At 67.3% G+C, this 57671-nt stretch carries 43 protein-coding genes, 1 pseudogene and 1 riboswitch (2 of these 45 only partly in view); of the genes and pseudogenes, 25 read left to right on the forward strand and 19 right to left on the reverse strand.

Annotated features, from left to right (window positions below; translation table 11 throughout):
• The 3 genes from ACYKG1_RS17625 to thiC all read right to left on the reverse strand — a co-directional run.
• A protein-coding gene (locus ACYKG1_RS17625) for a winged helix-turn-helix domain-containing protein (protein WP_478471021.1) crosses the window boundary here: on the reverse strand, positions 1-1654 show its 5' portion. 668 nt of this gene lie to the left of the window's left edge; 1654 of the gene's 2322 nt are visible here — the first part of the coding sequence; it begins with the start codon at positions 1652-1654; the stop codon falls past the left edge of the window.
• Between the two features lie 259 nt (positions 1655-1913).
• Positions 1914-2585, reverse strand: coding sequence for an ion channel (locus ACYKG1_RS17630; RefSeq protein ID WP_100473843.1), 672 nt, complete (start codon positions 2583-2585; stop codon positions 1914-1916).
• Between the two features lie 92 nt (positions 2586-2677).
• On the reverse strand, positions 2678-4522 hold the full coding sequence (thiC, locus tag ACYKG1_RS17635) for a phosphomethylpyrimidine synthase ThiC (protein WP_262083719.1): 1845 nt from the start codon (positions 4520-4522) through the stop codon (positions 2678-2680).
• 82 nt (positions 4523-4604) lie between these two features.
• Positions 4605-4706, reverse strand: a riboswitch (TPP riboswitch).
• Between the two features lie 266 nt (positions 4707-4972).
• On the opposite strand from thiC, the gene ACYKG1_RS17640 reads away from it, so the two are divergent.
• Entirely contained in the window at positions 4973-6550 is a 1578-nt protein-coding gene (locus ACYKG1_RS17640) for a BCCT family transporter (protein ID WP_478471022.1), read from the forward strand.
• A gap of 558 nt (positions 6551-7108) precedes the next feature.
• Here the strand turns inward: ACYKG1_RS17640 and ggt are convergent.
• The gene (ggt, locus tag ACYKG1_RS17645) at positions 7109-8902 is read right to left on the reverse strand and encodes a gamma-glutamyltransferase (protein ID WP_478471023.1); all 1794 of its coding nucleotides are present in this window, start codon (positions 8900-8902) and stop codon (positions 7109-7111) included.
• A gap of 614 nt (positions 8903-9516) precedes the next feature.
• On the opposite strand from ggt, the gene ilvC reads away from it, so the two are divergent.
• The 9 genes from ilvC (at position 9517) to leuB (ending at position 19174) form a co-directional block, all read left to right on the forward strand.
• The gene (gene ilvC / locus ACYKG1_RS17650) at positions 9517-10491 is read left to right on the forward strand and encodes a ketol-acid reductoisomerase (protein ID WP_014038401.1); all 975 of its coding nucleotides are present in this window, start codon (positions 9517-9519) and stop codon (positions 10489-10491) included.
• Between the two features lie 39 nt (positions 10492-10530).
• Positions 10531-12267 carry an acetolactate synthase 2 catalytic subunit gene (ilvG, locus tag ACYKG1_RS17655; protein ID WP_478471024.1) on the forward strand — a complete coding sequence of 579 codons (1737 nt, stop codon included), beginning with the start codon at positions 10531-10533 and terminating at the stop codon, positions 12265-12267.
• Positions 12251-12502, forward strand: coding sequence for an ACT domain-containing protein (locus tag ACYKG1_RS17660; protein WP_100473848.1), 252 nt, complete (start codon positions 12251-12253; stop codon positions 12500-12502). The genes ilvG and ACYKG1_RS17660 overlap by 17 nt, the downstream gene beginning before the upstream one ends.
• A gap of 96 nt (positions 12503-12598) precedes the next feature.
• Positions 12599-13690, forward strand: coding sequence for a threonine dehydratase (locus ACYKG1_RS17665; protein WP_262227676.1), 1092 nt, complete (start codon positions 12599-12601; stop codon positions 13688-13690).
• Entirely contained in the window at positions 13687-15273 is a 1587-nt protein-coding gene (locus tag ACYKG1_RS17670) for a 2-isopropylmalate synthase (protein WP_262083714.1), read from the forward strand. Before ACYKG1_RS17665 ends, ACYKG1_RS17670 begins: the two co-directional genes overlap by 4 nt.
• Before the next feature lie 10 nt (positions 15274-15283).
• Positions 15284-16063, forward strand: coding sequence for a class I SAM-dependent methyltransferase (locus ACYKG1_RS17675; protein ID WP_262083713.1), 780 nt, complete (start codon positions 15284-15286; stop codon positions 16061-16063).
• 60 nt (positions 16064-16123) lie between these two features.
• Complete coding sequence (gene leuC / locus ACYKG1_RS17680; RefSeq protein WP_100473852.1) at positions 16124-17542, forward strand: 3-isopropylmalate dehydratase large subunit; 1419 nt, start codon at positions 16124-16126, stop codon at positions 17540-17542.
• Complete coding sequence (gene leuD / locus ACYKG1_RS17685; protein WP_262227679.1) at positions 17542-18120, forward strand: 3-isopropylmalate dehydratase small subunit; 579 nt, start codon at positions 17542-17544, stop codon at positions 18118-18120. Before leuC ends, leuD begins: the two co-directional genes overlap by 1 nt.
• Positions 18110-19174 carry a 3-isopropylmalate dehydrogenase gene (gene leuB / locus ACYKG1_RS17690; protein WP_478471025.1) on the forward strand — a complete coding sequence of 355 codons (1065 nt, stop codon included), beginning with the start codon at positions 18110-18112 and terminating at the stop codon, positions 19172-19174. Before leuD ends, leuB begins: the two co-directional genes overlap by 11 nt.
• Before the next feature lie 114 nt (positions 19175-19288).
• Here leuB and ACYKG1_RS17695 read toward each other — a convergent pair whose 3' ends face one another.
• On the reverse strand, positions 19289-20062 hold the full coding sequence (locus tag ACYKG1_RS17695; RefSeq protein WP_100473855.1) for an SDR family oxidoreductase: 774 nt from the start codon (positions 20060-20062) through the stop codon (positions 19289-19291).
• Between the two features lie 117 nt (positions 20063-20179).
• Here ACYKG1_RS17695 and ACYKG1_RS17700 point away from each other — a divergent pair, with 117 nt between their 5' ends.
• Positions 20180-21085 (forward strand): LysR family transcriptional regulator, encoded by a 906-nt coding sequence (locus tag ACYKG1_RS17700; protein WP_100473856.1) that lies wholly within the window; start codon positions 20180-20182, stop codon positions 21083-21085.
• Positions 21086-21179: 94 nt separating this feature from the next.
• On the opposite strand, the gene ACYKG1_RS17705 is transcribed toward ACYKG1_RS17700, so the two are convergent.
• Together ACYKG1_RS17705 and ACYKG1_RS17710 are read right to left on the reverse strand one after the other, a co-directional pair.
• Positions 21180-24341, reverse strand: a complete 3162-nt coding sequence (locus ACYKG1_RS17705) for an efflux RND transporter permease subunit (RefSeq protein WP_478471026.1) — start codon at positions 24339-24341, stop codon at positions 21180-21182.
• 4 nt (positions 24342-24345) lie between these two features.
• The gene (locus tag ACYKG1_RS17710) at positions 24346-25476 is read right to left on the reverse strand and encodes an efflux RND transporter periplasmic adaptor subunit (RefSeq protein WP_478471027.1); all 1131 of its coding nucleotides are present in this window, start codon (positions 25474-25476) and stop codon (positions 24346-24348) included.
• Positions 25477-25594: 118 nt separating this feature from the next.
• On the opposite strand from ACYKG1_RS17710, the gene ACYKG1_RS17715 reads away from it, so the two are divergent.
• The 3 genes from ACYKG1_RS17715 to ACYKG1_RS17725 all read left to right on the forward strand — a co-directional run bounded on the left by ACYKG1_RS17715 (position 25595) and on the right by ACYKG1_RS17725 (position 28435).
• On the forward strand, positions 25595-26272 hold the full coding sequence (locus ACYKG1_RS17715) for a TetR/AcrR family transcriptional regulator (protein WP_262083709.1): 678 nt from the start codon (positions 25595-25597) through the stop codon (positions 26270-26272).
• 140 nt (positions 26273-26412) lie between these two features.
• Positions 26413-27060, forward strand: a complete 648-nt coding sequence (locus ACYKG1_RS17720; protein WP_188485904.1) for a protein-L-isoaspartate O-methyltransferase family protein — start codon at positions 26413-26415, stop codon at positions 27058-27060.
• 16 nt (positions 27061-27076) lie between these two features.
• Positions 27077-28435, forward strand: a complete 1359-nt coding sequence (locus ACYKG1_RS17725) for a TolC family outer membrane protein (RefSeq protein WP_100473860.1) — start codon at positions 27077-27079, stop codon at positions 28433-28435.
• A 100-nt stretch (positions 28436-28535) separates the two neighbouring features.
• On the opposite strand, the gene ACYKG1_RS17730 is transcribed toward ACYKG1_RS17725, so the two are convergent.
• Entirely contained in the window at positions 28536-29783 is a 1248-nt protein-coding gene (locus ACYKG1_RS17730; RefSeq protein ID WP_478471028.1) for an amino acid transporter, read from the reverse strand.
• A 223-nt stretch (positions 29784-30006) separates the two neighbouring features.
• Complete coding sequence (gene waaA / locus ACYKG1_RS17735) at positions 30007-31305, reverse strand: lipid IV(A) 3-deoxy-D-manno-octulosonic acid transferase (RefSeq protein WP_478471029.1); 1299 nt, start codon at positions 31303-31305, stop codon at positions 30007-30009.
• 60 nt (positions 31306-31365) lie between these two features.
• Here waaA and ACYKG1_RS17740 point away from each other — a divergent pair, with 60 nt between their 5' ends.
• Entirely contained in the window at positions 31366-32283 is a 918-nt protein-coding gene (locus ACYKG1_RS17740; protein ID WP_478471030.1) for an LpxL/LpxP family Kdo(2)-lipid IV(A) lauroyl/palmitoleoyl acyltransferase, read from the forward strand.
• A gap of 42 nt (positions 32284-32325) precedes the next feature.
• Here ACYKG1_RS17740 and ACYKG1_RS17745 read toward each other — a convergent pair.
• From ACYKG1_RS17745 to ACYKG1_RS17760, 4 genes and pseudogenes are all read right to left on the reverse strand, one after another.
• Positions 32326-32682, reverse strand: a pseudogene (locus ACYKG1_RS17745) (REP-associated tyrosine transposase).
• Between the two features lie 138 nt (positions 32683-32820).
• Positions 32821-34152, reverse strand: coding sequence for an O-antigen ligase family protein (locus ACYKG1_RS17750; RefSeq protein ID WP_478471031.1), 1332 nt, complete (start codon positions 34150-34152; stop codon positions 32821-32823).
• Positions 34133-35248 carry a glycosyltransferase gene (locus tag ACYKG1_RS17755; protein WP_100473865.1) on the reverse strand — a complete coding sequence of 372 codons (1116 nt, stop codon included), beginning with the start codon at positions 35246-35248 and terminating at the stop codon, positions 34133-34135. The genes ACYKG1_RS17750 and ACYKG1_RS17755 overlap by 20 nt, the downstream gene beginning before the upstream one ends.
• A 15-nt stretch (positions 35249-35263) precedes the next feature.
• Positions 35264-35461 (reverse strand): zinc-finger domain-containing protein, encoded by a 198-nt coding sequence (locus ACYKG1_RS17760; protein ID WP_005410967.1) that lies wholly within the window; start codon positions 35459-35461, stop codon positions 35264-35266.
• A 420-nt stretch (positions 35462-35881) separates the two neighbouring features.
• Between ACYKG1_RS17760 and ACYKG1_RS17765 the strand changes: the two genes are divergently transcribed.
• Positions 35882-39226 carry a GH92 family glycosyl hydrolase gene (locus tag ACYKG1_RS17765; protein ID WP_478471032.1) on the forward strand — a complete coding sequence of 1115 codons (3345 nt, stop codon included), beginning with the start codon at positions 35882-35884 and terminating at the stop codon, positions 39224-39226.
• Positions 39223-39966 (forward strand): basic secretory protein-like protein, encoded by a 744-nt coding sequence (locus tag ACYKG1_RS17770; RefSeq protein WP_478471033.1) that lies wholly within the window; start codon positions 39223-39225, stop codon positions 39964-39966. The genes ACYKG1_RS17765 and ACYKG1_RS17770 overlap by 4 nt, the downstream gene beginning before the upstream one ends.
• Before the next feature lie 439 nt (positions 39967-40405).
• Here ACYKG1_RS17770 and ACYKG1_RS17775 read toward each other — a convergent pair whose 3' ends face one another.
• Both ACYKG1_RS17775 and ACYKG1_RS17780 read right to left on the reverse strand, forming a co-directional pair.
• Positions 40406-42697: an NADP-dependent malic enzyme gene (locus ACYKG1_RS17775; protein ID WP_262083704.1), complete on the reverse strand. Its 2292-nt coding sequence runs from the start codon at positions 42695-42697 to the stop codon at positions 40406-40408.
• Between the two features lie 230 nt (positions 42698-42927).
• On the reverse strand, positions 42928-44271 hold the full coding sequence (locus tag ACYKG1_RS17780) for a dicarboxylate/amino acid:cation symporter (protein ID WP_100473868.1): 1344 nt from the start codon (positions 44269-44271) through the stop codon (positions 42928-42930).
• A gap of 332 nt (positions 44272-44603) precedes the next feature.
• On the opposite strand from ACYKG1_RS17780, the gene ACYKG1_RS17785 reads away from it, so the two are divergent.
• Entirely contained in the window at positions 44604-45773 is a 1170-nt protein-coding gene (locus ACYKG1_RS17785) for an OprO/OprP family phosphate-selective porin (RefSeq protein ID WP_100473869.1), read from the forward strand.
• Positions 45774-45839: 66 nt separating this feature from the next.
• On the forward strand, positions 45840-48482 hold the full coding sequence (locus tag ACYKG1_RS17790) for a hybrid sensor histidine kinase/response regulator (RefSeq protein WP_478471034.1): 2643 nt from the start codon (positions 45840-45842) through the stop codon (positions 48480-48482).
• Positions 48483-48995: 513 nt separating this feature from the next.
• Here ACYKG1_RS17790 and ACYKG1_RS17795 read toward each other — a convergent pair.
• The 4 genes from ACYKG1_RS17795 to ACYKG1_RS17810 are packed head-to-tail and all read right to left on the reverse strand — an operon-like array spanning position 48996 to position 52800.
• On the reverse strand, positions 48996-49646 hold the full coding sequence (locus tag ACYKG1_RS17795; protein ID WP_100473871.1) for a response regulator: 651 nt from the start codon (positions 49644-49646) through the stop codon (positions 48996-48998).
• Positions 49647-49674: 28 nt separating this feature from the next.
• Entirely contained in the window at positions 49675-50730 is a 1056-nt protein-coding gene (locus ACYKG1_RS17800; RefSeq protein ID WP_100473872.1) for an ABC transporter substrate-binding protein, read from the reverse strand.
• Entirely contained in the window at positions 50727-52118 is a 1392-nt protein-coding gene (locus ACYKG1_RS17805; protein ID WP_478472764.1) for a sensor histidine kinase N-terminal domain-containing protein, read from the reverse strand. Before ACYKG1_RS17805 ends, ACYKG1_RS17800 begins: the two co-directional genes overlap by 4 nt.
• Positions 52111-52800, reverse strand: coding sequence for a response regulator (locus tag ACYKG1_RS17810; RefSeq protein WP_478471035.1), 690 nt, complete (start codon positions 52798-52800; stop codon positions 52111-52113). The genes ACYKG1_RS17805 and ACYKG1_RS17810 overlap by 8 nt, the downstream gene beginning before the upstream one ends.
• A gap of 242 nt (positions 52801-53042) precedes the next feature.
• Between ACYKG1_RS17810 and ACYKG1_RS17815 the strand changes: the two genes are divergently transcribed.
• From ACYKG1_RS17815 to ACYKG1_RS17840, 6 genes are all read left to right on the forward strand, one after another.
• Positions 53043-54182 carry an OprO/OprP family phosphate-selective porin gene (locus ACYKG1_RS17815; protein ID WP_478472766.1) on the forward strand — a complete coding sequence of 380 codons (1140 nt, stop codon included), beginning with the start codon at positions 53043-53045 and terminating at the stop codon, positions 54180-54182.
• Positions 54183-54257: 75 nt separating this feature from the next.
• Positions 54258-55586, forward strand: coding sequence for a CitMHS family transporter (locus tag ACYKG1_RS17820; protein ID WP_029550722.1), 1329 nt, complete (start codon positions 54258-54260; stop codon positions 55584-55586).
• 24 nt (positions 55587-55610) lie between these two features.
• Positions 55611-56351 carry an acetoacetyl-CoA reductase gene (gene phbB, locus ACYKG1_RS17825; protein WP_005419193.1) on the forward strand — a complete coding sequence of 247 codons (741 nt, stop codon included), beginning with the start codon at positions 55611-55613 and terminating at the stop codon, positions 56349-56351.
• A gap of 207 nt (positions 56352-56558) precedes the next feature.
• The gene (locus ACYKG1_RS17830) at positions 56559-56723 is read left to right on the forward strand and encodes a hypothetical protein (protein WP_262083701.1); all 165 of its coding nucleotides are present in this window, start codon (positions 56559-56561) and stop codon (positions 56721-56723) included.
• A 159-nt stretch (positions 56724-56882) separates the two neighbouring features.
• Positions 56883-57176, forward strand: a complete 294-nt coding sequence (locus ACYKG1_RS17835) for a hypothetical protein (protein ID WP_262083700.1) — start codon at positions 56883-56885, stop codon at positions 57174-57176.
• A protein-coding gene (locus tag ACYKG1_RS17840) for a hypothetical protein (RefSeq protein WP_100473874.1) crosses the window boundary here: on the forward strand, positions 57151-57671 show its 5' portion. It continues 22 nt past the right edge of the window; 521 of the gene's 543 nt are visible here — the first part of the coding sequence; its start codon is at positions 57151-57153; its stop codon lies off the right edge, out of view. The genes ACYKG1_RS17835 and ACYKG1_RS17840 overlap by 26 nt, the downstream gene beginning before the upstream one ends.

The following is a 57671-nucleotide window of genomic DNA, read 5'->3' on the forward strand; positions in this document are numbered from 1 at the left end:
GCAACTGGCGGCTGTCGGCCGACCAGTCTGGTGCCTGCCGCGCTTCCGGCCGCAGCCCTTCGATGGGGCGAAGCGAATCCGGTCGCTGCATGTCGGCCCACCATAGGGCGAAGCTGCCGGAGCGATCCGAGGTGAAGACCAGCTGGCGGCCATCGGGCGCTGCCATCGGCTGTCCATCGCGGCCACTGGATGCAAACAGGCGCTCAGGCGCGCCACTGCCCTGCATCGGCACCTTGAACACGCCGAACTGCGCGCGCCGGTGGACGAAGGCCAGCATGCCACCGCGTCGCGACACGGCCGGCCACTGCGCATCATCCAGGCCGGCATCGCGCAGCGTGTGCCGCTCGACGTCCAGGTAGTAGAGCCGCGCCTCACTGTCGACGCGGCGGCCGAACACAATGGTGCGGCCGTCGTCCAGCCAGGCCCAGCCGCGCAGTTCTGCCGCCTCGTTGGTCAACTGCTCGGGCGTACCGCCCGTGGCCGGCACCCGCCACAGATCGCCCAGCTGCGGGTTGCGCACGAACACCAGCCATTGCCCGTCCGGCGAATAACGCGGCGCGTAATCGAAGTCATCCTGGTCGACGCTGTAGGCCAGCGCGCGCCATTCGCCGCTGGCCAGGTCAAGCACGCGGATGCCACGGTGGGCATAGCGCCCGACCATGCTGCCGAACACCAGGCCACGACCATCGGGCGTCCAGTCAAAGCTGAGCAGCTCGGTGCCATCGCAGCGCGTGGCCTGGCGCAGTGCGCCACCGGTAGCGCTGGCGATCAGCACCTGGCAACCACCGTCGGCGGAAAACCGTGCGAAGGCGATCTCGCGACCGTCCGGCGACCAGTTCGGGAATCGATCGACGGCACCGGCCGGCGGCACCAGCAACTGGCGCGCCGGCGCATTGCCCGAGGTCTGCACCTTGATCGCACCGCCACCGTTGCCATCTTCGTTGGCGCCCTCATATGCCACCAGCGAACCGTCTGGCGACAGCGTGGGATAGGTTTCAAAGCCACTGGTCGCGGTGATCAACCGATAGGGGCGTTGCGGACTGCCGATCACCCGCGTGCCGTTCTCCACGGCAGCCTCCACCGGTGAACTGCTGGCCGGAGCGCGGCGCAGCAGCAGCGTTGTCATGACCAGCAGCGTGGCCAGCATCAACACGCCCAGCGCCAGCAGCACGCGGCGGCGGACATGGCGCCAGCGGCGGCGCGATTCCTGCGCACGCAGGGACGGCACAGCAGCAGCCGGTACCGGCTGCACATCCACGCCTTCGTCGTCAGACCCCGCCGAGGCCGATAGCTCCGCATCGTCCAGCACCTGTACCGGCACCAGAAGCCGATAGCCCGTCTTGGCGATGGTCTCGATATAGGCCTGGCCGTTGTCGTCGTCGTTGCTGAACGCCTTGCGCAGCTGGGTGACGGCCTGGGTCAGCACATCGTTGGTCGGCAGCGTGTCCGGCCACACCTCGGCGAACAACTCGTCGCGGGTGACAACGCGGCCCGGCTGCCGCAGCAGCACGCGCAGCACGCCCAGCGCCTTCGGCGTCAGCCGGCGCGGGCGGCGTGCACCAACGACCTCGACTTCGCGCGAGGACAAAGTGACGGTGCACTCTCCTATCCGTATCCGATCGGATACGGGGGGCTGGATTTCGCTGCTGTTCATTTTCTGCTACACAGTTGAGACAGGTCCCGGGCAGTGTTTGCCTTCGATACCGCCCCGTCCTGGGAACAGCGAAAAGCCAGACTCCGCACAAAGCATCGGCGCATACCGCAAAAACAATCGAGCGCGCGAATACTAGCCTATGCAGGTTACCTCGCCTATCGCGTGGTCGACATCAGGCTCTCTCTCGCCGACGCATTCACATAATTTGCGACACCATTCGCGCCCTCTTGGGCGCGAAATTTTTATCTGGCGTTCATTTTCACATGCGCCGCAGCATGGTCAATCCGACCAGTCGCGAAACCACCAAAGCCACGTACATCACGCCGGAAAACTGCTCCAGCATGACCAGTGCGCGTGCCTGTGGATGCAGTGGCACCACGTCACTCAAGCCGACTCCAGACAACAAGCTGAAGCTGAGATAAAGCAGTTCCATCCAACTGCGCTGCCCGCCCCCGCCGGTGCCCTGGAAACTGCCCGGATACCACTGCTGGCACACGGCGAATGCGAATGCGAATGCCCACGCCAGCAGGGTGAAGGTCGCGCCTGCGGCGAACAGTTCGTCCCGGGTGACCTTGTGGTCCTGGAGCATGTAGGCGATCAGGGCGCCAGCCGTATAGAAGTACAGCAGGCTCTCCAGCAACTGCGCGGTGGTCAGCAGTGCCGTGCGGTCGAGCAGAGCTCCGGCCAGCGAGAACACCACCGAGGGGATGGCCAGCAGCAGCGCCAGCCACGTACCCAGCGGACTGCGCTGGACCACCCACAGCGCCAGGCCGAGTACCGCCATGCCGAACATGCCCAGTGCCGCGCGGCCCGCGGCGGTGTCATCCAGCGCGGGATACAGCATCACCGCCAGCAACTGCGCGCCCAGCAACCAGGCCGAAGGATGGCGGCGGGCAATGGCCAGCCAACGCGTGGTCATGGCAACGGGCATGGCGTCCTTCCCTTGGGCGATGGACGGAGCATAGCGGGGTACAGCGTGATGAGCGGTAGTGCCGGCCAACGGCCGGCACCCCCGTTTCCGCATCAACCCTGGCGGTAGACCTCGGCGCCAGCAGCGCGGAACTCTTCCGACTTCTCCTTCATGCCGGCCTCGGCGTAGTCACGCACGTCCTGGGTGATCTTCATCGAACAGAAATGCGGGCCGCACATCGAGCAGAAGTGCGCCAGCTTGTGCGCATCCTTCGGCAGCGTCTCGTCATGGAACTCCTTGGCCTTCTCCGGATCCAGGCCAAGGTGGAACTGGTCTTCCCAGCGGAATTCGAAGCGCGCTTTGCTCAGTGCGTTGTCGCGCACCTGCGCGCCGGGATGGCCCTTGGCAAGGTCGGCCGCATGCGCGGCGATGCGATAGGCCATGATGCCGTCGCGCACGTCCTGGCGATTGGGCAGGCCCAGGTGCTCCTTCGGCGTCACGTAGCAGAGCATGGCCGTGCCGAACCAGCCGATCATCGCCGCACCGATCGCACTGGTGATGTGGTCGTAGCCCGGTGCGATATCGGTGGTCAGCGGGCCCAGCGTGTAGAACGGCGCTTCACCGCACTCGCGCAGCTGCTTGTCCATGTTCTCCTTGATCAGCTGCATCGGCACATGGCCAGGGCCTTCGATCATGGTCTGCACATCATGCTTCCAGGCGATCTTCGTCAGCTCACCCAGCGTTTCCAGCTCACCGAACTGCGCCGCGTCGTTGGCATCGGCGATGCAGCCCGGACGCAGGCCATCGCCCAGCGAGAAGGTCACGTCGTAGGCCTTCATGATTTCGCAGATCTCTTCGAAGTGTGTGTAGAGGAAGTTCTCCTCATGGTGCGCCAGGCACCACTTGGCCATGATCGAGCCGCCCCGGCTGACGATGCCGGTCACGCGCTTGGCAGTGAGCGGCACATAGCGCAGCAGCACGCCGGCATGGATGGTGAAGTAGTCCACGCCCTGCTCGGCCTGCTCGATCAGCGTGTCGCGGAAGATCTCCCAGGTGAGCGCTTCGGCACGGCCATCAACCTTCTCCAGCGCCTGGTAGATCGGCACGGTACCGATCGCCACCGGCGAGTTGCGGATGATCCACTCGCGGGTCTCATGGATGTGCTTGCCGGTGGACAGGTCCATCACCGTGTCGCCGCCCCAGCGGATCGCCCACACCAGTTTTTCCACTTCCTCGGCAATGCCCGAGGACACGGCGCTGTTGCCGATGTTGGCGTTGATCTTGGTCAGGAAGTTGCGGCCGATGATCATCGGCTCGCTTTCCGGATGGTTGATGTTGTTGGGCAGCACCGCGCGGCCGCGCGCGATTTCATCGCGCACGAATTCTGGCGTGATGATCTTCTGGATCGAAGCCCCGAACGCCTCGCCCGGGTGCTGCTGCAGCAGGCCGGCATCGCGGATCGCTTCCAGCCGCTGGTTCTCACGGATGGCGACGAATTCCATTTCCGGCGTGATGATGCCGCGGCGCGCGTAGTGCATCTGGGTGACGTTCGCACCTGCCCGTGCACGGCGCGGCAGGCTGCGCGCAGGGAACCGCACGGCATCGAGCTTGGGATCCTGCTCGCGGCCGCGGCCGAACGACGAACTCAGGCCGTCGAGCTGCTCGGTATCGCCGCGTTCCTCCACCCAACCGCGACGCAGCGCCGGCAGGCCCGCGGAAAGATCAATACGCACGTCCGGATCGGTGTAGGGGCCAGACGTGTCATAGACCGTGACCGGTGCATTCTCTTCGCCTCCGAACAGCGTCGGCGTGCGGGTCAGCGCGATCTCGCGCATCGGCACCTGCAGATCCGGACGCGAACCGGGCACGTGGATCTTGCGCGAGCCGGGAATGGGCCGGGTCACGGATTCGGAGAGTTGCTGGGCCTGTTGCTGCAGGGCGGAGAGCTGTGCGTTCATCGGGCATCGTCCAGAAAGGTCAGGGACGAAGCGGCGGCGCACTGCGCCCGCGCACGGACGGTCCTTGGGCGGAGTCCGGGCACGACTGCACTGCAAAGCTTCCCTACGCCGGTATGAGCCGGATCAGGTTCCAAGGGACTGTCTCAACCGTGGCCGCTTGGCCGCGGTACCCCCGCTTCTTGGTGTGCATTAGAGCATAGACCGCCCGCCTCCGGAGTTAGCCCCGAGGGTCAGATCCGCTTTCCTGCGGAAAGCGGATCTGACCCCAATCGCTATTCGTTAACAGAACCATGACGTCGCGTTCAGTAACGTGCACGCGCATCGTGTCGCTGCGACCGGTGTTTCCTTCGCCGTCTTCGCGGCCCCTGCCCGGCTCGTGCTGCATGCCGCCGGCCCTTCGCTGCAAGCTCTGCTCGCTCCCCTCAATCCCTTGATCGGAGAAGCTCCTTCATGGTGTTTCGCGTTTCCATCGCACTGGTCCTGCTGCTGGTGCTGCTTGCCGGTGTTGCACCGGCCTCCTTCAATGCCGTGGTGCAGAGCATCCTCGGTGAACTCATCCGCGGCATCGGCTGGCTTTACCTGCTGGTCGTGTTCCTGACGCTGGTGTTCCTGATGTACCTGGCGTTCGGCCGCTTCGGCAACCTGCGCATCGGTGGCGAAGACGCCGAGCCCGAATTCTCGCGGGCCAGCTGGATGTCGATGCTGTTCGCCGCCGGCATGGGTATCGGCCTGGTGTTCTGGGGCGCGGCCGAGCCCATTTCGCACTTCAGCAAGCCGCCCGAGGGCCTGGCGCCGGAAAGCATGGATGCTGCGCGCGCATCGATGCGCTATGCATTCTTCCACTGGGGCCTGCACCCGTGGGCCATCTATGCACTGATCGGCCTGGCAATGGCCTGGTTCCGGTTCAACCGCAACGGCCGCGGCCAGATCAGCGACATGCTGCAGCCCATCATCGGCCGCCACCATCGCGGCTGGATCGGGCACATCGTCAACATCTCCGCGGTCGTTGCCACTGCAGTGGGCGTGGCCACCGCACTGGGCTTTGGAACGGTGCAGATCGCGGCCGGCGTGGAGCGCGTGTTCGGCGTGCAGGCGGGCGTGCCCCTGCAGCTGACGATCATTGCGGTGGCCTTCGTTCTATACATGGCGTCCACGCTCAGCGGCGTCGGCCGCGGCATGAAATGGCTCTCCAACTTCAACCTGGCACTGGCAGCGTTGTTGCTGGCCCTGGTGCTGGTGCTGGGCCCTACCGGCGCGATCTTCAACACCTTCACCACCACGCTGGGCTCCTACCTCAACCAGCTGGTGACGATGAGCCTGCGCATGTCGCCGTTCTCATCCAGCACCTGGGTGGCCGACTGGACGATCTTCTACTGGGCCTGGTGGATTTCGTGGGCGCCCTTCGTCGGTTCCTTCATTGCTCGCATCTCGCGCGGGCGCAGCGTACGGGAGTTCGTTGTCTGCGTCGTCATGGCGCCGACGTTGCTTGGCTTCTTCTGGTTCTCGGTCTTCGGCGGCAGTGCCATCTGGATGCAGATTTTCGGTCAGGCAGACCTGCTACAGGCATTGGGCAATGGCTATGAAACGGTCCTGTTTACGATGTTCGACAGCATGCCGCTGCCTGTGCTGCTGTCGTGCACTGCGCTGTTGTTGCTCATGATCTTCTTCGTGACATCCGCGGATTCGGCGGTGCTGGTGCTGGCCACCATGTCCACCGACGACGCAGGCGAGCCTTCGCAGAGGCACAAGATTGCGTGGGGCGTGGGAATCGCCCTGATCGCCGGCTCTCTGCTGCTGGCCGGCGGCCTCGAGGCGCTACAGGGCATGATCACGATTGCGGCGCTGCCGTTCGCGCTGCTGATGGTGCTGGTGATGGTGTCGCTGCACCGCGTGCTGGACCAGGAGTACACACGCGAGCGGCGGCAGGCGCAGCGCCAGCGGCACATGATCGATGCCTGGATCGCGCGCGAGATGGCGGCGCAGGAGGAGACCCAGGCGGAGGCCGCGCGCGCGCACGATCAGGATTGAGAGGGTTTTGCAGCCTGCGGCTGCACTGCTTTTCTCAAGCAACAGCAACAGCAACTTCAATGGCGGCTCTGGGTTGCTGTTGGTTGGGCGGGTCGGTGTGGGCTGGCAGGACACGCCGTAAACCCGTCCCTGGGGGCTCGATGGCGCCATCCATGGCGCCAACGGTCCTGCCAGCCCACACCGACCCACCCCCGACAGTTTCCGTGTAACGGTGGGTTTTCCACGCCATGCGTGGATGAGGTGTATCGGAAAACAGGAAGGGGTCGGATCCGTTTTCCTTTGGAAAACGGATCCGACCCCAACCCAAAGCGCGCGGCTGTTGCTGTTGCTGTTGCTGTTGATCTTCTTCTTTCTCTTCCTGCGGTGATGGCCACGGAAACTGTCAGGGGCCGGGCGGGTGGGCTGGGCGGGGGTGTCCGCGGCATGGATGCCGCGGCCAAGCCTCCAGGGACGGATTCACGGCGCCCCCCGACCAGCCCACCCGCCCGGCCCAATCACATGATCCCGCTTCCACGAACCACCACCGCAGAGGGGGCTGCGCCCGGCGGCCGGGAAACCTCAATACCCCGCCGCCTGCCCATCCTTGCGGCTCTCCGAGGCACCGTAGTAAACCCCGGTGTCGGGATCACGCATGATCGCCTGGTACCCGCCATAGGGACCATCGGCAAACACGATGCGATGCCCCTTGCGCATCAGCGCACGCACTGTTTCATACGGGAACCCGGTTTCCAGATTCACCTCGCCGCCATCGGACATTGCCGTAGCCTGCCCGGTCGGTTCGGTCGAGCCTTCGTGCTGGATGCGCGGCGCATCACCGGCTTCCTGCAGATTCATCCCGAAGTCCACCAGGTTCATCACGATCTGCGCATGACCCTGCGGCTGCATCGCGCCGCCCATCACCCCGAAGCTGGCATACGGCTTGCCACCCTTGGTGATGAAGGCCGGGATGATGGTCTGGAACGGCCGCTTGCCCGGTGCGTAGCCGTTGGGATGGTTCTTCTGCAGCACGAACATCTCGCCACGATCCTGCAGGATGAAGCCCAGCCCCGGCGGCGCCATGCCACTGCCCATGCCGCGGTAGTTGGACTGGATCAGTGACACCATCATGCCGTCGGCGTCGGCCACGGTCATGTAGATCGTGTCGCCCTCTTCCAGCTGCTTCGGCGTTCCCGGCTGCACTTCCTTCAGCGCTTTGTCCATCGAGATCAGCGCGCGGCGCTGTGCGGCGTATTCCTTGGAGATCAGCTTCTGCACCGGCGCCGGCTGGAACGCCATGTCGGCATAGAAGCGCGCACGGTCGGCAAAGGCCAGCTTCTTCGCTTCAACGAACAGGTGCACGTGCTCCGGTGAACCGAACGGGATCTTGGAGAAGTCGTAGCCCTCCAGCACGTTGAGGATCTGCAGCGCAGCGATGCCCTGGCTGTTCGGTGGCAGTTCCCATACGTCGTAGCCACGGTAGTTGCTGCTGACCGGTTCGACCCACTCACCGTGGTGGTCGGCCATGTCCTGGTAGCTCAGGTAGCCACCGTTGGCCTTGAAGTAGTCGCCGATGGTGCGGGCGATATCGCCCTTGTAGAAGGCGTCGCGTCCTCCGTCCGCGATCTTCTGCAGCGTGCTGGCCAGGTTCGGGTTCTTCCACATCTCGCCCTTGCGCGGGGCGTGGCCGTTGATCGTGAACTGCTCCTTGAAGCCCGGGTACTGCGACAGTTTGGGCACCGAGCGGTCCCAGTAGTAGGCGATCACCTCGGCCACCGGGTGGCCCTCGCGGGCATAGCGGATGGCCGGCGCCAGGTTGTCCGCCATCGGCTTGCGGCCGAAGCGGTCGTGCAGCGCGAACCAGCCATCGACCGCGCCGGGCACGGACACCGGCAGCGGGCCGGTAGCCGGGATGTCCTTCAGGCCACGACGCTGGAACTCGGCCAGGGTCAGCGACTTCGGCGAGCGGCCCGAGCCGTTGTAGCCATAGAGCTTCTGCGTCTTCGGGTCCCAGACGATGGCGAACAGGTCACCACCGATGCCGTTGCCGGTGGGCTCCATCAGGCCGAGCGCGGCGTTGGCGGCAATCGCCGCGTCCACCGCCGAGCCACCGCCCTTCATCACGTCCAGCGCGATCTGGGTGGCCAGTGGCTGCGAGGTGGCGGCCATCGCATGCGGGGCGATCACCTCCGAACGGGTGGCGAAGGTGTGACCGGTGATGCGGTCGGCGGCAAAGGACAGCGCGGGCACGGCAGCCAGCACGGCGGCGGCGAGCAGGGAACGGGCAAGGCGTCGGGACACGGTCGGGTTCCGATGGAAGGGTGGTTCCCCGATCTTCGCCGCTGCAGCCTTCACGCGGTATCGGGCAGAGGTCATGGGCGTTGATCCTGGGGTGGGTGCGGAACACGGTCCGCCCCACCAAGGCCAAAATCCGCCGGATTCCGCGCAAAAGCGGCCCTGAAAGGAGTGAATTCGGGTTCACCGAATCACTTTCAGCGGCAACCATCCTTGTGCCACAAGCGATTGCGCTGGATGCAGCGGAAACCGATAAAAAATCCGTCGCGAGGGTTGACATCGCCGAAACGGCTGTGTTTCTCTCGATCACATGCTGCAACACAACACGCCACCGCGAACCCACATCGAAGCCGCCGACACCGGCGCCGCATCGCTGCGTTCGATTCTTGTGCTCGTACTTATTACCCAACCCACAGGTGCGGGACGAGCCAGCGTGTAAGCAACAAACACACCGGAACTCTTCAAAAACCCGCACCCGCCCCGGTGCGGGTTTTTTCATTCCAGAACCTGGTTTCAGACGCAACCACCATGCACAACGCCCAACGCAACACCCGGACCCACACCACCACGACGCCTCGTGGTGGCTGTGCCTGTGCGATGCATGGCGCCTCCTCCACCGCTTTCCCCTGACCGGCCGGCACGTCACTTCGACGACCGGCCGTTCTTTTTTCTTCCCACCGCAAGGAACCTCCCCCATGAGCACCAACGACCTGCCCCAGACCAAGATCGCCGTCATCGGCTACGGCAGCCAGGGCCGCGCCCACGCACTGAACCTGCGCGAATCCGGCTTCGACGTGGTGGTAGGCCTGCGTCCGGGCGGCCCGACCGAGGTCAAGGCACAGGCCGATGGCTTCACCGTGAAAGCACCGGCCGACGCAGTGAAGGATGCGGACCTGGTTGCCGTGCTGACGCCGGACATGGTGCAGAAGAAGCTCTACGACGACGTGCTGGCTGCGAACATGAAACAGGGTGCGGTGCTGTTGTTCGCGCACGGCCTGAACGTGCACTTCGACATGATCAAGCCGCGCGAGGACCTGGACGTGGTGCTGGTCGCGCCCAAGGGACCGGGTGCGCTGGTGCGCCGCGAGTATGAAATCGGCCGTGGCGTGCCGTGCATCTGGGCGGTCTACCAGGACAAGAGCGGCAAGGCGGCCGAGTACGCCCTGGCCTATGCGGCCGGCCTCGGCGGTGCACGCGCCAACCTGATCCAGACGACCTTCAAGGAAGAGACCGAGACCGATCTGTTCGGCGAGCAGGCGGTGCTGTGCGGCGGTGCCTCGGCACTGGTGCAGGCCGGTTTCGAAACCCTGGTTGAAGCCGGCTACCAGCCGGAAATCGCCTACTACGAAGTGCTGCACGAACTGAAGCTGATCGTCGACCTGTTCTACGAAGGCGGCATCTCGCGCATGCTGGAGTTCATCTCCGAAACCGCGCAGTACGGCGACTACGTCAGTGGCCCGCGGGTGATCGACGCCGGCACCAAGGCGCGCATGAAGGAGGTCCTGAAGGACATCCAGGACGGCACCTTCACCAAGAACTGGGTGGCCGAGTACGAAGCGGGCCTGCCGAACTACAACAGGTTCAAGCAGGCCGACCTGGAGCACCCGATCGAAAAGGTGGGCAAGGAACTGCGCGCCAAGATGGTCTGGTTGCAAGGACAGGCAGCGTAACCGCGCGGCCCTCCCCCACCCGCTTTGCAAGGTTCCCCCATGAACTCTTCCACACATCGCAGCGCGCCGCCCAACGGCGCGCGCTGGCTGACCCAGGCGCTGGAGGCCGAGGGCGTCCACACGCTGTTCGGCTATCCCGGCGGCACCATCATGCCGTTCTACGACGCGCTGGTGGATTCGTCGCTGAAGCACGTCCTGGTGCGCCATGAGCAGGGCGCTGCGCTGGCTGCCAATGGTTTTGCCCGCGCCAGCAACCAGGTGGGCGTCTGCGTGGCCACCTCCGGTCCGGGCGCCTCCAACCTGGTCACCGGCATCGCCGACGCGATGCTGGATTCGGTGCCGATGGTCTGCATCACCGGCCAGGTCGCCACGCCGCTGCTGGGCACCGACGCCTTCCAGGAGCTGGATGTGTTCGGCCTGACGTTGCCGATCGTCAAGCACAGCTGGCTGGTGCGCAGCGTCGACGACCTGCCGCGCGTGGTCGCCGATGCCTTCCGCATCGCCCGCGAAGGCCGGCCCGGCCCGGTGCTGATCGACCTGCCCAAGGACGTGCAGCTGGCCGATGCCAGCCATCTGCCGGCGCACGTGCCGAGCAGCGTCGAGCCGCCGCCGGCCCCGGCCGAAGCTGCCATCGCCGAGGCCATCGCCGCATTGGCGGCCGCCGAAAAGCCGGTGGTCTACGCCGGTGGTGGCATCGCGCTGGGCGATGCGGTGCAGGACCTGCGCGACTTCGTCGAGGCCAGCGCCATCCCCACCGTGATGACCCTGCGCGGGCTGGGCGCACTGCCGGCCAACCACCCGCAGTCGCTGGGCATGCTGGGCATGCATGGCACCCCCGCGGCCAACATGGCGGTGCAGGAAAGCGACCTGCTGCTGGTGCTGGGCGCGCGCTTCGATGACCGCGCCACCGGCAAGCTGGCCGAGTTCGCACCGTTCGCCCGTGTCGTCCACATCGATGCCGACGCCTACGAGATCTCCAAGCTGCGCAGCGCCGATGTCGCCGTGCCCGGCAATGTCGGCCATGCCATCCGCGCCCTGCGTGCGGCCTTCCCCTCCCCCAAGGCCCACCAGGACGCATGGCGCAAGCGCTGTGCACAGCATCGCGATCGTTTCGCTGCGCGTTATGACGCGCCCGGCCAGCACATCTACGCACCGGCCATGCTGAAGCGCCTGAGCGAGCTGGCGCCGGCCGATGCGGTGATCGCCTGCGATGTCGGCCAGCACCAGATGTGGGTGGCGCAGCACTGCCGCTTCAACCACCCGCGCAACCACCTGACCAGCGGCGCCCTGGGCACCATGGGCTTCGGCCTGCCGGCTGCGATGGGTGCGCAGTTCGCCTGCCCCGATCGCACCGTGGTGCTGGTGTCCGGCGACGGCAGCTTCATGATGAACGTGCAGGAGCTGGCCACCATCGCCCGCTGCCGCCTGCCGGTGAAGATCGTGCTGCTGGACAACAGTTCGCTGGGCATGGTGCGGCAGTGGCAGGAGCTGTTCTTCGCCGAGCGTTACAGCGAGATCGACCTGTCCGACAACCCGGACTTCGTGGCGTTGGCGCAGGTGTTCGGCATTGCCGCGACCCGCATCGACGCGCGTGATGACGTCGAGGGTGGGCTGGCCGCGCTGCTGGCCGAGCCCGGCCCCGCGCTGCTGCATGTGGCCATCGACGCACGCGCCAACGTGTGGCCGCTGGTGCCGCCGAACACCGCCAACAGCACGATGCTGGAAAGCAATCCCGCCCACGCCCGCCAGGAGACCCCCAATGCAATACCGGCTTGACCTGGTGCTGCACCCGGCCGAAGGCGCGCTGCTGCGCGTGATCGGCATGGCCGAACGCCGTGGCTTCGCGCCGCGTGCGATCACCGGTGCGCCGATGGCCGCCGACGATGGCCGCTGGCACCTGCAGCTGGTGGTGGATGGACAGCGTCCGCCGGAGACCCTGTGCCGGCAGATGGAGAAGATCTACGACTGCGTGTCCGTGCAGGTCACCGCCGTGGAAGGAGCATCCGTATGAACACCCGTACCGTAGCGAGCACGGTGCCGGTACGGAGGCGTCTTCTTCGCCGCCCGTGCCCGCATGCGGCGGTCGCCTGCACCGCGCTGGTGGCCCATGCCGGCCGCTGATGCCAGCCAGGAAAGCGATGTCGGCGACGTAAGCGTCGCCGACGTACTGGCGGCGCAGGCCCGGCTGCGCCGCTTCCTGCCGCACACCCCGCTGCACCATGCCGAGCGCTTCGGCACCTGGCTGAAACTGGAGAACCTGCAGCGCACCGGGTCCTACAAAGTGCGCGGCGCGTTGAACGCGCTGCTGGCCGGCCGCGAGCGCGGCGATACCCGGCCGGTGATCTGTGCCTCGGCCGGCAACCACGCCCAGGGCGTGGCGTGGGCCGCCTACCGCCTGGACGTGCCGGCCATCACCGTGATGCCGCATGGCGCACCGGCCACCAAGATCGCCGGCGTCGCCCATTGGGGCGCGACCGTGCGCCAGCACGGCAACAGCTATGACGAGGCCTACGCCTTCGCGGTCGATCTGGCACAACGCCACGGCTACCGCTTCCTGTCCGCGTTCGACGATGCCGACGTGATCGCCGGCCAGGGCACGGTCGGCATCGAGCTGGCCGCACACGCGCCGGACGTGGTGATCGTTCCGATCGGCGGCGGTGGGCTGGCGTCCGGCGTTGCACTGGCACTGAAATCGCAGGGCGTGCGCGTGGTCGGCGCGCAGGTGGAGGGCGTCGACTCGATGGCGCGTGCGATCCGTGGCGACGTGCGCGAGATCGCCCCCGTCGCGTCGCTGGCCGATGGCGTCCGGGTGAAGATTCCCGGCTTCCTGACCCGCCGCCTGTGCACCTCGCTGCTGGACGACGTGGTGATTGTGCGCGAGGCCGAACTGCGCGAAACCCTGGTCCGGCTGGCGCTGGAGGAACACATCATCGCCGAGGGCGCGGGCGCGTTGGCGCTGGCCGCTGGCCGCCGCGTCGCCGGCCGTCGCAAGTGCGCAGTGGTCTCCGGCGGCAACATCGATGCCGGCGTTCTGGCCGGCCTGCTCACCGACATCCGCCCGCGCCCGCCACGCAAACCACGCCGACGGCGCAGTGAAACCCCGCGCTCGCCCGGCAGGGCCAGCGCTTCCGCATCTCCCACCTCTTCCCCTTCCCCCCTGCAAGCCGTCGCACCCGCTGTCGAGGAGATTTCCCTGTGACCACCATCGAACGAATTACCACCCCGCGCATCCGCATCTTCGACACCACCCTGCGTGACGGCGAGCAGTCCCCCGGCTGCAGCATGAGCCCACCGCAGAAGCTGGTGATGGCGCGTGCGCTGGATGAACTGGGCGTGGACATCATCGAGACCGGCTTCCCAGCCAGCTCGCAGTCCGACCGCGAGGCGATGGCGCTGATCGGCCGCGAACTGCGCCGCCCCAGCCTGAGCCTGGCGGTGCTGTCGCGCTGCCTGCAGGCCGACATCGAGACCTCGGCACGTGCCCTGGAGGCCGCCGCCAACCCGCGCCTGCACGTGTTCCTGTCGACCAGCCCGTTGCACCGCGAGCACAAGCTGCGCATGACCCGCGAGCAGGTACTGGAGTCGGTACGCAAGCACGTCTCGCTGGCCCGGTCCTACATCGACGATGTCGAGTTCTCGGCCGAGGATGCCACCCGTACCGAACTGGACTACCTGATCGAGGTCTCGCGCGTGGCGATCGCCGCTGGCGCCACCACCATCAACCTGCCCGACACCGTCGGCTTCACTACGCCGGAAGAAATCCGCGCGATGTTCCAGCAGGTCATCGCCGGTGTCGCCGACGTGCCGAATGCCGCCAACGTGATCTTCAGTGCGCATTGCCACAACGACCTGGGCCTGGCCGTGGCCAACTCGCTGGCCGCCGTCGAAGGCGGCGCCCGGCAGGTCGAGTGCACCATCAACGGCATCGGCGAGCGCGCCGGCAACTGCTCGCTGGAAGAAATCGCAATGGTGCTGAAGGTGCGCCAGGCCTTCTACGAGCAGGACAGCTCGATCAATACCCCGCGCATCGTCGGCACCTCGCAGCTGCTGCAGCGCCTGGTCGGCATGCCGGTACAGCGCAACAAGGCCATCGTCGGCGCCAATGCCTTTGCCCACGAATCGGGCATCCACCAGCACGGCATGCTGCGCCATCGCGGCACCTACGAAATCATGCGGCCGGAAGACGTGGGCTGGGAGGATTCACAGATGGTGCTGGGCCGCCACAGTGGCCGCGCCGCCGTCGAAGCGCGCCTGCGTGCGCTGGGCTTCTGGCTGGACGAAGACGAACTGAAGCTGGTGTTCGAGCAGTTCAAGGGGCTGTGCGAGCAGCAGCGCGTGGTCACCGATGCCGACCTGCAGACGCTGATGCAGGGCGGCTCCAACGCGCAGGGCTACCGCCTGGCGTCGATGACCATCAGCGACGTCGGCAGCCGCGCCAATGCGTTGGTCGAACTGTCCGATCCGGACGGCAACCGCGTGGCCGAGACCGCACAGGGCGACGGCCCGGTCGATGCGCTGTTCGGCGCACTGTCGGCTGCCACCGGCGTGCAGCTGATGCTGGACAGCTACCACGTACACAGCGTCGGCATCGGCGCCGATGCGCGCGGCGAGGCCAACCTGAGCGTGCGCCACGAAGGCGTGGAGTACGACGGTACCGGTACCAGCAAGGACATCATTGAAGCCTCCGCACTGGCCTGGCTGGATGTGGCCAACCGCCTGCTGCGCCAGCGCCAGGCTACCGCCCCCAGCAGCGCCGACGTTCCCACCCCCGCCACCGCCTGAGGAACCCGAGATGAGCGCCTTCGACACCCCCACCCCGGCCAGCGCCGCTGGCCAGCAGTGGAACGCCCAGGACTATGCGATCGACGCCGGCTTCGTGCCGCTGCTCGGCGGCGCGGTATCGCGCCTGCTCGACCCGCGCGCCGGTGAACGCATCCTCGACCTGGGCTGTGGCGATGGCATGCTCAGCACCGAACTGGCGCTCAGTGGCGCACACATCCGCGGCGTGGATGCGTCGCCTGAACTGGTGATCGCCGCGCGTGCGCGCGGTGTCGATGCGCAGGTGATGGATGGCCACGCACTGACCTTCGACAACGCATTCGATGCGGTGTTCAGCAACGCCGCACTGCACTGGATGGCCAACCCCGATCAGGTGCTGGAAGGCGTGCGCCGCGCCCTGCGCCCTGGCGGCCGCTTCGTCGCCGAGTTCGGCGGCCATGGCAACGTGGCCACCATCGTCGCGGCGGTGCAGGCCGCGCGCGTGGCCCACGGCCATGGTGCCAGCGCCTTCCAGTGGTACTTCCCCACAGCCGATGCCTACGCCGATCGCCTGCGCCAGCATGGCTTCCAGGTGCAGCTGATCGAGTGCACGCCGCGCCCGACCGCACTGCCGACCGGCGTGGCCGGCTGGCTGCGGGTGTTCGCCGCACCGCTGCTGGACGACCTGCCCGCCGAGGCACGCGCGACCGTGCGCGAGGCCGCCACCGCGCTGCTGGCCGACCTGCCGCGCAACGCCGCCGGCCAGCCGCTGGCCGACTACGTGCGGCTGCGGGTACTTGCCCGTCGCCGCTGACATGATCCATTCGTCAACTTTTCCGATGTCCGCAACTTCGTACTTCTGCCAGGCATACGCATGACCTCCGCACCCCGCACCCTGTACGACAAACTGTGGGACGCCCACGTGGTTGTCCCTGAATCCGACAGCGCGCCCGCCGTGCTGTACATCGACCTGCACCTGATCCACGAGGTGACCTCGCCGCAGGCGTTCACCGAACTGCGCCAACGCGGCCTGTCACCGCGCCGGCCGGACCGTACCAAGGCAACGATGGACCACTCCACGCCAACCCTGCCGGCCGCCGCCGACGGCACGCTGCCCTACGCCAGCGCCGCCTCCGAAGCCCAGGTCGCCACGCTGGCGCGCAACTGCGCCGAGCACGGCATCGAGTTGTTCGACATGGCCTCGGACAACCGCGGCATCGTCCACGTGATCGCCCCGGAACAGGGGTTCACCCAGCCCGGCATGACCATCGTGTGCGGCGACAGCCACACCTCCACCCATGGTGCGTTCGGCTCGCTGGCCTTCGGCATCGGCACCAGCGAGGTCGGCCACGTGCTGGCCACGCAGTGCCTGCTGCAGCGCAAGGCCAAGACCCTGGCAATCACCGTCGATGGCGTCCTGGCGCCGGGCGTCGGTGCCAAGGATGTGGTGCTGCACATCATCGGCGTGATCGGCGTCAACGGTGGCACCGGCCACGTGATCGAGTTCCGTGGCAGCACCATCGAAGCGATGGACATGGAACAGCGCATGACCCTGTGCAACATGTCGATCGAGGCCGGCGCACGCGCCGGCATGGTGGCGCCGGACCAGGTCACCTTCGACTTCGTCGCCGCGACCCCGCGTGGTCCCAAGGGCGCCGACTTCGACGCTGCCGTGGCACGCTGGCAGCAGCTGCGCAGCGATGAAGGCGCACGCTTCGACAACGAGGTGCACATCGACGCCGCCGATATCCGCCCCACCCTGACCTGGGGCACCCACCCGGGCACCGCCATCGCGGTGGATGCGCCGATTCCAGCGGCCAATGATGCCGCCGCACAGAAGGGCCTGGACTACATGCACTTCCAGGCCGGCAAGGCGCTGGCGGGTACGCCGGTGGATGTGGTGTTCGTCGGTTCGTGCACCAATGGCCGCCTGAGCGACATGCGCGAAGTGGCGCAGGTCCTGCGCGGTCGCCGCGTCGCCGAGCGGGTGCGCATGCTGGTGGTGCCGGGCTCGGAAATCGTCAAGCGCGAGGCCGAGGCCGAAGGTATCCATGAGATCGTGCGCGCGGCCGGTGCCGAATGGCGCGAGCCGGGCTGTTCGATGTGCATCGCCATGAACGGCGATCTGGTCGCACCCGGCCAGCTGGCCGTGAGCACCAGCAACCGCAACTTCGAGGGCCGCCAGGGTCCCGGTTCGCGCACGCTGCTGGCCTCGCCGATGAGCGCCGCGTGGGCCGCAGTGAACGGGCACGTTGCCGATACCCGCGACCTGTTCGCACAGGAGGTGGCGTGATGGCCGGTTTCCGTACCCTGACCTCGGCCAGCGTGGTGCTGCGCCAGACCAACATCGATACCGACCAGATCATCCCGGCCCGGTTCCTGTCCACCACCGAACGCGCCGGCCTCGGCCGCAACGCGTTCAATGACTGGCGCTGGCAGGCCGACGGCGCACCAGTAGCCGACTTCGCCTTCAACCAGCCGCACAACACTGGCCGCAGCATCCTGCTGGCCGGCCGCAACTTCGGCTGCGGCTCGTCGCGCGAACACGCGCCCTGGGCACTGACCGACCTGGGCCTGCGCGCCATCGTCAGCAGCGAGATCGCCGACATTTTCCGCGGCAACGCGTTGAAGAACGGCCTGCTGCCGATCGTGCTGGACGAAGCCGACGTGCAGGCGCTGATGCAGCGCCCGGACGACGAGCTGACCATCGACGTGGCCTCGCGCGAATTGCGCACGCCGGATGGCCGCGTCTATTCCTTCCCGCTGGATGGCTTCTCGCAGACCTGCCTGCTAGAAGGCGTCGACCAGTTGGGGTATCTGTTGGGCCGTGTCCCTGAAATCGAACGCTACGAGAGTGAGCATGCACGCTGAAATTGTTGTCCTGCCCGGTGATGGCATCGGCCCGGAAGTGGCCGCCGCGGCAGTGGCCGTCCTGAAGGCGGTCGCCGAACGCTTCAACCACACCTTCACCTTCAGCGAGCACGATATCGGTGGCATCGCCATCGACCGCCACGGCGAACCGCTGCCGGCGTCGACCCTGGCGGCCTGCCAGGCCGCGAATGCGGTGCTGCTGGGCGCGGTCGGTGGCCCGAAGTGGTCCGACCCGAACGCCAAGGTGCGCCCGGAACAGGGCCTGCTGGCGATCCGCAAGGCACTGGGCCTGTATGCCAACCTGCGCCCGGTGCGTACCCACGAAGCCGCGCTGCACGCCTCGCCGATCAAGGCCGAGCTGCTGCAGGGGGTGGACTTCGTGGTGGTGCGTGAACTGACCGGCGGCATCTACTTCGGCGACAAGACCCGCGATGCCGACAGCGCCAGCGACCTGTGCCGCTACACCGTGGCCGAGATCGAACGCGTCCTGCGCAGTGCGTTCCGCCTGGCGCAGCAGCGTCGCGGCAAGGTCACCTCGGTGGACAAGGCCAACGTGCTGGAGACCTCGCGACTCTGGCGTGACGTGGCCGCGCGCATCGGTCGCGACGAGTTCCCGGACGTAGCGCTGGAGCACCAGCTGGTCGATTCGATGGCCATGCACCTGCTGGCCAAGCCGCGCGAGTACGACGTGATCGTGACCGAGAACATGTTCGGCGACATCCTCACCGACGAGGCTTCAATGCTGGCCGGTTCGCTGGGCCTGCTGCCGTCGGCATCGCTGGGCGAACCGGGCGCGGTCGGCATCTACGAACCGATCCACGGTTCGGCCCCGGACATCGCCGGCAAGGGCATTGCCAATCCCTACGCGACGATCTTCAGCGCGGCGATGCTGCTGCGCCATTCGCTGGGGCTGGAAGCCGAAGCCGCCGCGGTGGAGGCGGCCGTGCATGCGGTGCTGGACGATGGCGTGTTCACCGCCGACCTGGCCGCCAAGGGCCGGGCAGTGAGCACCGCTGCCGCAACGGATGCGGTGCTGGCGCGCCTGAGCGCGTAATCGCTGTGCAGTAGAGCCACGCGATGCGTGGCCGTTGCCCGGCATTGAACCATGCGCAGCCGCCCGTGGGGTGGCTCTACCGAGGCCTGGTAGAGCCCCTCATGCGTGGCTGCGTTACTTGGTGGTGTAACCCCCATTGACCAGGATGGTCTGCCCGGTCATCCACCAGCCGTCGGTGACCAGGAAGCGGATCCACGGCACGATGTCGGCGATGTCGGTCAGGCCGGTGCGGGTGAACGCGGAAAGCGCCGCTGCGGTCTTGTGATACGCCTGCGCATCGGCACTCTCGGCCGGATAGAAGAATGGCGTATCCATCGGACCCGGGCCGATCGCGGTCACCGAGATGCCACGCTCACCGAACTCCTTCGACGCCGCGCGGGTGAAGTGCTCGACCGGTGCCTTGGTACCGGCGTAGCTGGAATAGAACGGCGTGAACGCGCCCAGCAGCGAGGTGACCAGGGTGCAGATGCGGCCGCCGTCGTTGACGTGGCGGCCGGCCTCCTTGAGGAAGAAGAACGCAGCCTTCGCGTTGACCGCACTCATCTCGTCGTACTCCGCTTCGCTGATCTCCAGCAGTGGCTTCTTCAGCACCTTGCCGACGGTGTTGATTGCGATGTCGGGACGGCCAACCGCAGCCACGGCATCGGCGAACAAGCGCTCCATCGCTGCCGCAGAGGTCAGGTCTCCCTGCAGGGCCACCGCTGTGCTGCCGGCGGCCTGCACGGCGGCGACGGTCGCTTCTGCATCGGCTTGGGTGGCGGCACTGTTGTAGTGGATGACGATGGCCTTGGCACCCTGGCTGGCGAAGTCGCGGGCGATCAGTCCGCCCAGGTTCTTGGCGCCACCGGCGATCAGTACGGTCTTGCCCTTGAGGGAATGGTCGGTCATGGCTTCGGTCTCACGAGGGGGCTGCCCGGGGTGGCAACCCTGCCATGACGACGATATCGTGCAGAAAATGCGGATAAAGCCCGCCACATTGACTTAACTTTCCAGAGTCAGCGAACAATGGATCGGATCGATCGTTTCCGCATCTTCACCCGGGTCGTGGAATGCGCCAGCTTCACCCGCGCCGCCGACCAGCTCGGCCTGCCCCGCTCCACCGTCTCGGCAGCGATTGCGGAGCTGGAGCAGCGGCTCGGTACCCGGCTGCTGCAGCGCTCGACCCGCCGGGTTTCCACCACGCATGACGGCGATGTGTTCCATGCCCGTTGCCTGCGCCTGATTGCCGAAGTTGAAGCGGCCGAATCCCTGTTCCGGCAGGACGACGCGCAGCCGGTGGGCCTGCTAAAGATCGATGTGCCCAGCCGCATCGGCCGTCGCATCCTCGCCCCGGCCCTGCCCGACTTCTTCGCGCGCCATCCACACGTTGAAGTGGACCTGGGCATGACCGACCGCGCGGTGAACCTCATCGAAGACGGCTGCGATGCGGTGCTGCGGGTCGGCCAGCTGGGCGACTCCAGTCTGGTGGCGCGCACGCTGGGCCAGCTCGACTTCGTCAACGTTGCCGCGCCGGCCTACCTACGTGAACACGGTGTGCCGCAGCACCCCGCCAACCTGCAGCAGCACCGCGCGGTGAACTACGCGTCGCCGACCACGGCCCGGGTGGAACCCTGGGAATGGCAGGACGGCGGCCAGCTGCGCACAGTGCCGATGCCCGGCTGGGTACGGGTCAACAGCGCCGAGGCCTCGATCGCCTGCTGCGTGGCCGGGCTGGGGTTGCTGCAGATTCCGCGCTACGACGTGCAGGCCGAACTGAACTCGGGTGCACTGGTGGAGGTGATGCCACAGCATGTCGCACAGCCCTTGCCGGTCACCTTGTTGCAGCCGCATCGGCAACACCGCGCGCCACGCGTGCAGGTGTTCATCGAATGGCTGCTGCCAGTGCTGAAGACTGGCCTGCAGCTGCAGTAGTTCCACGCCGTGCGTGGATGTGCACATCGTGGATGGGGTCAGAGCCCATTCCCAGCGGGAAAGGGACCCGACCCCAGGCGGAAATCCCGGGGCATCACGCCCCGGATTCGTCCGGCTTGACCCGGAACCACGCCGCGTACAGCGCCGGCAGGAACACCAGGGTCAGCACCGTGCCCACGATCAGCCCGCCCATGATCGAGATCGCCATCGAGCCGTAGAACGCACTGCGTGACAGAGGAATCATCGCCAGCACGGCCGCCAGCGCGGTCAGCACGATCGGGCGGAAGCGGCGCACCGTCGCATCGATGATCGAATGCCAGCGGTCATGCCCGGCGTCGATGTCCTGCTGGATCTGGTCGATCAGGATCACCGAGTTGCGCATGATCATGCCGGCCAGCGCGATCGTGCCCAGCAGCGCGACGAAGCCGAACGGCGCGCGGAACAGCAGCAGGAACAGGGTTGCACCGATGATGCCCAACGGCGCGGTCACCAGCACCATCGCCGCACGCGAGAAGCTGCGCAACTGCAGCATCAGCAGCGTGGCCACCACCACCAGGAACAGCGGCATGCCGGCCTTGATCGAGTTCTGGCCGCGCGCCGAATCCTCCACGGTGCCGCCGGTCTCCAGCAGGTAGCCGCTGGGCAGCTCGGCACGGATGCCATCCAGCGTGGGCACGATCTGGTGGACCACGTCCAGCGCCTGCATGCCATCGCTGATGTCGGCCCGCACGGTCACGGTCGGCAACCGGTTGCGGTGCCAGATGATGCCGTCCTCGAAGCCGTACTCCATCGTCGCTACCTGCGACAGCGTGATGCTGCCGCCGTTGGCGGTCGGCATCGACAGGCTGGACAGCAGCTCCAGCTGGTTGCGTTCATCGGCCGGTCCACGCAGCAGCATCTCGATCTGGCGGTTGCCTTCGCGGTACACGCTCACCGACTGGCCGGCGAGCGAACTGGCCAGGAACTGGCTGACCTGGGCACTGCTCACGCCCAGCGCGCGGGCACGCTCCTGGTCGATCACCAGCCGCACCACCTTGCTCGGCTCGCTCCAGTCCAGGTTGACGTTCATCACGTGCGGGTTCTCACGCACCTTGGCCTCGACCAGGCGCGCGATCGCCTGCACCTTCTCGATGTGCTCGCCGGAGATCCGCATCTGCACCGGGTAGCCGACCGGCGGGCCGTTCTCCAGGCGGGTCACGCGCATCTGCACATCCGGGAACTTCGGGATCACCTCGTGCAGCAGCCAGTCGCGGGTGGTTTCGCGCGATTCGATGTCCTTGGCCAGCACCACGAACTGGGCGAAGTTGGTCGCCGGCAGCTGCTGGTCCAGCGGCAGGTAGAAGCGCGGCGAACCGGTACCCACGTAGGACACGTAGTTGGCGATGCCCTCGCGGCTGGACAGCAGCTTTTCCAGCTTCTCGGCCTGGGCCTGGGTCGAGCGCAGCGAGGCACCCTCGGCCAGCTCGATGTCCACCATCAGTTCCGGCCGGGTCGAGTCCGGGAAGAACTGCTGCGGCACGAAGCGGAACATCATCAGCGAGAACACGAACAGCGCGATGGTTGCGGCGATCACCCACCAGCGGCGGCGCAGGCAGGCATCCAGGAAGCGCCGGAAGCTGCGGTAGAACGGGCGCTGGTAGGGATCGTGGTCATGCCCATGCTGCGGCGGCGCGATCAGGTTGGCCAGCGCCGGATAGCGATCGGCCCACTGCCGGCGCTTGGCCAGCCAGCGCGCGGACAGGCTGCCCGGCTTCGGCGGCTGCGGATTGAACAGGTCCGGCAGCATCTTGTCGCCCAGGTATGGGATGAACAGCACCGCGGCAATCCACGACACCACCAGTGCGATGGTCACCACCTGGAACAGTGAACGGGTGTACTCACCCGTGCTCGAGGCGGCCGTGGCGATCGGCAGGAAGCCGGCTGCCGTGATCAATGTACCGGTCAGCATCGGGAACGCGGTGGATTCCCAGGCGAAACTGGCCGCGCGCAGGCGATCGAAGCCCTGCTCCATCTTGGTGGCCATCATCTCCACCGCGATGATCGCATCGTCCACCAGCAGGCCCAGCGCCAGCACCAGCGCGCCCAGCGAGATCTTGTGCAGGCCGATGTCGAAGTAGTGCATGACGAAGAAGGTCATCGCCAGCACCAACGGAATGGTCACGCCCACCACCAGGCCGGTGCGCAGGCCCAGCGAGAAGAAGCTGACCAGCAGCACGATCACCACCGCTTCGGTCAGCACCTGCACGAACTCGCCGACCGACTCCTCCACCGACTGCGGCTGGTCGGACACTTTGCGCAGCTGCATGCCGGCCGGCAGGGTCTTCTGCAGGCGTTCGAATTCGGCATCGAGGTTGGCGCCCAGCTTGAGGATGTCACCGCCATCCTTCATCGCCACCGCCAGGCCGATCGCTTCTTCGCCCATGAATCGCATCTTCGGCGACGCCGGATCGGCGAAGCCACGCTTGACCTCGGCGATGTCGCCCAGGTGCACGGTGCGGTCGCCAGCACGGATCGGGAACTGGCGGATCGCTTCGATGTCGTTGAACTGGCCGGTCACACGCAGCTGTACGCGGTCGGTGGCGGTCTCGAAGAAGCTGGTACCGGTCACTGCATTCTGGTCGGCCAACGCCTGCTGCACCTGCTGCATCGACACACCCAGCGTCGCCAGCCGGGTGTTGGACAGCTCGATCCACACCTTCTCGTCCTGCAGGCCGACCAGGTCGATCTTGCCAACGTCGGGAACGCGCTGCAGTTCCAGCTGGATGCGGTCGGCGTAGTCGCGCATCACCGCGTAGTCGAAGCCCTTGCCGGTCAAGGCATAGATGTTGCCGTAGGTGTCGCCGAACTCATCATTGAAGAACGGGCCGACGATCTCCCGCGGCAGCGTGGGACGGATATCGCCCACGCGCTTGCGTACCTGGTACCACAGGTCCGGGATCTGCCTGGAGCGCAGGCTGTCGCGCGCCATGAAGATGACCTGCGATTCGCCGGGGCGCGAATACGAGCGGATGAACTCGTACTCGCCGGTATTCATCAGTGCCTTCTCGATCGGCTCGGTGACCTGCCGCGAAACCTGTTCGGCGGTGGCGCCCGGCCACAGCGTGCGCACCACCATCGCCTTGAAGGTGAAGGGCGGATCCTCGGACTGGCCCAGATGCTTGTACGACCACGCGCCGATCAGCGCGAAGGCAAGCATCGCAAACAGCACCAACGGGCGGTTGGACAACGCCCACTCGGAAAGATTGAAGCGGCGCACCGGCTTACTCCTTGGCCTTGGCGGCAGCGGTCGGCGTGGCCGGCTTCAGCACCGGGCGGTTCTGGCGGTCCACGGCGATCACCGGCTGGCCGGCCCGCAACAGGTGCCCGCCGGCGGCGACCACCCAGTCAGCGGCGCCCACCCCGGACAGCACCGGCACCGTCTCGCTGCCGTAGGCGCCGGTGGTGACCGCTGCGGCCTTCAGCGTGCTGTTGGCCGGATCGACCACCCATACGCTGGCGGCACCATTGGCGCCGCGCTGCAGCGCGCCGAGCGGCAGCTGCAGGGTGCCGTGGCGGCCAGCGCTGCTGTAGACGCGCGCGCTCTGGCCCAGTTCGACATCGGCCAGCGCATCGGCCGGCAGGCTGACCCGGGTCGCGTAGGTGCGCGCCTGCGGATCGGCGGCGGCCGCGATCTCGCGGATCGTGCCCGGCAGGCGCTGGCCGGGGCGGTTCCACAGCTCCACCTCGACCGGCTGGCCCACCGCATAGTCGCGGATGGTGCCCTCGGGCAGGTCGATCAGCACTTCGCGCGCACCATCGGCGGCCAGGTTGAAGATGGTCTGGCCGGCCGACACCACCTGCCCGGCTTCGGCCTCGCGGCTGGCGATCACGCCATCGGCCGGCGCGCGCAGCTGCGCGTAGTCGGCCTGGTTGCGCAGCACATCGAGGTTGGCGCGAGCGGCATTGGCCTGCCCCTGCGCGGCCTTGAAGGCGGCGGACTGCTGGTCCAGCTGCGAGCGGCTGACCAGTTGCTGGTCGGCCAGCACCTGGTAGCGCTTGAGGTCATCGCGGGCACGCACCAGATCGGCCTCCGCCGCAGCCAGCTGCGCCTGCGAGGCACGGGCCTGCAGTGCGAAGTCGGCTACGTCCAGCTCGGCCAGCACGTCGCCCTTCTTCACCCGTTGCCCTGCATCGACGTGGCGCTTGACCAGGTTGCCGCCGACGCGGAACGACAGCGGACTTTCCTGTCGTGCGCGCACCGTGCCCGGGAACGCCGCCGGCGCTTGCCCGGCCTGCTCGCCGGGGTGAACCACCAGCACCGGTACGGCCGCCTGTGGCGCCTGCTCCTGTCCCGAACAGGCTGCCAGCGCAGCCATCCACACCATACCGCCCATCCAGCGCACGATCTTCATCGGTCAACGTCCTGAAAACGCAGGGTTGCAACTAAGGGGGAGCCGGGACTGCCGGCCCAATTTAATAAACCGGCCGGTATAGTATAAATATCGAACCGCTTGGTCTAGTATTGTCGCGATGAGTTCTCACACTTCCCGCAAGCCGTCGGCCAAGCCCGCTGCCAAGGCCGCCGGACCCGGGCGCCCCAAGGACCTCGGCAAGCGCGCGGCGATCCTTGAAGCAGCCAAGGCACTGTTCATCGAACAGGGCTATACCGGCGTGAGCATGGACACCATCGCCGCTCAGGCCGGCGTCTCGAAGCTGACTGTGTACAGCCACTTCGGTGACAAGGAGACGCTGTTCTCCGAAGCCGTGCAGTCAAAGTGCATCGAAATGCTGCCGGACGCGCTGTTCGTGGCCGACGCTGACGGCCCACTGCGCGACCAGCTGATCGGTATCGGCCTGGCCTTCTTCGAGTTGATCACCTCCGACGCGGCGATCTCGATCCAGCGCATGATGATGGCGCCGGAGACCGATGAGCGCCTGCGCGAGCTGTTCTGGCAGGCCGGCCCGGAGCGTACCTGCGAGGCGTTGGCCGATTTCCTGCGCGCGCGCGGTCAGCGCGGCGAACTGGACATCGCCGACTATTACCTGGCTGGCCAGCAGTTCCTGACCCTGGTCAAGGGCGAAGTGCACATGCATATGATGTGCGGCATGCCACTGTCACCGGTGGAGTGCGACCCTCTTGTCCATGTCACCGCCAGCATCGACTTCTTCCTGCGCGCCTATGCGCCGCGAGGGGCCGGAACCGGCTGAAACGGCAAACCTGAATGAACCGGAGGTCGCGATGACTTCCGGCACTGCGACCCCGGCCCCCCGGCAGCTGATGCTCTGGGCGCGCCGCCGGCCTCCGGCACCGGTAAAATGGCCGGCCCACTGCGCTGGATTTGAACCTCATGACGATTGATTACGCCCACGCCCGCGAACTGATGGTGGAACAGCAGATCCGTCCCTGGGACGTGCTGGACATCAAGGTGCTCGACGTCCTGGCCCGCCTGCCGCGCGAGGCCTTTGTCGCCGATGCACACCGGGCACTGGCCTACGCCGATGTCGAACTGCCGATCGGCCATGGCCAGAAGATGATGAAGCCGGTCATCGAGGGCCGTACCCTGCAGGCGCTGGACCTGCAGCCGGGTGACGAAGTGCTGGAAATCGGCACCGGCAGCGGCTTCCTGTCGGCCTGCATCGGCGCGCTGGCGCGCGACGTGCTGAGCCTGGAAATCGACCCGGAGCTGGCCGCCGCCGCGCGCGCCCGCCTGGATGCCTCCGGCCTGGGCACCAATGTCCGCGTGGAAGTGGCTGACGCCCTGACCTGGCAGACCGAACGCCGCTTTGACGTGATCTGTGTCACTGGTGCGGTCGACGTCGTGCCGTCACAGTTCGCTTCGTGGCTGCGTCCGGGTGGTCGCCTGTTCGTGATCCACGGCCGCTCGCCGGCGATGGAGGCCCTGCTGGTCAAGGCCGACGGCAGCAGCGAGTCCCTGTTCGAGACCGATATCGATTACCTGCGTGGTGCCGCCCCGGCCCCCCAGTTCCACCTCTGAGTCCAAGGAAGCCGCAATGATCCGCCGATCCCTCGCTGTTGCGCTGGCCACTGCCCTGCTGCCGTTGTCCGCCCATGCCGCCGACCTGCTGCAGGTCTACGAAATGGCGCGCAATGGCGATCCGCAGCTGTCCGCCGCCGAATCGACCCGGCTGTACGACAAGGAAGGCGCCGTGCAGGCCCGCGCTGCCCTGCTGCCGCAGATCAACGGCCAGGCCCAGCTGAACCGCACGCGCAGCGAGCCCAATGCCGACGCCAACTCCGGCTCGTTCACCAGCAAGCGCCGCACCTACACGATCGATGGCAGCCAGACGCTGTTCAACTGGACCCAGATCAACAACCTGCGCTCGCAGCGTGAACTGAGCAAGGCGGCGGACTTCACCCTCGATTCGGCCAACGACAGCCTGATCGTGCGCACCTCGGCGGCCTACTTCAACGTGCTGGTGGCGATCGAATCGCTGAACGCCGCACAGACCAATGAAGCGGCCGCGAAGAAGCAGTTCGACTTCGCCGACAAGCGCCTGGAAGTGGGCCTGGCGCCGATCACCGACGTGCACGAAGCACGCGCCCAGTACGACCAGGCGCGTGCCAACACCATCGTTGCGCAGAACACCTTGGCCGATAACTACCAGGCGCTGACCGAACTGACCGGCCAGCCTGTGACCAACCTGCGTGGCCTGCCGGCGGACTTCCGCCCGGAAGTGCCGGCCAACCGCGGCAACATCGACGAGCTGGTGCAGCAGGCCACCTCCCAGAATCCGGCGCTGAAGGCCCAGGAACTGAAGGTCAGCGCCGCCGAGGCTGGCGTGCAGGCCGCCCGTGGCGGCCATTACCCGACCCTGTCGCTGGGCGGCAGCTGGGGCAAGAGCGCGACCTGGGGTGACAGCACCGGTTCCGGTTCGCTGTCGCCGGACGCCCGCACCAACAGCATCGGCCTGACCCTGAGCGTGCCGATCTTCTCCGGTGGTGCCACCCAGTCGGGCGTGCGCCAGGCGCTGGCCCAGCGTGACATCGCCCAGGACGGCTACGAGCAGCAGAAGCGCGCCCTGGACCGCAACACCCGCAATGCCTACCAGACCCTGGTTCAGGGCATCAGCGAAGTGGAAGCACGCCGCCTGGCGGTGGTCTCGGCGCAGAGCGCGTACGACGCCTCGCAGGTCGGCCTGGAAGTCGGTACCCGTACCGTGCTGGACGTGATCCAGAACCAGCGCATCCTGTTCTCGGCGCAGCTGGATTACGCCCAGGCCCGCTACACCTTCCTGCAGAACCGCCTGCTGCTGAGCCAGTCGCTGGGTGCGCTGGACGTGGCCGAGCTGCAGGACGTCAACCGCCTGCTGACCCAGGACGCGGGCAACCCGGCAACGACCACGCACTGATCCGTCGCCCCGCCGGCAACGAAGAAGCCACCCGCAAGGGTGGCTTTTTTGCAGGCGGTGCCTCCACACGCACCGTCCTGTTGCGTGGCCCCGCGAATCCTCAGCCTGGCCATGCCCACAGGCGCTCCAGCGCCGCAAGCAGGCACAGGGCCGCCGCCAAGGGGGCCAGCATCGGCAGCATCAGCTCGCGGCCGGTTGCGCCCTGCCGCGTGTCTTTCCGTCGACGCAGCACCGCCAGGCACAGTGCCGCCATCACCAGCAGGGTTGCCGGACCCGGCAGCGTCGGCAGGGTGCCCAGCGGCAGCCACAACTCCAGCATCACCGCTGGCAGCCCGACCACCGCCACGGTCAGGCCGGCGCGGGATCGTCCCACCGCATCCCCCCTCCCCGGCCATAGCGACGTTGCCAGCCGCACGGCCAGCATCAGCAGCACCAGCTGCAGCGCGGCCAGACCCGCGGCCCCCGCCAAGGGCAACAACGGCAGCATCCACTGCAGTTGCGGATGCATCTGCAGCGCCACCGACAGCGGCCGGGTACTGGCCAGCGCGGAAAACTCGACCAGCCCGGCCTGCAATGCTGCCAGCACGATCAGCAGCAACATCGCCAGCAACGAGACCAGCGCCAGCACGGCCGGCTGCCACATCGCACCCCGGCGGCGCAGCGCAGGAAAGCCCAGTGCCAAGCCGACGCTGGCAAATACCCCCAGCAGCGGCACCGCAGCCGCCAGCACACCGCCCAGCCCAAAGCGATACGGCGCGGTCGCCGGTGGCAGCCAGGGAATCCAGTGGGCGTAGTGCACGTAACGTGCCGCGAGCGCCAGCAGCAACACCCCCGCACCGACCTTCACCGTCAGCAGGGCACAGGCCACCAGCACCGCACGCCGAGGCGGCAGCAACGCCAGCGCGCCCAGCATCAGCAGACCCATCGCCGCCGTCACCTGTTCCGGTAGCCAGTCGCTGGCCTGAAGGCCTTCCGCGGCCAGCACCGCGTATACATGGTGGGCCATGGACTGCGCCACGCCCGCCGTGGTCGCCACCAGCTCCAGCAGCAGGGCGACGCCCAGCACGCCAGCCACCCGCGACCCCCAGCTGGCAGCCAGCAGCCCGTGCAGGCCCTCTGCCGCCGGCAGCCGCAGCACCATATCCTGCAGGCAGCACAGCACCAGGCCGGCCCCCAGTGCGGCCAGCAACAGGCTCAGCACGATGGCCGGACCGGCCTGCGCCGCCGTGTGCTGACCCACCAGCGCGATCACGCTGCCGCCCACCAGAAGCGTCAGCGCCACCACTGCCAGATGGTCCATGCCCAGCCGGGCCCCACCGGTGCCGTCCCTGCCCCTGTCGCCGTCCATCGCAAGTTCCCTTGATATCCGCCCAAGCGCGGTCGACAGCAGGCTGGCAGCCTGCGTCGCCCTGCGGAATCAGAATCGGTGCCGTGTGCGCCACGATGTGATGGCAGGCACGCTGCCATTGGCAGGGTCGGTCCAGCAACGACAGAAAAATCGTCGCTAAGCAGAATTGATGAAGTTGATCACGACAATGCTCGCCAGCGCCGCTGACGCCGCGCTGACGGAATCACTCGTGCGGCGGGGGCAGGTGCGGCGCGACCAGGGCAAGCGTGCGCTGCAGCGCGCCGCGGCCGTTGCTGACCAGCGTGCAACCGGCGCGTGCCATGTCCTCGCGGGCCTGGGCATCGTCGAGCAGGTGCTGCAGCAGATCGCCCACCGCCTGCGCGTCCTCACCGATCAACAGCGCACCGGCCTCACGCATGCGCCGGGAGATTTCCGCAAAGTTGTGCAGGTGCGGGCCGGTCACCGCCGCCGTTCCCATCGCGGCCGGCTCCAGCAGGTTGTGGCCGCCGATGGCCTGCAGGCTGCCGCCGACGAAGGCGACCTGGGCGCAGGCATAGAACGGCATCAGCTCGCCGAGGGTATCGATGACGAACACGTCGGTGGCCGCGTGCGGCCACTGGTCCACGCGGCGGGTCGCCACGCTCCAGCCCTGTTCGCGCGCCAGTGCTTCCACCTTCGGGAAACGCTCGGGATGGCGCGGTGCCCACATCAGCAGCAGGTCCGGATGCTGCTGGCGCAGGCGCCGGTGCAGGTCGATCACCGCCTGCTCTTCGCCATCATGGGTACTGGCGGCGATCCACACGGGACGAGCGGCCGGTACCCGCGCATGGAACTGTTCGACGAAGCCCTGCATATCCGGTGTGGCGATGTCGAACTTCAGGTTGCCCAGCGCCTGCACCTGGCCGGGCTCCGCCCCCAGCTGCACGAAGCGCTCGGCATCGTCCTGCGACTGCGCGGCCACGCAGGTGACGGTGCGCAGCGCGCGGCGGATCAGTGCGGCCAGCAGCCGGTAGCCGCGCAGCGAACGCGCCGACAACCGGGCATTGAGGATGTACACCGGAATACCGCGGTCACGGCAGCCGAACAGCATGTTCGGCCACAGCTCGGTTTCCAGGATCAGCGCCAGGCTGGGCTGGAAATGGCCCAGGAAACGGTTGACGCTGCCCGGCACGTCGTAGGGCAGGTAGACATGGTCCAGGGCGTCGCCCCACAGCGCGCGCACGCGCTCGGAGCCGGTCGGGGTGATGGTGGTGATCACCCAGCGGATGTCCGGGCGCTGCTGGCGCAGGGCATTGACCAGCGGAGCGGCGGCATTGACCTCGCCTACCGAGACCGCGTGCAGCCACACCCGCGGCTGGCCGGTCGGCTGCGGATAGGAGGCGTAGCGTTCATCCCAGCGCCGGAAGTATTCACGGACCCGGAAGCCGCGCCAGACCAGGTGGTACACGGTGATCGGCAGCAGGATGTAGAGCACGACCGAATACAGGCCGCGCAGGATCCATTCGACAGGGTCTTTACGCATGCGGCAAGGATACGGGAGCCCCCGGGGAAAGACACGCGGCCGCCTTGGTAGAATGGCCCCATGTCAGATGCCTCCACCGCCGTCCGTCCATCGCTGCGCGATCCGCGCAACTGGCCGATGTTTGCCGCCATGTTCGGCGCCTTCGCCATCGCCCGCCTGCCGTGGATGCTGCAGCGCGCGCTGGGCCGGGGCGTCGGCTGGATTACCTGGCGCCTGCTTGGCAGCCGCCGCCGCGCCGCCGAGGTCAACCTGCAGCTGTGCTTCCCCGAGAAGGACGAAGCCTGGCGCCAGCGCCTGGTGCGCGATAGTTTCGACGCGCTTGGCGTGGGCGTGTTCGAGTGCATCCGTGCCTGGTGGGGCAGCATCGACCGCATCCGCCCGCACGTGCGGATCGAAGGCCTGGAACACCTGCGGCAGATGCAGGCCGAAGGCCGCGGCGTGCTGCTGGTCTCCGGCCACTTCATGACCCTGGAAATGTGCGGGCGGCTGCTGTGCGACTATGTCGACCTGTCCGGCATGTACCGCAAGCACAAGAACCCGGTGTACGAGTGGGCGGTGAAGTTCGGCCGCCTGCGCTATGCCAAGGCGATGTTCGCCAACGAGGACATCCGCGCGACCGTGCGCCATCTGAAGAAGGGCGGCTTCCTCTGGTACGCGCCGGACCAGGACATGCGTGGCAAGGACACCGTGTTCGTGCCGTTCTTCGGCCACACCGCTTCGACCATCACCGCCACCCACCAGCTGGCACGGATGACTGGTTGCGCGGTGATCCCCTATTTCCACCGCCGCGAAGGCGGGAAGTACGTGCTGAAGATCGGCGCCCCGCTGGAGAATTTTCCCAGCGAGGACGTGGAAGCCGATACCACGCGGGTCAACCAGGCCATCGAGGCAATGGTGCGCGAGGCCCCCGACCAGTACCTGTGGATCCACCGCCGTTTCAAGCGCCAGCCGGGCGGCCGGAGCGATTTCTACAAGTAGATCCACGCCATGCGTGGATGCTCTGCATCCGGGTGCCGGCAACTACAACGGCCAACGGCACCATGCGTGCGTACGGGTACTCACCCAACGCACTGGCCAGGCCCGCACGGACCGGAATCGCCGGTTCAGCAGCCGACTGCTGCGCGACTTCAGCAGGGCCATGCACTCGGCCAAGGTTTCGCTGCGCAGCTCCATCAGCCAGTGCAGATGGTCGGGCATGACCACCCAGGCGAGGCTGTGGCTGATACCGCGGCGCTCGACAAAGCGCAGACAGTCAACCAGGATCGCCACGTTGGCCGCATCGGCGAAAAACGGTTCGCGGTCCAGGGTTGCTGTGGTCAATGAGTACACGTTGCCGGATCGGGAATACCGACCGTGGCGAAGTCTGGGGCTGGCCATGCCTCCAGCGTGCGCAACCGGTGGGGGACACCGATATTGGAGATGTCGCCGTGTTCGGGTCGGGAAAGCCCCATCCACGCATGGCGTGGATCTACTGATCGGCTCCATGGTTGATCCCTGCCAGGCGCAGATGCGCGGTCACTTCACCGGCGGGGAATCATCTGCGTCGCGGGCCAGCAGGCTGCCGGCGAACAGGGCCGCCAGCAGCACGGTCAGGCCACCCCAGAACGCGGAATAGAACGCCAGGTGCGTATTGAGCGGAAACACGGTCACCGCCAGCGCCAGCATCGCCGGGCGGGCGCGATCACGCGCGGCCGGCGGTGCATAGCGCCAGGCACGCCAGGCCTGCGCCACCGCCGCCAACCACAGCAGCAAGCCCAGCACGCCGGTTTCTGCAAGGATTTCCAGCACGATCTGGTGGGCGTGCAACGCCGGTTGATTGCCCCACACTGCGGGGCCTTCGTCGGCCACGCACGCCGGATACGCATCGCGGAAGCCACGCGCACCGACGCCGTTGACCGGATGTTCTTCGATCATGCACACCGCCGCCGTCCAGATGCGCGCGCGCCCCGACAGTGCCTCGTCAACGCCCTGCCCGTCTTCGTTCCATGCCTGGGCCGTGCGCGCAACACGCTCGCGCAGCTGCGGCACGCCCGCTGCCAGTGCGGCCGTGCCCATCGCCGCCACCAGGGCAAGCAGGAGCAGCCGCTTCCAGCCGAACTGGCGCACGCCGCTGTAGGCCAGCACCAGCGCAAAGGTGATCCACGAGGCGCGCGAACCGGCCAGCAGCAACACGCATCCCAGCGCGGCAGCGGCCAGCAGCCACCCGGCACTGCCGAAACGCCGCGCCATCGGCAGCAACAGGAACGGTGACAGGCTGGCCAGCACCTGGCCGAATTTCAGATTGCACGGCCCAAGCACGCCACTGAGGCGGTCGGCCAGCACAGCTTCGCCGGCCGGGCACAGCGCGTGGCCACTCACGGCCAGCTTCAGGTGCTCCAACGACCAGAACCACGGGCTGGTGCCGGCCAGCGCCTGCACCAGTGCGTCCAGCGTCCACGCGCCGGTGATCAGTGCCAGGCCACCGAAGGTCAGCCGCCGCCGTTCCGGCGTGGCCACCGCGATCGCCACCAGCCACATGAAGGGCAGGTAGCGCAGCCCGGCAGCGGCCTTGGTCCATGAGGCCGACGGGTCGATGGCATCGATGGCCGAGAACGCCTGCGGCAGCCAGTAACCGAGGAACAGGATCGAGGTCAGCGCCCAGGCGGCGGTGCTCAACAGGTGCGGGCGGCGCTGCAGCCGGCGCATGACCATGCGCGCGGCAGCATAGATCGCGCCGAGGCCCAACACGGTCTCGGCGATGCCCGGCAACGGCCACATCGCCACGTACGCCAGCACCCACCAGGGCGCCCAGCGCCCGGCGCGGTCGTCGCGCACGATGACAGCGGGGTCAGCCGGCGAGATCGGCATAGAGGCGGAGGGTATCGCGCTGCATGGCCTGCAGGGTAAACGGGATGCGGGTCGGCAACGACGGTGGCTGCGCCAACAGGGCCAGCGCACGTTCACCCAGCGCGCGTGCATCACCGGGCGGCACCGCGCCGCTGGGCTGCAGCTGCTGCAGCAGTTCGCCCACGCCACCGTGGTCCCAGCCCAGCACCGGGCGGCCGACCGACAGCGCCTCGACCACGGTGCGGCCAAAGGCTTCCGGCTTGTCCGACAACTGCAGCACAAGATCGCTGGCGGCGTAGGCCTGGGCGATGCGTGCCGTCGGCGTGCTGATCTGTACGGCCTCGGCCACGCCCAATGCCGCAGCCTGGCTGCGCAGGTCAGCCACATAGGCCTCGCGCCCGGGTTCGTCGGTGCCCAGCATCCACAACTGGGCAGGCACGCCAGCGGCACGCACGTCGGCCAGCAACTGCAGCGCGTGGGCGTGGCCCTTCAGCCGGGTGCCGCGCCCCGGCAGCAGCAGCAGCGGGCCTTCCACCTGGGCCAGCCAGGGGTAATCGGCCGCCAATGCCAGCCGCGGGCGACGGTCGGCACGGGCCACGCGCGGGAACTGGCCGACATCGACACCGCGGGGAATGACCTGCAGTTTTTCTTCCGGCACCGTCGGGTAGTGGCGCTGCACGTACGCGCGCACGGTATTGGACACGCAGATCACGCGTTCGCCACTGGTCATCACCGCACTGTACCGGCTGGGCGAATTCAACCCGTGCACGGTGGTTACCCAATGCGGGCGCTGCGCGGCAGGCATGGCACGGATGGCGTACAGGCCCAGCCAGGCCGGCAGCCGCGAACGGGCATGCACGATGTCCGCGCCAACCTCGGCAAACAGCCGGCGCAGGGTAGGCAGATGGCGCAGGGTCAGCAGCGACTTGCGGCCGATGTCCAGGGTGAGGTGCTCGGCACCGCTGTCCAGCAGCGGCTGCACCAGGCGGCCACCGGCAGACACCACCAGCGCGCGATGGCCGGCGGCAACCAGGGCCGCAGCGATTTCCAGGGTCGAGCGCTCGACACCACCGGAGTGCAGCGCCGGCAGCAACTGCACCACGGTCAATCGGCGCATCGAAGGGGCCGCCGTTTAGTCGGCCAGCACGAACACGGAGCCGCAGTACGGGCACTGCGCTTCGCCGTTGGGTTCGTCTTCGATCGGCAGGTACACGCGCGGATGCGAGTTCCACAGCGCCATTTCCGGGGTCGGGCAGCTCAGCGGCAGATCGCTGCGGTGCACGGTGTAGCGCTTCTCGGCGTTGGCGGGCGCAGTGGCGGTATGGCTCATGGCGGATGTCGGTGAACGGGTTGCGAGGCCTGTGATTCTAGCATCTGGGCCGCACCGACATTGCGCCGCAACGGGTCGTTGCGCCCGCCCGTCGATGCCTCGCATCTCCCCGCCGCACGCCGGGCGGCAGCGCCAGGCAGGATTCTGTGGTCGTTCCGGCAGGTTCGCTCACCGGAATCGCCTCCAGCGATATTTCCCGCATTTGGATCGAACTAAATGGCACTTGCCAGCGCGCGGCGGCTGTTGCAGGATCGGGCCGGGTCGCACCTCGACCCCTCCAATCCAACCCGATCGCATGGCCCGCCCCCACCGGACCGGCATCGCCTCTCCCACTGCCAGCCTGGCGGGCGGAGCGATGCCGTCCGTGGTGTCCGCCGATGCGGGTTCTGCCCGCCGCCAGCCCTTCCGGGAGACCCTTGCATGACCCTGTCCGATCCGCGCCGCGCCCTGCTTCCACTCGCCCTGGCCCTGGCCTGTGCGACCACTGCGATGCCGGTGCTGGCACAGGGGCTGCAGACCTCGTTCGAACCGGGCGAACCTGCCCCGTCACAGGCGGCGGGTGCACTTCAGGTCACGATCGGCAATGGACCGGCCGCGCCCTACACCGCCAAGCGCAACGCCGGCTACAGCGGCCTGCATGCACTGCGCTACAGCAGCGCGGGCGGCAGCGCGCGGCGCGAACTGTTCAAGGCCGACCTGCCCATCGAGGCCGATACCACGCTGTCGTGGCTGGTACTGCCGGAGATCGTCGGCAAGGACACCGTCGCTTCGACCTTTGTCTCGCTGGACCTGCTGCTGGACGATGGCAGCCGCGTTTCGGCCGGTGAGGCACGCGACCAGCACGGCGTGGCGATCGGCGCACGCGCGCAGGGCGAGTCGAAGACGCTGTACCCGCAACAGTGGGCCCGCAAGGCGGTGCGGCTGGGCGACGTACCCACGCTGAAGGGGCGCCGCGTGGTGGCGATCGAGCTGGAGGTGGCCAGTGCCGAGGGCGCGCCGGTCTCTGGCTGGATTGATGACGTGCGCCTGGATGCAGTGCCGAGGCAGCAGCCACAGCGCGTCTCCGACTGGGTGCTGACCACCCGCGGCACCCAGGCCAACGGCACCTTCTCGCGCGGCAACAATTTCCCGGCCACGGCGGTGCCGCACGGGTTCAACTTCTGGACCCCGGTCACCGATGCCGGCGCACTGAACTGGCTGTACCGCTGGAACGAGCAGAACGATGCGCAGAACCGTCCACAGCTGCAGGCACTGGCGCTGAGCCATCAGCCCAGCCCGTGGATGGGCGACCGCCAGACCTTCCAGGTGATGCCCTCGGCCAGCCGTGGCGTGCCCGATGCCGACCGCCGCAGGCGCGCGCTGTCGTTCGACCACAACCATGAAAGCGCACGTCCCTACCGCTACGACGTGCGCTTCGACAATGGCATCGCCGCCGCGATCGCGCCGACCGACCATGCTGCGGTGTTCCGCTTCGATTTCCCCGAAGGCGGCGACGCCAACCTGCTGTTCGACAACGTCGACGCGCGTGGTGGCCTGACCCTGGACGCCGCCACGCAGACGCTGTCCGGCTACACCGATACGCGCAGCGGCCTGTCCAACGGCGCCAGCCGCATGTACGTGGTTGCCAGCTTCGACAAGCCTTGGCGCGGCAGCGGCCACCTCGACACCGGCCGCCCGACCGGCTACATCAAGTTCGATGCCGGCAGCGACCGTCAGGTGACGATGCGCATCGCCACCTCGCTGATCTCGGTGGAGCAGGCGCGGCACAACCTGGCACTGGAGATCGCCGCCACCGATACGCTGGAGAGCGTGGCCGGCCGCGCGCAGGATGCATGGGACGCACGCCTGGCCCGCTTCGATATCGGCGATGCCAGCGACGACCAGAAGACCACGCTGTACTCCAGCCTGTACCGGCTGTACCTGTACCCCAATTCCGGCTACGAGAACGCGGGCAGCGCGGCCGCACCGGACTGGCGCTACGCCAACCAGGCCAGCGCCAGCGATGACAACACCGACGGCAGCGCGAAGCGCAGCTTCACCGGCGTGCGCGACGGCAGGGTGTTCGTCAACAACGGCTTCTGGGACACCTTCCGCACCACCTGGCCGGCCTATGCACTGTTCACCCCCCACGATGCCGGGCAGATGGTGCAGGGCTTCATCGAGCAGTACCGTGCCGGTGGCTGGATCGCGCGCTGGTCGTCGCCGGGCTACGCCGACCTGATGGTCGGCACCAGCTCGGACGTGGCCTTCGCCGATGCATGGCTGAAGGGCATCGGCGGCTTCGATCCGGCCGAGGCCTATGCCGCCGCGCTGAAGAACGCGACCGTGGTCCCGCCCGACCGTCATGTCGGCCGCAAGGGCATGGACCGTTCGACCTTCCGTGGCTACGCCAGCGCGGACGTGCACGAAGGCATGTCGTGGACGATGGAAGGCGCACTCAATGACTTCGGCATCGCCAATATGGCCGACGCGTTGGCCAGGCGCGCGACCACGCCTGCCGCACGCGAGCGCTACAGCACCGAAGCGGACTACTTCCGCTACCGCGCCGCCAGCTACGCGACGATGTTCGATCCGGCCGCCGGCTTCTTCCAGGGCCGCACGGACGATGGCCGCTGGCGCGTGGATGCCAAGGACTACGACCCCCGCGTGTGGGGCCACGATTACACCGAATCCAATGGCTGGACCTTCGCTTTCACCGCCGCCCACGATGGCGAAGGCCTGGCCGCGCTGTACGGTGGCCGCGACAAGCTGGCGGCGAAGCTGGATGCCTTCTTCGCCACGCCGGAAACCGCGGACCCGGCACTGGCCGGCTCCTACGGCGGCACCATCCACGAGATGACCGAAGCGCGCGACGTGCGCATGGGCATGTACGCGCACAGCAACCAGCCGGCGCACCACATCCCGTGGATGTACCTGTACGCCGGGCAGCCGTGGAAGACCCAGCAGCACGTGCGCGAGATCCTGTCCCGGCTGTACGTCGGCAGCGAGATCGGCCAGGGCTATCCAGGCGACGAGGACAACGGCGAGACCTCGGCATGGTACGTGCTGGCCTCGCTGGGCCTGTACCCGCTGCGCATGGGCGCGCCGGAGTACGTGATCGGTTCGCCGGCCTTCCGTCACGCGCGGGTGGAACTGCAGGGCGGCGCGGTGCTGACCGTGAACGCGGCCAACAACTCACGCGAGAACATCTACGTGCAGTCGCTGAAGATCAACGGCACGCCCTGGACGAAGACCTGGGTGCCGCACGACCTGATTGCCAAGGGTGCGACGCTGGACTTCGTGATGGGACCGCAGCCCTCGCGCTGGGGCAGCGGCGTGGAGGACGTGCCGCGCTCGTTGACCGCCCGTGGCCAGCGGCCGCAGCTGCTGCACGACCTGCTCGGTAGCGGTGCGAAGGCGGCGCTGGCCGATGGCCGTGCCCTGCCGGCGCTGGTCGACGACGATGCGGCCACCACCGTGGGCCTGGGCGGCGGCGCAACCATCGCCCTGACCGGCCTGGCCGAAGGCGCGCCGATGATGTACACGCTCACCAGCGGCGACGGCCGCATCCAGGGCGGCGAATGGGCACTGGAAGCACGCAACGGCAACGGCCGCTGGACCGTGCTCGACCAGCGCAGCGGCGAAGCCTTCGAGTCGGCCCGCCAGACCCGCCCGTTCCGCATCGCCAAACCCGGTCGCTACAGCGAGTACCGGCTGCGCCTGGCGGCGCCGGGCCGGCTGCCGCTGGCGGAGATCGAACTGTTGGCGCCCAGCGCCGTACAATGAACCCTATGCGCTACCGTCTGTTGCCTCTGGCCCTTGTTGCCCTTTCCTTTTCCAGCCTTGGCCAGACCCAGGCCTTTGATGCGCAGCTGACCCGCGACGGCGTGACGCTGAACTACCAGGACGCCCGTGGCGCCCTGGCCGCGCCGCAGCGCAAGCGGGTGATCGATACGTTCTACTTCGCCTACCTGCGCGAACGCGCGGACTTCCACCCGGCTGCGCCGTCGATGGTGCGCATCGTGATCGATCCGGCCTACACCGGCATCGCGTTCGTCGGCGACAAGGACCAGGCGGCGACGATCACGATCAATCCGGGTTGGCTGGCACAGCATCCGAACGACATCGACCTGGTCACCCATGAGGCCATGCACATCGTGCAGGGCTATCCGGGCTACGGCGACGCGCGGGTGCCGGGCTGGCTGGTGGAAGGCATCGCCGACTACGCACGCGACCGCTACGGCATGGACAATGCCGCGGCCGGCTGGGCGCTGCCCGGCAAGGTCGAGAAGGGCCAGAACTTCGACAGCGGCTACCGGGTCACCGGCGCGTTCTTGAAATGGGCCGAGGCCGAGCATCCGGGCCTGGTGCTGGCGCTGGACAAAGCCCTGCGCGACGGCCGCTATGCACCGGCGCTATGGCAGAAGCACACCGGCAAGGCACTGCCGGCGTTGTGGGCGCAGTACGCCAAGCCGCGTTCCGACGCACCGCCGCCGGCCCCTGCACGCCGCGGAAAGCGGCGCTGACACCCACGCACACACGTCCGCCGGGCATCCCCGGCGCTACCGCATCGCTGCCTCAGCGCGATTGCACGAAACCTGCGTAGAGCGCGAACAGCTGCTGGAAATACCGCCGGGTCACTCGATTGCGCATGACACTTTCGCCGATGGGGAGGTGGTCGGGCCCAGGGTGGGAAGGCCGGTCCGGACCCTTCCCACGGCCAGGCCGCGTAGGCGTATTGGGCCGCAACGGCATTGCAGGGAAATGACCGGGTTGCGTAGCGCGTGTGGCAGGTTCGGCGGCCGTTGCGGCAAATGAAAACACCGGGCAGTGCCCGGTGTTCTCATTTGCGCCGACGTCCAACCGCGCCATCATTGTTCCGGCCAGGCGCCCCTTCTTGTTGAAGGGGCGCGCCGAAGGCGGGGGTAAAGGAAGAATGCGTGGGCAGCGGAAGGAAAAGAAGGCTTATGCCTTCTTTTCCGCTTCCAGCTGCTTGCGGATCTGCGCATCGACCGCCGCAATCGCGGTCATGTTCAGGATCCGGCGCGAGGTCGCGCTGGTGGTCAGGATATGCACCGGCTTGTTCACGCCCATCAGGATCGGGCCGATCGCCACGCCGTCGGTGAACACGCGCACCAGGTTGTAGGCGATGTTGGCCGCTTCCAGGTTCGGCAGCACGAACAGGTTGGCGCGGCCCTGCAGGGTCGAGCCCGGCAGCAGCTTCTGGCGCAGCGCTTCATCCCACGCGGTGTCACCCTGCATTTCGCCATCCACGTTCAGACGCGGGTTGCGCTTGAGCAGCAGCTCGCGCACCTGGCGCATCTTCAGCGCGTCCTTCGAATCATGGCTGCCGAAGTTGGAGTGCGACAGCAGCGCGACCTTCGGCTCGATGCCGAACAGCTTCATGCGGTAGGCCGCCTGCAGGGTCGCTTCGCACAGCTGCTCGGCGGTCGGGTCTTCCTGCACGTGGGTATCGACGAAGAAGAACACGCCCTGCTGGTTGATCACGCCGGTCATCGCCGAGGTCGAGGTGACCTTCGGCTCCAGCGGCAGCACGCTGCGCACGTAGCCCAGCTTCTTGTGGAAGCGGCCGACGATGCCGGTCAGCATCGCATCGGCTTCGCCACGCGCCACCATCACCGCGGCGATCAGGGTCGGGCGTGAACGCATCAGGTTCTTCGCCGCGGCCACGGTCACGCCACGACGGCCGGTCAGGCCATGGTAGTACTGCCAGTACTCGTTGAAGCGCGGGTCGTCGTTGATGTTGGTGACTTCAACGTTCTCGCCGATCTTCAGGCGCAGGCCGAGGCGCTCGATGCGCGATTCGATCACTTCCGGGCGGCCGATCAGGATCGGGTGCGCCAGGCCGTCATCGACCACGTTCTGCACCGCCTGCAGCACCACTTCCTCTTCGCCTTCGGCATACACCACGCGCTGCTTGTCGCTGCGCGCGCGGTCGTAGACCGGCTTCATCATCAGGCTGGTGCGGTAGACGAACTGGGCCAGCTTGTCGCGGTAGGCGCCCATGTCGTCGATCGGGCGCGAGGCCACGCCCGAGTCCATCGCGGCCTGGGCCACGGCGGCCGACAGCTCCACCAGCAGGCGGCGGTCGAACGGGCGCGGGATCAGGTATTCACGGCCGAAGCTCGGGGTGTCGCCGCCGTAGGCCGAGCCCATGTCGGTGGCAGCACGGCGAGCCAGTGCGGCGATGGCGCGCACGCAGGCGATCTTCATTTCCTCGTTGATCGCGGTGGCGCCCACGTCCAGCGCGCCACGGAACAGGTACGGGAAGCACAGTACGTTGTTGACCTGGTTCGGGTAGTCCGAACGGCCGGTGCCGATGATCGCGTCCGGACGGGCGGCGCGCGCCAGTTCCGGCATGATTTCCGGGGTCGGGTTGGCCAGCGCGAAGATCACCGGATCCGGCGCCATGGTCTTGACCATCTCGGCAGTCAGGATGCCCGGTGCCGACAGGCCCAGGAAGATGTCCGCGCCGTCGACGATCTCGGCCAGGGTGCGCTTGTCGGTGTCGCGCGCATAACGCTGCTTTTCCGGGTCCAGGTCGGTGCGACCGGTGTGGATCACGCCCTCGCGGTCGAAGGCCAGGATGTTCTCCGGCTTCAGGCCCAGCTGCACCAGCATGTTCACGCAGGAAATGCCGGCCGCGCCCATGCCCGTGGTCGCCAGCTTCACTTCCTCGATCTTCTTGCCGGTGATGGCCATGGCGTTGAGCACGGCGGCGCCGACGATGATCGCGGTGCCGTGCTGGTCGTCATGGAACACCGGGATCTTCATGCGCTCGCGCAGCTTGCGCTCGACCACGAAGCATTCCGGCGCCTTGATGTCTTCCAGGTTGATGCCGCCGAAGGTCGGCTCCAGCGAGGCGATGATGTCGACCAGCTTGTCCGGGTCGGTCTCATCGACTTCGATGTCGAACACGTCGATGCCGGCGAACTTCTGGAACAGCACGCCCTTGCCTTCCATCACCGGCTTGCCGGCCAGCGCACCGATGTTGCCCAGGCCCAGCACCGCGGTGCCGTTGGAGATCACCGCCACCAGGTTGCCGCGGGCGGTCAGCTCGCTGGCCTGCTGCGGGTCGGCCTTGATCGCTTCACAGGCGTACGCCACGCCCGGCGAATACGCCAGCGACAGGTCGCGCTGGGTCAGCATGGGCTTGGTAGCGGAAACCTTGATCTTTCCCGGCGGGGACATCCGGTGGTAATCGAGGGCGGCCTGTTTGAAATCTTCGTTGGACATCGATGTGGGTTACATGAATGGGCAGAAGGGACAGGGGATGATACCCCCGTTGGAGCGTCTGGACCTGTCGCTATCCTGTCGCAAGCATGCTGCGACCGCACAATTCCGTGCCGTATGCGACGGTACCGCGACACCAGCTTCGGCGCTGCCCATGACAGCCATGGGACGCCCTGAAACGCCGCGGGGCCGTGCCACTGTCGTGACCGGCCCCGCGGTACCACACACCTGGATCAGCCCTTGGCCGGCAGCGCCTCTGGCAGCGCATCGACCGGCGGCGGCAGTTCGCTTTCACGGCCATCCAGCGCCAGCTTCAGGCGATTGCGGTCCAGCGCGCCTTCCCAGCGCGAGACCACCACGGTGGCCACGGCATTGCCGATGAAGTTGGTCAGCGAGCGGCACTCGCTCATGAAGCGGTCCACGCCCAGGATCAGCGCCATGCCGGCCACCGGCACTTCCGGCACCACGGCCAGTGTGGCGGCCAGGGTGATGAAGCCGGCACCGGTGACACCGGCCGCGCCCTTGGAGCTGAGCATGGCGACCAGCAGCAGGGCGATCTGGTGGCCCAGGGTCAGTTCGGTGTTGGTGGCCTGGGCGATGAACAGTGCCGCCAGGGTCATGTAGATATTGGTGCCGTCCAGGTTGAACGAGTAGCCGGTCGGGACCACCAGGCCCACCACCGACTTGCTGCAGCCGGCACGTTCCATCTTCTCCATCAGCGACGGCAGCGCCGACTCCGACGAGGACGTGCCCAGCACCAGCAGCAGTTCGGCCTTCAGGTAGCGCGCCAGCTTGAACACCGAGAAGCCGCACAGGCGGCAGACCACGCCGAGGATCACCGCCACGAACAGGAAGGCGGTGAGGTAGAACGAGCCCACCAGCCAGGCCAGGTTGATCAGCGAACCGACGCCGTACTTGCCAATGGTGAAGGCGATTGCACCGAAGGCACCGATCGGAGCGGCCTTCATCAGGATGTGCACCAGCTTGAACACCGGAGCGACCAGCGCCTCCAGGAAGTTCACGATCGGCTTGCCCTTCTCGCCCACCGATGCCAGCGCGATGCCGAACAGCACGGCCACGAACAACACCTGCAGGATGTTGCCATCGACGAACGCGCTGAGCAGCGTCTTCGGGATGATGTCCATCAGGAAGCCGACCAGGGTCAGGTCATGCGACTTCTTGACGTAGTTGTTGACGTCGGTCTGGTCCAGGTCGAGCGGATTGATGTTCATGCCCGCGCCGGGCTGCACCACGTGCGCCACGATCATGCCGACGACCAGCGCCAGCGTGGAGAAGAACAGGAAATACACCATCGCCTTGATGAACACACGGCCCACGGTGCGCAGGTGGGTCATTCCCGCGATGCCGGTGACGATGGTCAGGAAGATCACCGGCGCGATGATCATCTTCACCAGGTTGATGAAGGCATCGCCGAGCGGCTTCATCTTCTCGCCGACCAGCGGTTCGTAGTGGCCGAGGATGGCGCCCAGGACGATCGCCACGATCACCTGGAAGTACAGCTGGCGATAGATCGGCAACGGCTTTGCAGGCACCGGTGCTGCGGTCGGGATGTGCATGGCGGACTCCGGAAGGGGCGTTTTCAGGCACGTACGGCCCCGGGACTGCACGGGAACCGTAACCGTGGAAACTGCTCGCAGGCCCTGTGCTGCACGCGCGGGGGGTGCGACCAATGGACGCCTTTGTACGCGCTGGGCACGCTGGCGCAGATAACCTATTGGTACTAGCCCCCCGGTTCAGGTGGCCGCGATGCCTACACTGGCGCCGCACCGCCCGATCACGGGGAGGCCGGTGGCCCGAGCTGAACGGCCGGGCGCGTCATTGCGAAAGTTCCGGCCGTTGCGGCCGTTGTTGTCCTGTCCACACGCAATCTGAGAGAGCCGCACCCAACATGCGCCCGATTCCCACCTTGCTGGCCCTGTCGCTGGCCGCGCTTCCCGCCTTCGCTTCGGCTGCCGATTTCGACAACTGGCCGACCAAGTACGCCTTCGGCGACGGCACCGAGCTGGCGGCCACCGCCAACATCGCCTACGACTACAACGATTTCTCCTCGGGCAGTGGCCTCGAGGACGACGACGCCGTGCGCCGCAAGGAGTTCGGCGCGACGCTGAAGAAGAAGGGCGTCTATGACGCGATGGTCTACTACGACTTCCAGTCCGACACCTGGCTGGACGTGTTCGTGCGCTTGGAGAGCAAGGCCTTCTTCGGCCGTGACGTCGGCCGCTTCCGCTTCGGCTACATGAAGACTCCGGTCGGCCTGGACGCGAACACGTCCTCGCGCGCCGGCACGTTCCTGGAAACCGCGCTGCCGGTGCAGGCCTTCTACGCCGGCCGCCGTACCGGCGTGGAATGGGTGCTGGAGCGCCCGCAGTACCTGCTGCAGGCCGGCGCCTATGGCGGCAAGGACCTGCAGGGTGACAACCCCGGCACCACCCAGGCCGTGCGTGCGGTGTGGACGCCGGTGAAGGCACCGGGTGATGTGATCCACCTGGGCCTGGCCTACTCGCAGGAGAATCCGCGTGGCTACAGCGATGGCCGCGACGTGCACCACGAGGCCAGCGCCCGCCTGCGCGCGCGCCCGGAAGCCGGCCTGACCGACATCCGCTACGTCGATTCCGGTGCGCTGGTCACCGCCGACCAGATCCGCCGCACCGGCCTGGAAGGCATCTGGATCCGCGGCCCGTTCTCGCTGCAGGCCGAAGCCCTGCGCGCTACGGTCACCCGCCATGACGGCAAGCCCGACTACACCGGCAGCGGCCAGTACGCGATGGCCAGCTGGGTGCTGACCGGCGAATCGCGCCCGTACAACGCCGGCGCGGTGGCCAACATCAAGCCTGCACACAACTACGGGGCAGTCGAACTGGTAGCCCGCTACAGCCGCCTGGATCTCGATGACGGCGACATCCTCGGTGGCCGCCAGCATGACCTCACCCTGGGTGCGAACTGGTACCTGACCAGCCACTTCAAGTTCCAGGCCAACTACGTGAAGGTCGACGCCAGCCGTCGTGGCGTGCACAGCACGCCGGAGATCTTCGAACTGCGCGCGCAGATGCACTTCTGACCCCTTCCACGTCAGACCCCGGCGGGCGTGCACGCCACGCCCGCCGGCCCTGCGTAGACTGCCGCCATGTATTGGCTCAGCCGCCATCGGATGCTGTTGCTGACCCTGCTGGTGATGGTCGGTGGCACCATGCTGTGCGCGGTTGCAGCAGGCCATTACGCCTGGCGCCGCGCACTCGGCGAGGAAAGCAGCCAGGTGCAACGCCAGCTGCAGCTGTACGGCCAGGGCCTGAAGCAGCGTATCGACCGTTTCGGTACGCTGCCGCAGGTGCTGGCGCTTGATCCGGATCTTCTGCATGCACTGCGCGTGCCGCCCTCGCCTGTTGAACGGCAGCGGCTGAACCTCAAGCTGCAACGCGCCAATGAAGTCACCCGTGCCTCTACCCTGACCCTGGTCGGCCACGACGGCGTGGCGGTGGCGGCCAGCAACTGGGACCAGCCGACCACCAACGTCGGCGAGAACTACAGCTACCGCCCCTACTACCGCCAGGCGCTGGCGCAGGGCCGTGGCCGCTTCTACGGCATCGGCATGACCACCGGCGTGCCCGGCTATTACCTTTCGCAGGCCATTGAAGAAGATGGCAAGCGGCTGGGCGTGGTGGTGATCAAGGTCGAGTTGTCCGCACTGGAACAGGAATGGTTGAGCAGCCCCGACGTGGTGCTGGCCAGCGACGACCACGACGTGGTGTTCCTGGCCAACCGTGACAGCTGGCGCTACCGGCTGCTGCGCCCGCTGGGCGCCGATGAGCGCCGCGAGATGCTGGACGCCCGCCAGTACGCCGACCGTACATTGCAGCCGCTGCGCGCACGCACCGAAGACGTGCTGGCCGACGGCGGCCGCATGGTGCGCCTGCTGGACCCGGCGCTGCCGCAGCCGATGCTGTGGCAGAGCCTGCCGCTGCCCGCCGAAGGCTGGAACCTGCACTTGCTGCACGACGCCAGTGCCGCCACCGCTGCCGGCCGCGCTGCGGCACTCACCGGTGGCGCCGCATGGCTGGCACTGGGCTTCCTGGTGCTGTTCGTGCAGCAGCGCCGGCGCTTGGCCAAGCATCGCCTGCGCAGCCGCCGCGAGCTGGAAACCCTGCTCAAGCAGCATGCACAGGAACTGCGCACCGCGCAGGATGGCCTGCTGCAGGCCGCCACCGATGCCGACAGCGGCCTCAGCCGCAGCCTCGAACACCTGCCGCAGGGCGTGGTGGTGATCGACCGGGACCTGCGCCTGGTCGCGTGGAATTCGCGCTATCTGGAACTGTTCCGCTTCCCGTTGGACCTGGTGCGCGTGGGCCGGCCGATCGAAGACCTGTTCCGCTTCAATGCACGCCGTGGCCTGCTCGGTCCCGGCCCGGTGGACGAGGCCATCGAGCGCCGCCTGAACCACCTGCGCAGCGGCCGCCCGCACATGCGCGAGAGCGAGAAGGACGACGGCACGGTGCTGGAGATCCGTGGCAATCCCCTGCCCGATGGCGGCTTCGTCACCAGCTACGCCGACATCACCAGCTACAAGAACGCGGCGCGTGAACTGCGCTCGCTGGCCGATGCGCTGGAGCACCGCATCGCCGAGCGTACCCACGACCTGGACGAAGCACGCCGCGAAGCCGAGCAGGCCAACCGCTACAAGACCCGCTTCGTCGCCTCGGCGGTGCACGACCTGCTGCAGCCGCTCAACGCGGCGCGCATGTTCGTCTCGGTGCTGCGCGGCAAGCTGGGCGACCCGTCGCAGCAGCAGACCGCCGATCACATCGATGCCGCGCTGGCGGCACAGGATGCGATCCTCAACAGCCTGCTTGACATTGCGCGGCTGGAATCGGGCAGTCTCCCCACCCGCGTGCAGGCGTTCCGGCTGGGCCCGCTGCTGCAGACGCTGGCGCGCGAGTTCGGTATCGCCGCGCACTCACGCGGCCTGGTGGTCGACTGGGTTGATACCAATGCCGTGGTGGTCAGCGATGAAGCGCTGCTGCGGCGCATCCTGCAGAATTTCCTGTCCAATGCACTGCGCTACAGCGAACGCGGCCGCGTGCTGCTCGGCTGCCGTCGCCGCGAAGGCATGCTGTGGATCGAAGTGCACGATCAGGGTCCCGGCATTCCCGACGCGTTGCAGGGCGAGATCTTCGAGGAGTTCCGCCGTCTGCACGACGGCCAACAGCGCGGTGCCGGCCTTGGCTTGGCCATTGTCGACCGCATCGGCCGCCTGCTCGGGCATCCGATCCGGCTGCGCTCGCAGCTGGGCCAGGGCAGCGTATTCGCCGTAGGCGTGCCGTTCGGTGAAGCCAGCGCGATTCCCGCCTCTGCACCCGCGCCGGTACTGGCGCAGGAACCGGCCGCGGACAATCCACTGCGCGGGCGCCGAGTGTGGGTGATCGACGACGACCCGCACGTGTGCGCGGCCAGCCGCGCGCTGCTGGAGCGCTGGGGCTGCGAGGTGTCTCTGGCCGATGGCCCACAGGCGGCTCTGCAGTTGGCCAGTACAGCAACCGTGCCGGAGCTGGTGTTGCTGGACGTGCGCATGGGCGATCACCACGGGCCGGTGCTGTACGAGACATTGGCCGAACTGTGGCAGGCCCGTCCGCCGGTGGTGCTGGTCACTGCCGAGCGCGATGCGGGATTGCGTGAGATGGCCGCCGAGCGTGGCTGGGGGATGATGGCCAAGCCGGTGAAGCCGCCGGCGCTGCGGGCGCTGATGAGTCAGTTGCTGATCCGGCATCGCGGGTAGTTTCCAGCCAACGGCGCAGCCCCTCGTGGGTGGTGTCTGGTTGGTCGTGGAAAGCAAAAGCCGTGGGGGGGCCGGTCGGGTTGGGTGCGCGGGGGACGCCGTGAATCCGTCCCTGGAGGCTTGGCAGCCGCATCCATGCGGCTGACACCCCCGCGAACCCAACCCGACCGGCCTCTGACAGATTTCGGTGGCCTGCCACCCACGGAGAAGAAAAAGAAGATCAAAAGCGGATCGCGCGCTGCGCTTGCTCGTGTAAAGCCGAGCACATGCTCGGCTTCGCGGACCGGCCAGGCTGCCTTTGCTTTTGATCTTCTTTTCTCTTCCGTGGATGGATGCGCAAGGAACCTGTCCGTGGCCGGGCAGGTGGGCTGCGCAGGGGCGTGAGCCGCATGGATGCGGCGACCGAGCTTACATGGACGTACTTGCAGCGGCCCCTGCGCAGTCCACCTGCCCGGCCTCACCCATGACTGCTCTACGTGTCCACCCACGAGGGGCTGCGCCGTTGGCTGGAAACTACAACCCAACCCCGGCGTCGCCCTCAGGCTCCAGCGCCTTCACCAGCACCGCTGCCTGCGTTCGGCTATGGCACTCGAGCTTCTTCAGGATCGCGGTGACATGCACCTTCACCGTGTTCTCGGCCAGCCCCAGCGTGTAGGCGATCTGCTTGTTGAGCAGGCCATCGGCCAGGCACAGCAGCACGCGGAACTGCTGCGGGGTCAGCTGCGCCAGGCGGCTGGCCAGCAGCGCGTCGGCCTCCGAGCGCTCGGCGGCCATCGCCGGGAACCACAGGCCACCATCGAGCACCGCCTGCACGGCCTCGCCGATGGTCTCGGCCGGGGCCGACTTCGGGATGAAACCGGCCGCGCCGAACTGCTGGGCGCGGCGGATCACCCGCGGATGGTCGTTGGACGAGAGAATCACCACCGGAATGTCCGGATGCGAGCCACGCACATGCAGCAGCGCTGAAAAGCCGTGCGCGCCAGGCATGGTCAGGTCGAGCAGCACCAGGTCCACGTCCGGCTGGACGTCGAGCGCCTCGGCCAGCGCCTCAGCGCTGGCGACCTCGCGCACCTGCGCCAGCGGCAGGCTCTGCCGCAATGACTGCACCACCGCCGAACGCAGCAGCGGGTGGTCATCGGCGATCAGGATGGTGTATTCGCTCATGCCGCCATTGTACGGGCAGGCCGCCGCGTCAGCGCCCCGCCGGTTCCACGCTGCTGCGCCAGGCATCAAGGAACTGGCGGCGCTTGAGCGCATCCAGGTACACCAGCAGGCCCGGGCCGAGCTGGATCGGACGGCGGCTGCGGCCCGGCGCATCATCGCCACGAGCATCGCCGGTCACGATCGGCATCAGGCGCGCTTCGCGCGAGAGCACCTGCTGGCCACGCGGCGACAGCAGGTAATCGAGGAAGCGCCGGGCCTCCTCCGGATGCGGGCCAGTCCGCGGAATCACGGCGGTGCGCAGCACCACCAGCGTGTAGTCCTCGGGTTCAACGATGGCCAGCGGCGCGCCGGCATCGACGCGTGCCTGCGCGTAGGAGCCGAGCACGTTGTAGACCAGCGACAGCTGGCCGCTGGCCACCTTGTCCAGCAGCACGCCGGTGCGCTCCTCGCGGACCACGTCGTTGTCGCCGAGCGCACCCAGCAACGCGCCGGCGATGCTGCCACGCTGCGCATCCTGGGTCGCCAGCAGATAGCCGACACTGCTGCGTTCGATGTCATAGGTGCCGACCTTCCCGCGCAGCGGTGCGCCCTCGGCGCGCAGCCGGTCCAGCAGCTGGCGGCGCGTGTGCGGCACCTTTGCCGAAGGCATCGCGCGGGTGTTGTAGACCATCACCACCGGCTCGTAGCTGATGCCGAACGCCTCGTTGCGCCACTGTGCCCAGGCCGGCAGCGCAGCGGTCTGCGCCGAACGGTGCGGCAGCGCATGGCCATCGTTGACCAGCTTGGTCTGCAGGTCCATGCCGCTTGAGATCAGCAGGTCCGGCGACGCCGGCCCGGCACGGTCATGCAGGTACCGCGCGTACAGGTCCTGGGTGATGATGTCCTCGTACACCACCTCGGTGCCTGGGTGCAGACGCTGGTAGTCGGCAATGACCACCGCGAACACTTCGATGTCGGTGGTGCCGTGGATGCGCAGCTGCGCGGTGGCCGCTCCCTGTGCGGGAAAACGGCGCACATCCCCCGGCGCGGCCAGCACCGGCAGGGCCAGCAGCAGGGCAACGGCCGTGGCGAACAGGCGGATCATGAACTGCTCCGTGGCAGGCGGATGGTGGCGATCAGCCCGCCCTGCGGGCGGTTGCTGAGGTCGATGCGGCCGCCATGGCTGTCGACCACCCGCTTGACGATGGCCAGGCCGAGTCCGGCGCCGCCGGATGGCGCACCTTCGCCACGGGCGAAGCGTTCGAACACGCGCTCGGCATCGGCGGCCGCGATGCCTGCGCCATGATCGGCGATGGTCAGCACGGCCTGCTCGCCTTCCACGGTCAGGGCGATCTGCAATGCGCCGTCGCCGCCGTACTTCAGTGCGTTGTCGACCAGGTTCTTGATCGCCTCGCGCAGCAGCAGCGCATCGCCATGCACCTGTACAGGCTCAGCGGTCATCGCCAGCTGCACGCGCGGCGCCGGGCCGGCCTGCGGCAGCGCTTCATGCAGGGCCTGGTGCACGGTCTCGGCCAGGTCCACGGCAGCAAAGCGCTGCAGGTGCGAACGATGGATCACGCTGGCATCGCTGAGCAGCTGGTTGAGCAGCCGGCTCATGTGGGTGGCGTTGCGCTCGATCGCCTGCAGGCTGCGCCGCATGTCCTCCGGGTCATCATCGTCCAGCGCCAGCTGTGCCTGCGCGCGCAATGCCGCCAACGGCGTGCGCATCTGGTGCGCGGCCTCGGCCATGAACGCGCGCAGCGTCTCGTTGCTGCTGGACAGGCGCTCCATGAAACGGTTCAGCGCCGCCACCATCTGGTCCATCTCGCGCGGCACGCGGGCATCCAGCGGCTTCAGGTCGGACGGTTCGCGGCGCGACAGCTCGCGCTCCACCCGCACCAGCGGCCGGAACGCACGATGCACGCCGAACGCCACCAGTGCCAGCAGCAGCCCGGACAACACACCGATCGCCAGCAATGCACGATTGACCATGTCCTGCGCGACCGCTTCACGCGCACGCCGGGTCTGGCCGACCTGCACCTGTACCTCGCCCTGCGCCGAGGCGGCGGCGAAACTGCGGCCGACCACCACGAAGCGCACGGTCTCACCGCTGTACGCCGCATCGAACAGCTGCGGCTGGGTACCAGGCCGGCGCGGCGGTGCGGGCAGGTCACCGTAGCCGGTGATCAGCGTGCCGCGGCTGTCGGCCACCCGGTAGAACACGCGGTCTTCCGGCGCCATCGCCAGCAGGTCCAGCGCCGCATACGGCAGATCGACCTGCCACTGGCCATCGACCAGGGCCACCGAATCGGCAATGGACAGCGCCGAGGACACCAGCAGGTGATCGTAGGAGCGGTTGGCGGCGCGCTGGCCGTAATCGCGCGCGGCGAACAGCAGGGCCACCGCGAACACCGCCAGCAGCACGCCGAGGTAGAGCAGCAGCGTGCGCCGCAGCGAACCCGGCGCGGGCGTCGCAGCGCGCGCGTCAGCCATCGGCGTCGGTGCTTCCATCACTGGCTTCCAGCAAGTAGCCCACGCCACGCACCGTGGTGATGCGCAGCGGCGCGGCGACCAGCTTCCTGCGCAGGCGGCCGACATACAGTTCGATGGCATTCGGACCGGCCTCATCGTCGAACCCGAACAGGCCGTTGCCGATCTCGTCCTTGCCGACCACCTGGCCAAGGCGGCCGACCAGTATCTCCAGCAGGCGGTATTCGCGGTTGGGCAGTTCGATCGGCTCCCCCTCGAGGCTGACCCGGTGTGCAGCATTGTCGAACTGGAAGCCGCCGATCTGCACCACTTCGCTGGCCTGGCCACGCGCACGCCGCAGCAGCACGCGGCAGCGCGCTTCGAACTCGCGGAAGTCGAACGGCTTGCCCAGGTAGTCGTCGGCGCCCACGTCCAGCGCCTGCACGCGATCTTCGATGCCATCGCGTGCGGTCAGCATCAGCACCGGCGTGCTGTCGCCGCGCTCGCGCATGCCGGCCAGCACACGCAAGCCATCGAGCTTGGGCAGGCCGATATCCAGCACCACCAGGTCGAAGCTCTGGTAGCGCAGCACGCTGGCAGCGGCCAGGCCATCGGCCTGCCAGTCCACGGCGTGCCCGCTGCGGCGCATCCGGCGGATGATCGCATCGGCCAGATCCGGGTTGTCTTCGACCAGCAGCAGGCGCATGGGCACACGGGTGGGAGGGGAACCGAATGCTACCGCATGCCGCCGCCGCGCTTGCCGGGCGTGGCCCAGGGAGCGCAGCAGCCGCTTTTACGCTGCACCGCACAAATCGTTGACAGGACGATGACAGCTTGCCCGACCCAGACTGCGGCCGCGCACCGTCCGGTGCCCACGATTGCCGCGCGCCTGGCGCGCACCTGGGAGGGTTTGTGGAATTCACGTTTGCCTGGCGGCGTCCTGCCGCCATGATGGCCTTGGCTGCACTGTCGGCGCCGGCCTTCGCCGCCGAAGACGACCGCCCGGTCACCGCCAGCCTCGGTGGCCGCCTGCACCTGGACTTCGCCACCTTCGACAACGACAACCGCGGCACCCCGAACAAGGACGACACCGAGATCCGCCGCGCCTGGCTGGACGTGTCCGGCAAGTTCTTCGTGGTCGACTACAAGCTGGAAGCGGACTTCTCCGGCGACCGCGTCGAGGCCAAGGACGTGTACCTGGCGCGCAGCTTCGGCAAGGCCGGCAAGCTGACCGTGGGCCAGTTCAAGCAGTACTTCTCGCTGGATGACCGCACCAGCTCCAACTACGGCAGCTTCCTGGAGCGCGGCAACGCCGGCACTACGCTGGCGCCGCTGTACCGCCTGGGTGCGTCGTGGCAGGCCAACCCGGGGGACTTCACCTGGGCGGCCAGCCTCTACAGCCTGGAGAGCATCGACGCCTGGCAGGTGAAGGGCCGCGCCGCCGGTGGCCGCGTCACCTGGGCCCCCTCGCCCAGCGATGGCGACGTGCTGCACCTGGGCCTGTCGCTGGCCCGCGAGGCCTATGACAACCCGGGCGCCAACGGCGTGCCCGGCCTGCGCATCCGCCCGCGCCCGGCCGGCCACCTGTCCGACGAGAGCCGCCTGACCCTGGTCGACTTCTCCGCTGGCCGCGATACCGACGTCAACAAGTGGTCGCTGGAATACGCGCAGGTGCGCGGCCCGCTGTCGTGGCAGGGCGAGTTCAGCGGTGCCACCTTTGATGACGGCGCCCAGCGTGGCGACGTGATGGCGGCCTACGGCATGCTCAGCTGGTTCGTCACCGGCGAAAGCCGCGCCTACGACCGCAAGACCGGCCGCTTCGCGCGGGTCAAGGACATCCGCCACAAGGCCGGTGCCTTCGAAGTGGCGCTGCGCTACGACCAGATGTGGGGCGCACAGCACCTCGACGGTGCATCCGACCTGCGCCGTGGCAGCACCGAAGCGTGGACGCTGGGCGGCAACTGGTACCTGCGCGACAACCTTCGCTTCATGCTCAACGTGATCGAAAGCCGCAACCGCGACCGCCTGGCCGGGGTCACGGTGGACCGCACGCGCGCGGTCACCGGCCGCCTGCAGTACGACTTCTAAGCCCGGCATTCCGGGCACGCCGCCCGGGCCCCTTCCACTCCCCCACGTCCTGTTTCCGCAAGGAGTCCGCAGATGATGCTGAGCATCCTCGGCTTTGGCATGGTCATTACGTTCATGTACTTGATCATGAGCAAACGCCTGTCGCCGCTCGTCGCCCTGATCACCATTCCCATCCTGTTCGCGCTGATCGGCGGCTTCGGCGCCGGCATCGACGAGATGATGCTGGAGGGCATCAAGAAGATCGCGCCGACCGGCGTGATGCTGATGTTCGCCATCCTCTACTTCGGCGTGATGATCGACGCCGGCCTGTTCGATCCGCTGGTGCGGGTGATCCTGCGCTTCGTCAAGGGCGACCCGATGAAGATCGTGCTCGGCACCGCCGTGCTGGCGATGCTGATCTCGCTCGACGGTGATGGCTCGACCACCTACATGATCACCGTCTCGGCGATGCTGCCGCTGTACCAGCGGCTGGGCATGAACGCGCTGAACATGACCTGCGTGACCATCCTCGCCGGCGGCGTGATGAACCTGACCCCGTGGGGCGGCCCGACCGCACGCGCGGCCACCGCGCTGCACGTGGACCCGGCCGATGTGTTCGTGCCGCTGATCCCGTCGATGGTGATCGCCTGTGCCGGCGTGCTGCTGCTGGCCTGGTACCTGGGCCTGAAGGAACGCCGCCGCCTCGGCGTGGTGACCCTGCCCAAGGGTGGCAGCTGGATGGACAACAGCGTGTCCGACGACAGCAACGCGCTGCCGACCGTGGAAGACGCCGAGGACATCAAGCGGCCGAAGCTGCTGTGGGTGAACCTGGCCCTGACCGTGGCGCTGATGACCGCGCTGATCATCGGCGTGCTGCCGATGCCGGTGCTGTTCATGGTCGGCTTCGCCATCGCCCTGGTGATCAACTACCCGAACCTGGCCGAGCAGCGCCGCCGCGTGGTCAACCACGCCGGCAACGTGCTGTCGGTGGTGTCGCTGATCTTCGCCGCAGGCATCTTCACCGGCATCCTCAACAACACCGGCATGGTCGAAGCGATGTCGCACAGCTTCTTGGCGGTGATTCCGGAATCGTGGGGCCCGTACCTGGCGGTGATCACGGCGGTGGCATCGATGCCGTTCACCTTCTTCATGTCCAACGACGCGTTCTACTTCGGCGTGCTGCCGATCCTGTCCGAGGCCGCCGGCAACTACGGCATCACCCCGGTGGAAATGGCGCGTGCCTCGCTGGCCGGACAGCCGGTGCACCTGCTCAGCCCGCTGGTGCCGTCCACCTACCTGCTGGTGGGCCTGGCCAAGGTCGAATTCGCCGACCACCAGAAATTCACCCTGAAGTGGGCCATCGCCATCTCGATGCTGCTGATGATCGGCAGCCTGTTGTTCGGCCTGTACCCGCTCGCTGCCTGACCCCTTACCAAGGAGCCTTCTGCAATGACGCTTCGAATCGCTTACGTCACCAGCGGCATGGGCAGTGTCGGTACTGCCATCTGCCAGAGCCTGGCCCGCAGCGGCCACACCGTGGTCGCCGGTTGCGCGCCGAACTCGCCGCGCAAGGCCAACTGGCTGCGCGAGCAGCGCGAACAGGGCTTCGACTTCATCGCCTCCGAAGGCAACGCCACCGACTGGGCCTCGACCAGCGCCGCGTTCGCCAAGGTCCGCGCTGAAGTCGGTGAAGTGGACGTGCTGGTCAACAATTCCGGCGGCAGCCGCGACCTGCTGTTCCGGCAGATGACGGTGGAGGACTGGAATGCGGTGATCGCCTCCAACCTCAACGCGTTGTTCAACCTGACCAAGCAGGTGGTCGACGGCATGGCCACGCGCGGCTGGGGCCGCATCATCAACATCGGCTCGGTCAGCGCCCACAAGGGCCAGATTGGCCAGGTGAACTACGCCACCGCCAAGGCCGCGATGCATGGCTTCAGTCGTGCGCTGGCCGCGGAAGTGGCCTCGCGCGGGGTCACCGTCAACACGCTGTCGCCGGGCTACATCGCCAGCCAGGCGATCAGCAGCTTCCCGCCTGATGTACTGGACCGGCTGGCCGCCTCGGTACCGGTGCGCCGCTTGGGTCGCCCCGAGGAAGTGGCCGGCCTGTGCGCCTGGCTGGCCTCGGACGAAGCCTCGTACGTGACCGGCGCCGACTATCCGGTCAACGGTGGCCTGTACATGGGTTGAGCCCGTCTCCACGCAACGCGTGGACCGCCTCCCCCACGGAGTGCGCGGGGCCGGTGAACCTTCGCTTGCGAGGGGGATCCGGCCCCTTTTAATTTCTGCATTTCTGAGACGCACTTCCCGATACATCGGCAGAACCGGTGCTATACCTGCCAACGCTCGCTGAGCCCGATGGATGAACGGTCGGAATCGCGGATCAAGGAGGTCGGCATGCGTGCATTGCTGATTGCGCTTCTCGTGGTCGCTACGCTGCTGGCGACACCGGCCCGCGCGGAGCCCCCGCCCATGCGGGTGATCACGGGTCTGGGCTGCCCCGACTGGCTGATCCCAGGCGCGCCCACGCTCGACGCGCAGATCACCGGCCATCCGGAGTAGACCTTCGCCTGGGCTCCCGCGTCCTATACCAATCGCAATCCCATCCGGATCTACATCCAGTCCTTCGACTGCGATTCCTCCGACATTGCAGGCTATTACTTCCGGATCGCAGCCATTGCCCATGAAGTGGGACACGCACTGTACTTCGAAGGTATCGCCTTGAGCACCCGAGGCGCGTTCATCCAACACTTCTGCACCATGGAGGGGAAAGCGGTACTCAACAACCTCACCGCGCGCAGTGAGCTTCTGGTGACCAGCCTGGGGTACTACGACATCGGCGTAGCTGCATCCAACGGTCCTGGCCTCATCGCACAGGCCGATGCCGGCGGTGAAGACCTGGACCGGCGGGTAGGTAAGCTGTTCTGCGACAACAACGTAACTTCAACCACCGGCGAGAACTACAACGACTTCTACGGAAGAATCTACGATGAAGCGATCGCCGCCCGTCCCTGAACTTCTTCTGCTCCTGAGCCTGTTGGTTTCCGGTTCTGCAACTGCAGCCACGTCCGCTGCCACTGCGGAAGAGGCGGACGCAACCTGGCGGCTCGTGGAGCGCTGGTCCTTGCAACTGGCACGCTCTGACCTTGTCGCACAGCTGTCACCACTGGCTCCGGCCGGCTCGCGTTCGGAAGCAAGAAGGGGCCGGGGCGACAGCGCCACCATCGACCTGGCGCCATTCGTGGTCGCTGGGAGAATCAAGGGGCCTTCTGGCCAGATCTACACCGATGCGTCGGGGCGAATCATCAAAGGCATTACGCTGTCGCTGGGCGGCGCCTGCATCTCGCGGAAGCAGATGGGTCGTCGCTACCCCGACTTCAACGTCCTTTCCGTCCCGTCAGGGCATAGCCTCGACGAGTCCACGGTGTTCGGTACGGTAGTGAACGGCATCCAGATCGGGTTCTCATTCTCCGAACATGACCGTGACTGCATGGACCAGCTCAAATTGAG

The organism is Stenotrophomonas sp. 85239_Sma (genome assembly GCF_056481725.1).

Excerpts from the sequence above, each read along its gene's own strand:
- ACYKG1_RS17630 (WP_100473843.1), bottom strand. The coding sequence starts at position 2,585 with ATGCCCGTTGCCATGACCACGCGTTGGCTGGCCATTGCCCGCCGCCAT.
- thiC (WP_262083719.1), bottom strand. The coding sequence starts at position 4,522 with ATGAACGCACAGCTCTCCGCCCTGCAGCAACAGGCCCAGCAACTCTCC.
- ACYKG1_RS17640 (WP_478471022.1), top strand. The coding sequence starts at position 4,973 with ATGGTGTTTCGCGTTTCCATCGCACTGGTCCTGCTGCTGGTGCTGCTT.
- ggt (WP_478471023.1), bottom strand. The coding sequence starts at position 8,902 with ATGACCTCTGCCCGATACCGCGTGAAGGCTGCAGCGGCGAAGATCGGG.
- ilvC (WP_014038401.1), top strand. The coding sequence starts at position 9,517 with ATGAGCACCAACGACCTGCCCCAGACCAAGATCGCCGTCATCGGCTAC.
- ilvG (WP_478471024.1), top strand. The coding sequence starts at position 10,531 with ATGAACTCTTCCACACATCGCAGCGCGCCGCCCAACGGCGCGCGCTGG.
- ACYKG1_RS17660 (WP_100473848.1), top strand. The coding sequence starts at position 12,251 with ATGCAATACCGGCTTGACCTGGTGCTGCACCCGGCCGAAGGCGCGCTG.
- ACYKG1_RS17665 (WP_262227676.1), top strand. The coding sequence starts at position 12,599 with ATGCCGGCCGCTGATGCCAGCCAGGAAAGCGATGTCGGCGACGTAAGC.
- ACYKG1_RS17675 (WP_262083713.1), top strand. The coding sequence starts at position 15,284 with ATGAGCGCCTTCGACACCCCCACCCCGGCCAGCGCCGCTGGCCAGCAG.
- leuC (WP_100473852.1), top strand. The coding sequence starts at position 16,124 with ATGACCTCCGCACCCCGCACCCTGTACGACAAACTGTGGGACGCCCAC.
- leuD (WP_262227679.1), top strand. The coding sequence starts at position 17,542 with ATGGCCGGTTTCCGTACCCTGACCTCGGCCAGCGTGGTGCTGCGCCAG.
- leuB (WP_478471025.1), top strand. The coding sequence starts at position 18,110 with ATGCACGCTGAAATTGTTGTCCTGCCCGGTGATGGCATCGGCCCGGAA.
- ACYKG1_RS17695 (WP_100473855.1), bottom strand. The coding sequence starts at position 20,062 with ATGACCGACCATTCCCTCAAGGGCAAGACCGTACTGATCGCCGGTGGC.
- ACYKG1_RS17700 (WP_100473856.1), top strand. The coding sequence starts at position 20,180 with ATGGATCGGATCGATCGTTTCCGCATCTTCACCCGGGTCGTGGAATGC.
- ACYKG1_RS17710 (WP_478471027.1), bottom strand. The coding sequence starts at position 25,476 with ATGAAGATCGTGCGCTGGATGGGCGGTATGGTGTGGATGGCTGCGCTG.
- ACYKG1_RS17715 (WP_262083709.1), top strand. The coding sequence starts at position 25,595 with ATGAGTTCTCACACTTCCCGCAAGCCGTCGGCCAAGCCCGCTGCCAAG.
- ACYKG1_RS17720 (WP_188485904.1), top strand. The coding sequence starts at position 26,413 with ATGACGATTGATTACGCCCACGCCCGCGAACTGATGGTGGAACAGCAG.
- ACYKG1_RS17725 (WP_100473860.1), top strand. The coding sequence starts at position 27,077 with ATGATCCGCCGATCCCTCGCTGTTGCGCTGGCCACTGCCCTGCTGCCG.
- ACYKG1_RS17730 (WP_478471028.1), bottom strand. The coding sequence starts at position 29,783 with ATGGACGGCGACAGGGGCAGGGACGGCACCGGTGGGGCCCGGCTGGGC.
- waaA (WP_478471029.1), bottom strand. The coding sequence starts at position 31,305 with ATGCGTAAAGACCCTGTCGAATGGATCCTGCGCGGCCTGTATTCGGTC.
- ACYKG1_RS17740 (WP_478471030.1), top strand. The coding sequence starts at position 31,366 with ATGTCAGATGCCTCCACCGCCGTCCGTCCATCGCTGCGCGATCCGCGC.
- ACYKG1_RS17750 (WP_478471031.1), bottom strand. The coding sequence starts at position 34,152 with ATGCCGATCTCGCCGGCTGACCCCGCTGTCATCGTGCGCGACGACCGC.
- ACYKG1_RS17755 (WP_100473865.1), bottom strand. The coding sequence starts at position 35,248 with ATGCGCCGATTGACCGTGGTGCAGTTGCTGCCGGCGCTGCACTCCGGT.
- ACYKG1_RS17760 (WP_005410967.1), bottom strand. The coding sequence starts at position 35,461 with ATGAGCCATACCGCCACTGCGCCCGCCAACGCCGAGAAGCGCTACACC.
- ACYKG1_RS17765 (WP_478471032.1), top strand. The coding sequence starts at position 35,882 with ATGACCCTGTCCGATCCGCGCCGCGCCCTGCTTCCACTCGCCCTGGCC.
- ACYKG1_RS17770 (WP_478471033.1), top strand. The coding sequence starts at position 39,223 with ATGAACCCTATGCGCTACCGTCTGTTGCCTCTGGCCCTTGTTGCCCTT.
- ACYKG1_RS17775 (WP_262083704.1), bottom strand. The coding sequence starts at position 42,697 with ATGTCCAACGAAGATTTCAAACAGGCCGCCCTCGATTACCACCGGATG.
- ACYKG1_RS17780 (WP_100473868.1), bottom strand. The coding sequence starts at position 44,271 with ATGCACATCCCGACCGCAGCACCGGTGCCTGCAAAGCCGTTGCCGATC.
- ACYKG1_RS17785 (WP_100473869.1), top strand. The coding sequence starts at position 44,604 with ATGCGCCCGATTCCCACCTTGCTGGCCCTGTCGCTGGCCGCGCTTCCC.
- ACYKG1_RS17790 (WP_478471034.1), top strand. The coding sequence starts at position 45,840 with ATGTATTGGCTCAGCCGCCATCGGATGCTGTTGCTGACCCTGCTGGTG.
- ACYKG1_RS17795 (WP_100473871.1), bottom strand. The coding sequence starts at position 49,646 with ATGAGCGAATACACCATCCTGATCGCCGATGACCACCCGCTGCTGCGT.
- ACYKG1_RS17800 (WP_100473872.1), bottom strand. The coding sequence starts at position 50,730 with ATGATCCGCCTGTTCGCCACGGCCGTTGCCCTGCTGCTGGCCCTGCCG.
- ACYKG1_RS17805 (WP_478472764.1), bottom strand. The coding sequence starts at position 52,118 with ATGGCTGACGCGCGCGCTGCGACGCCCGCGCCGGGTTCGCTGCGGCGC.
- ACYKG1_RS17810 (WP_478471035.1), bottom strand. The coding sequence starts at position 52,800 with ATGCGCCTGCTGCTGGTCGAAGACAACCCGGATCTGGCCGATGCGATC.
- ACYKG1_RS17815 (WP_478472766.1), top strand. The coding sequence starts at position 53,043 with ATGATGGCCTTGGCTGCACTGTCGGCGCCGGCCTTCGCCGCCGAAGAC.
- ACYKG1_RS17820 (WP_029550722.1), top strand. The coding sequence starts at position 54,258 with ATGCTGAGCATCCTCGGCTTTGGCATGGTCATTACGTTCATGTACTTG.
- phbB (WP_005419193.1), top strand. The coding sequence starts at position 55,611 with ATGACGCTTCGAATCGCTTACGTCACCAGCGGCATGGGCAGTGTCGGT.
- ACYKG1_RS17830 (WP_262083701.1), top strand. The coding sequence starts at position 56,559 with ATGCGTGCATTGCTGATTGCGCTTCTCGTGGTCGCTACGCTGCTGGCG.